The 56596-nt window shown below is 71.4% G+C and carries 52 protein-coding genes (1 of these 52 cut by a window edge); 26 read left to right on the top strand and 26 right to left on the bottom strand.

Translation table 11 applies throughout. From position 1 onward, the window contains the following. A protein-coding gene (locus ACFYOV_RS17795) for a WD40 repeat domain-containing protein (protein WP_389088703.1) crosses the window boundary here: on the bottom strand, window positions 1-291 show its start. The gene continues 1542 nt to the left of window position 1, outside the view; only the first 291 of its 1833 coding nucleotides appear in the window; its start codon is at window positions 289-291; its stop codon lies beyond the left edge, outside the window. A gap of 404 nt (window positions 292-695) precedes the next feature. Between ACFYOV_RS17795 and ACFYOV_RS17790 the strand changes: the two genes are divergently transcribed. Continuing rightward, complete coding sequence (locus ACFYOV_RS17790) at window positions 696-1376, top strand: hypothetical protein (RefSeq protein ID WP_389088700.1); 681 nt, start codon at window positions 696-698, stop codon at window positions 1374-1376. A gap of 104 nt (window positions 1377-1480) precedes the next feature. On the opposite strand, the gene ACFYOV_RS17785 is transcribed toward ACFYOV_RS17790, so the two are convergent. The 3 genes from ACFYOV_RS17785 to ACFYOV_RS17775 form a co-directional block, all read right to left on the bottom strand. Next, entirely contained in the window at window positions 1481-1615 is a 135-nt protein-coding gene (locus ACFYOV_RS17785) for a transposase (protein WP_389088775.1), read from the bottom strand. Window positions 1616-1885: 270 nt separating this feature from the next. After that, entirely contained in the window at window positions 1886-2704 is an 819-nt protein-coding gene (locus ACFYOV_RS17780; protein WP_389088698.1) for an SAM-dependent methyltransferase, read from the bottom strand. A gap of 321 nt (window positions 2705-3025) precedes the next feature. Continuing rightward, the gene (locus ACFYOV_RS17775; protein WP_389088695.1) at window positions 3026-4228 is read right to left on the bottom strand and encodes a heparin lyase I family protein; all 1203 of its coding nucleotides are present in this window, start codon (window positions 4226-4228) and stop codon (window positions 3026-3028) included. A gap of 607 nt (window positions 4229-4835) precedes the next feature. Between ACFYOV_RS17775 and ACFYOV_RS17770 the strand changes: the two genes are divergently transcribed. The 8 genes from ACFYOV_RS17770 to ACFYOV_RS17735 all read left to right on the top strand — a co-directional run bounded on the left by ACFYOV_RS17770 (window position 4836) and on the right by ACFYOV_RS17735 (window position 12672). Next, window positions 4836-6026, top strand: a complete 1191-nt coding sequence (locus tag ACFYOV_RS17770) for a hypothetical protein (RefSeq protein ID WP_389088692.1) — start codon at window positions 4836-4838, stop codon at window positions 6024-6026. A 10-nt stretch (window positions 6027-6036) separates the two neighbouring features. After that, the gene (locus tag ACFYOV_RS17765; RefSeq protein WP_389088690.1) at window positions 6037-6363 is read left to right on the top strand and encodes a hypothetical protein; all 327 of its coding nucleotides are present in this window, start codon (window positions 6037-6039) and stop codon (window positions 6361-6363) included. Further along, window positions 6360-7061: an HpcH/HpaI aldolase/citrate lyase family protein gene (locus ACFYOV_RS17760; RefSeq protein WP_389088687.1), complete on the top strand. Its 702-nt coding sequence runs from the start codon at window positions 6360-6362 to the stop codon at window positions 7059-7061. Before ACFYOV_RS17765 ends, ACFYOV_RS17760 begins: the two co-directional genes overlap by 4 nt. Further along, complete coding sequence (locus tag ACFYOV_RS17755; protein ID WP_389088685.1) at window positions 7045-7644, top strand: citrate lyase holo-[acyl-carrier protein] synthase; 600 nt, start codon at window positions 7045-7047, stop codon at window positions 7642-7644. Before ACFYOV_RS17760 ends, ACFYOV_RS17755 begins: the two co-directional genes overlap by 17 nt. Further along, a complete protein-coding gene (locus tag ACFYOV_RS17750; RefSeq protein ID WP_389088683.1) occupies window positions 7641-9095 on the top strand; it encodes an SDR family oxidoreductase in 1455 nt (484 codons plus the stop codon). Before ACFYOV_RS17755 ends, ACFYOV_RS17750 begins: the two co-directional genes overlap by 4 nt. Next, window positions 9089-10009, top strand: a complete 921-nt coding sequence (locus ACFYOV_RS17745; RefSeq protein ID WP_389088680.1) for a triphosphoribosyl-dephospho-CoA synthase — start codon at window positions 9089-9091, stop codon at window positions 10007-10009. Before ACFYOV_RS17750 ends, ACFYOV_RS17745 begins: the two co-directional genes overlap by 7 nt. Then, complete coding sequence (locus ACFYOV_RS17740) at window positions 10003-11493, top strand: UbiD family decarboxylase (RefSeq protein ID WP_389088678.1); 1491 nt, start codon at window positions 10003-10005, stop codon at window positions 11491-11493. The genes ACFYOV_RS17745 and ACFYOV_RS17740 overlap by 7 nt, the downstream gene beginning before the upstream one ends. Before the next feature lie 345 nt (window positions 11494-11838). Then, on the top strand, window positions 11839-12672 hold the full coding sequence (locus ACFYOV_RS17735) for a TIGR04222 domain-containing membrane protein (RefSeq protein WP_389088675.1): 834 nt from the start codon (window positions 11839-11841) through the stop codon (window positions 12670-12672). Between the two features lie 47 nt (window positions 12673-12719). Here the strand turns inward: ACFYOV_RS17735 and ACFYOV_RS17730 are convergent, their stop codons facing one another. The 5 genes from ACFYOV_RS17730 to ACFYOV_RS17710 form a co-directional block, all read right to left on the bottom strand. Continuing rightward, window positions 12720-13010, bottom strand: a complete 291-nt coding sequence (locus ACFYOV_RS17730; protein WP_389088673.1) for a hypothetical protein — start codon at window positions 13008-13010, stop codon at window positions 12720-12722. Window positions 13011-13882: 872 nt separating this feature from the next. Next, complete coding sequence (locus ACFYOV_RS17725) at window positions 13883-15175, bottom strand: MFS transporter (RefSeq protein ID WP_389088671.1); 1293 nt, start codon at window positions 15173-15175, stop codon at window positions 13883-13885. After that, window positions 15172-15594, bottom strand: coding sequence for a MarR family winged helix-turn-helix transcriptional regulator (locus tag ACFYOV_RS17720; RefSeq protein ID WP_389088668.1), 423 nt, complete (start codon window positions 15592-15594; stop codon window positions 15172-15174). The genes ACFYOV_RS17725 and ACFYOV_RS17720 overlap by 4 nt, the downstream gene beginning before the upstream one ends. A gap of 472 nt (window positions 15595-16066) precedes the next feature. Beyond that, a complete protein-coding gene (locus tag ACFYOV_RS17715) occupies window positions 16067-16672 on the bottom strand; it encodes a dihydrofolate reductase family protein (RefSeq protein ID WP_389088666.1) in 606 nt (201 codons plus the stop codon). A gap of 460 nt (window positions 16673-17132) precedes the next feature. Further along, window positions 17133-20696, bottom strand: coding sequence for a hypothetical protein (locus ACFYOV_RS17710; protein WP_389088664.1), 3564 nt, complete (start codon window positions 20694-20696; stop codon window positions 17133-17135). Window positions 20697-21317: 621 nt separating this feature from the next. On the opposite strand from ACFYOV_RS17710, the gene tap reads away from it, so the two are divergent. Beyond that, on the top strand, window positions 21318-23534 hold the full coding sequence (gene tap / locus ACFYOV_RS17705; protein ID WP_389088661.1) for a telomere-associated protein Tap: 2217 nt from the start codon (window positions 21318-21320) through the stop codon (window positions 23532-23534). 14 nt (window positions 23535-23548) lie between these two features. Then, window positions 23549-24106: a telomere-protecting terminal protein Tpg gene (gene tpg / locus ACFYOV_RS17700; protein ID WP_389088659.1), complete on the top strand. Its 558-nt coding sequence runs from the start codon at window positions 23549-23551 to the stop codon at window positions 24104-24106. A 469-nt stretch (window positions 24107-24575) separates the two neighbouring features. Here tpg and ACFYOV_RS17695 read toward each other — a convergent pair whose 3' ends face one another. The 5 genes from ACFYOV_RS17695 to ACFYOV_RS17675 all read right to left on the bottom strand — a co-directional run bounded on the left by ACFYOV_RS17695 (window position 24576) and on the right by ACFYOV_RS17675 (window position 30714). Beyond that, on the bottom strand, window positions 24576-24932 hold the full coding sequence (locus ACFYOV_RS17695; RefSeq protein WP_389088656.1) for an STAS domain-containing protein: 357 nt from the start codon (window positions 24930-24932) through the stop codon (window positions 24576-24578). Between the two features lie 964 nt (window positions 24933-25896). After that, window positions 25897-26184: a hypothetical protein gene (locus ACFYOV_RS17690; protein WP_389088654.1), complete on the bottom strand. Its 288-nt coding sequence runs from the start codon at window positions 26182-26184 to the stop codon at window positions 25897-25899. A 229-nt stretch (window positions 26185-26413) separates the two neighbouring features. Then, window positions 26414-27385, bottom strand: coding sequence for a phosphotransferase family protein (locus ACFYOV_RS17685; protein WP_389088652.1), 972 nt, complete (start codon window positions 27383-27385; stop codon window positions 26414-26416). Window positions 27386-27536: 151 nt separating this feature from the next. Beyond that, a complete protein-coding gene (locus ACFYOV_RS17680; RefSeq protein ID WP_389088649.1) occupies window positions 27537-28250 on the bottom strand; it encodes a VOC family protein in 714 nt (237 codons plus the stop codon). Window positions 28251-29034: 784 nt separating this feature from the next. Continuing rightward, a complete protein-coding gene (locus ACFYOV_RS17675) occupies window positions 29035-30714 on the bottom strand; it encodes a GAF domain-containing protein (protein ID WP_389088647.1) in 1680 nt (559 codons plus the stop codon). A gap of 400 nt (window positions 30715-31114) precedes the next feature. Here ACFYOV_RS17675 and ACFYOV_RS17670 point away from each other — a divergent pair, with 400 nt between their 5' ends. Both ACFYOV_RS17670 and ACFYOV_RS17665 read left to right on the top strand, forming a co-directional pair. Continuing rightward, window positions 31115-31759: a CBS domain-containing protein gene (locus ACFYOV_RS17670; protein WP_389088644.1), complete on the top strand. Its 645-nt coding sequence runs from the start codon at window positions 31115-31117 to the stop codon at window positions 31757-31759. A gap of 608 nt (window positions 31760-32367) precedes the next feature. Then, the gene (locus ACFYOV_RS17665) at window positions 32368-32892 is read left to right on the top strand and encodes a hypothetical protein (RefSeq protein WP_389088642.1); all 525 of its coding nucleotides are present in this window, start codon (window positions 32368-32370) and stop codon (window positions 32890-32892) included. A gap of 122 nt (window positions 32893-33014) precedes the next feature. Here the strand turns inward: ACFYOV_RS17665 and ACFYOV_RS17660 are convergent, their stop codons facing one another. After that, complete coding sequence (locus ACFYOV_RS17660; protein WP_389088640.1) at window positions 33015-33857, bottom strand: endo alpha-1,4 polygalactosaminidase; 843 nt, start codon at window positions 33855-33857, stop codon at window positions 33015-33017. 308 nt (window positions 33858-34165) lie between these two features. On the opposite strand from ACFYOV_RS17660, the gene ACFYOV_RS17655 reads away from it, so the two are divergent. Beyond that, entirely contained in the window at window positions 34166-35011 is an 846-nt protein-coding gene (locus ACFYOV_RS17655; protein ID WP_389088637.1) for a YhjD/YihY/BrkB family envelope integrity protein, read from the top strand. Window positions 35012-35304: 293 nt separating this feature from the next. On the opposite strand, the gene ACFYOV_RS17650 is transcribed toward ACFYOV_RS17655, so the two are convergent. From ACFYOV_RS17650 to ACFYOV_RS17640, 3 genes are read right to left on the bottom strand one after another with little or no spacing between them, the layout of a single operon-like run. After that, window positions 35305-37518: a bifunctional serine/threonine-protein kinase/ABC transporter substrate-binding protein gene (locus ACFYOV_RS17650; protein WP_389088635.1), complete on the bottom strand. Its 2214-nt coding sequence runs from the start codon at window positions 37516-37518 to the stop codon at window positions 35305-35307. Continuing rightward, complete coding sequence (locus ACFYOV_RS17645; RefSeq protein WP_389088632.1) at window positions 37518-39746, bottom strand: bifunctional serine/threonine-protein kinase/ABC transporter substrate-binding protein; 2229 nt, start codon at window positions 39744-39746, stop codon at window positions 37518-37520. Before ACFYOV_RS17645 ends, ACFYOV_RS17650 begins: the two co-directional genes overlap by 1 nt. Window positions 39747-39760: 14 nt before the next feature. Then, window positions 39761-40132 carry a hypothetical protein gene (locus tag ACFYOV_RS17640; protein ID WP_389088630.1) on the bottom strand — a complete coding sequence of 124 codons (372 nt, stop codon included), beginning with the start codon at window positions 40130-40132 and terminating at the stop codon, window positions 39761-39763. Window positions 40133-41498: 1366 nt separating this feature from the next. Between ACFYOV_RS17640 and ACFYOV_RS17635 the strand changes: the two genes are divergently transcribed. The 6 genes from ACFYOV_RS17635 to ACFYOV_RS17610 are packed head-to-tail and all read left to right on the top strand — an operon-like array spanning window position 41499 to window position 44298. Beyond that, window positions 41499-41846: a carbohydrate ABC transporter permease gene (locus tag ACFYOV_RS17635; RefSeq protein ID WP_389088628.1), complete on the top strand. Its 348-nt coding sequence runs from the start codon at window positions 41499-41501 to the stop codon at window positions 41844-41846. Window positions 41847-41858: 12 nt separating this feature from the next. Then, window positions 41859-42353 carry a carbohydrate ABC transporter permease gene (locus ACFYOV_RS17630; protein ID WP_389088764.1) on the top strand — a complete coding sequence of 165 codons (495 nt, stop codon included), beginning with the start codon at window positions 41859-41861 and terminating at the stop codon, window positions 42351-42353. Next, window positions 42350-42490 carry a hypothetical protein gene (locus ACFYOV_RS17625; protein WP_389088626.1) on the top strand — a complete coding sequence of 47 codons (141 nt, stop codon included), beginning with the start codon at window positions 42350-42352 and terminating at the stop codon, window positions 42488-42490. The genes ACFYOV_RS17630 and ACFYOV_RS17625 overlap by 4 nt, the downstream gene beginning before the upstream one ends. A 5-nt stretch (window positions 42491-42495) precedes the next feature. Further along, window positions 42496-42762: a hypothetical protein gene (locus ACFYOV_RS17620; RefSeq protein ID WP_389088624.1), complete on the top strand. Its 267-nt coding sequence runs from the start codon at window positions 42496-42498 to the stop codon at window positions 42760-42762. Beyond that, window positions 42738-43508, top strand: coding sequence for a carbohydrate ABC transporter permease (locus tag ACFYOV_RS17615; RefSeq protein WP_389088621.1), 771 nt, complete (start codon window positions 42738-42740; stop codon window positions 43506-43508). The genes ACFYOV_RS17620 and ACFYOV_RS17615 overlap by 25 nt, the downstream gene beginning before the upstream one ends. Beyond that, window positions 43465-44298, top strand: coding sequence for an MBL fold metallo-hydrolase (locus tag ACFYOV_RS17610; protein ID WP_389088619.1), 834 nt, complete (start codon window positions 43465-43467; stop codon window positions 44296-44298). Before ACFYOV_RS17615 ends, ACFYOV_RS17610 begins: the two co-directional genes overlap by 44 nt. Window positions 44299-44321: 23 nt before the next feature. On the opposite strand, the gene ACFYOV_RS17605 is transcribed toward ACFYOV_RS17610, so the two are convergent. Next, window positions 44322-45152 (bottom strand): hypothetical protein, encoded by an 831-nt coding sequence (locus ACFYOV_RS17605; RefSeq protein ID WP_389088616.1) that lies wholly within the window; start codon window positions 45150-45152, stop codon window positions 44322-44324. On the opposite strand from ACFYOV_RS17605, the gene ACFYOV_RS17600 reads away from it, so the two are divergent. Further along, window positions 45151-45339 carry a hypothetical protein gene (locus tag ACFYOV_RS17600; protein ID WP_389088614.1) on the top strand — a complete coding sequence of 63 codons (189 nt, stop codon included), beginning with the start codon at window positions 45151-45153 and terminating at the stop codon, window positions 45337-45339. The two genes, ACFYOV_RS17605 and ACFYOV_RS17600, sit on opposite strands and share 2 nt — an antisense overlap. Window positions 45340-45715: 376 nt before the next feature. Here the strand turns inward: ACFYOV_RS17600 and ACFYOV_RS17595 are convergent, their stop codons facing one another. The 4 genes from ACFYOV_RS17595 to ACFYOV_RS17580 form a co-directional block, all read right to left on the bottom strand. Continuing rightward, window positions 45716-46039 carry a hypothetical protein gene (locus tag ACFYOV_RS17595; protein WP_389088611.1) on the bottom strand — a complete coding sequence of 108 codons (324 nt, stop codon included), beginning with the start codon at window positions 46037-46039 and terminating at the stop codon, window positions 45716-45718. Window positions 46040-46208: 169 nt separating this feature from the next. After that, window positions 46209-46499, bottom strand: coding sequence for a hypothetical protein (locus ACFYOV_RS17590; protein ID WP_389088609.1), 291 nt, complete (start codon window positions 46497-46499; stop codon window positions 46209-46211). A 727-nt stretch (window positions 46500-47226) separates the two neighbouring features. Continuing rightward, entirely contained in the window at window positions 47227-47970 is a 744-nt protein-coding gene (locus ACFYOV_RS17585; protein ID WP_389088607.1) for an ABC transporter ATP-binding protein, read from the bottom strand. After that, on the bottom strand, window positions 47967-49055 hold the full coding sequence (locus ACFYOV_RS17580) for an ABC transporter permease (protein WP_389088762.1): 1089 nt from the start codon (window positions 49053-49055) through the stop codon (window positions 47967-47969). Before ACFYOV_RS17580 ends, ACFYOV_RS17585 begins: the two co-directional genes overlap by 4 nt. A gap of 172 nt (window positions 49056-49227) precedes the next feature. On the opposite strand from ACFYOV_RS17580, the gene ACFYOV_RS17575 reads away from it, so the two are divergent. From ACFYOV_RS17575 to ACFYOV_RS17565, 3 genes are all read left to right on the top strand, one after another. Next, complete coding sequence (locus tag ACFYOV_RS17575; protein ID WP_389088605.1) at window positions 49228-50454, top strand: sensor histidine kinase; 1227 nt, start codon at window positions 49228-49230, stop codon at window positions 50452-50454. Continuing rightward, a complete protein-coding gene (locus tag ACFYOV_RS17570; protein WP_389088602.1) occupies window positions 50451-51089 on the top strand; it encodes a response regulator in 639 nt (212 codons plus the stop codon). The genes ACFYOV_RS17575 and ACFYOV_RS17570 overlap by 4 nt, the downstream gene beginning before the upstream one ends. A gap of 330 nt (window positions 51090-51419) precedes the next feature. Continuing rightward, window positions 51420-51617, top strand: coding sequence for a hypothetical protein (locus tag ACFYOV_RS17565; RefSeq protein ID WP_389088600.1), 198 nt, complete (start codon window positions 51420-51422; stop codon window positions 51615-51617). Window positions 51618-51727: 110 nt separating this feature from the next. Here ACFYOV_RS17565 and ACFYOV_RS17560 read toward each other — a convergent pair whose 3' ends face one another. Together ACFYOV_RS17560 and ACFYOV_RS17555 are read right to left on the bottom strand one after the other, a co-directional pair. After that, a complete protein-coding gene (locus ACFYOV_RS17560; protein ID WP_389088597.1) occupies window positions 51728-53050 on the bottom strand; it encodes a cytochrome P450 in 1323 nt (440 codons plus the stop codon). Window positions 53051-53107: 57 nt separating this feature from the next. Further along, window positions 53108-53617: a universal stress protein gene (locus tag ACFYOV_RS17555; protein ID WP_389088595.1), complete on the bottom strand. Its 510-nt coding sequence runs from the start codon at window positions 53615-53617 to the stop codon at window positions 53108-53110. Window positions 53618-53895: 278 nt separating this feature from the next. On the opposite strand from ACFYOV_RS17555, the gene ACFYOV_RS17550 reads away from it, so the two are divergent. Next, a complete protein-coding gene (locus ACFYOV_RS17550; protein ID WP_389088593.1) occupies window positions 53896-54648 on the top strand; it encodes a YwiC-like family protein in 753 nt (250 codons plus the stop codon). Window positions 54649-54849: 201 nt separating this feature from the next. Next, window positions 54850-55785 (top strand): DMT family transporter, encoded by a 936-nt coding sequence (locus ACFYOV_RS17545; RefSeq protein ID WP_389088590.1) that lies wholly within the window; start codon window positions 54850-54852, stop codon window positions 55783-55785. Here the strand turns inward: ACFYOV_RS17545 and ACFYOV_RS17540 are convergent. Further along, the gene (locus ACFYOV_RS17540; RefSeq protein ID WP_389088588.1) at window positions 55751-56359 is read right to left on the bottom strand and encodes a hypothetical protein; all 609 of its coding nucleotides are present in this window, start codon (window positions 56357-56359) and stop codon (window positions 55751-55753) included. The genes ACFYOV_RS17545 and ACFYOV_RS17540 overlap by 35 nt on opposite strands. Between the last annotated feature and the right edge of the window lie 237 nt (window positions 56360-56596).

The raw sequence follows: 56596 nt of genomic DNA, 5'->3' as shown, positions 1-56596 counted from the left end.
CAGGGGCTTGCCGAGCTGTCTGCCTGTGGTCAGACACCACCGATGCAACGTACCGTCCCAGCATCCGGCGACAGCCATTCCACCGCCCTCCACAACCACGGCCGCCACCACGTGCACTGCGGACGAAACCGGTAGTGCATACCGCTGCCGCCCGTCCAGATCGGAGCCGGTCGCCCACTGCACCGCCCAGTCAGTCCCATCCTCCTGGGCCGCTGCCACACGACCGATGTTCTCGGCGAGTTGACACTGTCCGTACCGAACCGCATCCAGGGCCAACAACTGCCGCCGCACTCCCGCCGTCGCCGAGCGGTGCACATGCCCCGATGCCTCATACACCGCCGCCAACAGCGGGGAGCTCTCCAGTCTCTGCCTGACCCGCTCTGGCCTCCCGTTCACCAGCGCCTCGGGGGGACATACATCCGCCCCGCCCTCACCGCTCCCGCTTCCCTCAACAACCATGCAGGCACCATATGAGCATTGGGCGCAGTCCCGGAATCGGCATACGAAGCCCTGGGCTCCCGCCTGTCTCACATCAGGGTGCCCCGCTCGATGGCCGTGCTTGTCTCCCGCGCCGGCCGCTGCCGCTCCCACGGTGCCGCGAGGCCCGGGGGCCTGGGCTCCCCGTTGTCTGCCTGCGCCGGCCGGACTGGCATGGACGCTTGCGTGTTTCCTGCTGTGATCCCATGCTCAGCGCCATGTGGATGACGCGTGACCTGAGGGGCGGGGGATGGCCGGGCGCGCTGGCACGTGTCCTGGTACTGGCGACGGTGCAGGTGGGGGTCGTGACCGCGCTGGTGTGGGCAGCGGTCGGGATCGGAGTGGGCGGGAGCAACGTCTGGGAGGCAGTGGCGCCTGTCGCGTTCGCCATGATCTGTCTGGCGGGGGCGATCGGTCTGTGGTTGAGCACGGAGGAGGATCACGGCTGGTCCTTCGTGGTGGCCGCGGTCGTCGTCGTGGCCGCCGGCATGCTGCTGTTCAGCGAAGACCGCATGGTCAGACAGCAGACTTTGCACGATGCGGGTGTGCAGGCCACCGGTGCGGTCGTCCGCCAGTGGGACCGGCAGGGCTTCAGCGAGGCCACGGGACGCTACACCGAAGTCCGGCTGGCCGACGGCACGGTGCTGACCGCCGAGGACGATCTCGACACCAGGCGGCCCGAGGGGACACCGGTGGTCGTGACCTACGACCCCCACATGCGGGTGACGGCGCGGGTCGGTCCGCGGCCCGGCGCCCCCACGAGTGAGTGGCGAACGGCCGGTTTCGTGCTGCTGTGCGCAGGAGCGTTGGCGTTGGCCGCGGCCAACGCCAACTCCTCCCGGCTGTGGGACCACAGCCCCACCCGGGTGCACCGCAGGAGCAGGCCACGCAGCAAGTGACCCCGTGCCGGTCAAGCGGGGCGGCCTTCGGGCTCGGCACGGAGGCCAAGCGCGTAAGACCTTTACCGTGGGCGTGCAGGCGGAGGGCTCCGCCGACTGTGATGTCAGCCGAACGACGGCATGCCAGCGGGCAGGTGGGGCCCGGATACCGGTGGTTCCCGCCAGGCGGCGAAGTAGTAGTACGTCGCGCTCTTCTGCGGCAGGTCGTGCGGGAGGTAGGCCCACTGGTTCCGCCCCACATCCACACCATCAGGCGATGACAGAGGCGTTCAAAGGGCCACGAACCGCCCTCTGAGATCGCAGGCGAGCGTTACTTCCGGCGAGGCAGGCTGCCGACCCTGCCCATGACCCGCGAGGCCCCATCAGGCGCCGACTGCAGCTGAGCGCAAGCAACAGGGCGCCTCGGGCAGCGGTGACTGCGGCCGGATGCGCTGAGTCCGGTCCTCGGAGAGCTTCCGTGGGCAGGCCGGTGCTGATGGCGTCCCCGCCCCTGCCACAGCCGGAGGCGATCAGGCCTTGCGTCCCACCCCGCCGAACATGGCCACCTCGGCGGGCAGATCGGCCGCTCCGTCGTCCGGACGCCAGCGTGTGCAAGAGACCACGCCCGGCTCGAGGAGATCCAGCCCGTCGAAGAACCCGGCGACGGCGGCCGGGGCGCGCTGGGTCAGTTTCGGCGTGCCGTGCTCGTTCCAGAAGGCCACCGCGGCGTCGACGTCCGGCATGTCCGGCCATGTGATGGTGTGGGAGAGGACGAGGTGGCTGCCTGCGGGCAGCGCGTCCATCAGGCGTCGCACGATGCCGTACGCCTCCTCGTCGTCCTCGATGAAGATGACGACCCCGAGCAGGATCAGCGCCACGGGCTCGCTGAAGTCCAGGGTCTGTGCCGCCCGCTCCAGGATTTTGTCGACGTTGCGCAGGTCCTCGTCGAGGTAGTCGGTGCGCCCTTCCGGTGTGCTGGTCAGCAGGGCCTCGGCGTGGGCCAGCACGATGGGGTCGTTGTCGACGTAGACGACACGGGACTCCGGCGCGACGCGCTGGGCGACCTCGTGCGTGTTGTCGGCCGTGGGCAGGCCGGTGCCGATGTCGAGGAACTGCCGTATCCCGCGCTCGCCGGCGAGGTACCGTACGGCGCGGCCGAGGAACAGCCGGTCGGCGAGTGCGTAGTCGCCGATGCCGGGGTGCAGCTTGCGGATCTGGTCCCCGGCTGCCCGGTCGACCTCGTAGTTGTCCTTGCCGCCCAGCCAGTAGTTCCAGATCCGGGCCGTGTGCGGCTGGTCGGTCTTGATTCGCTTACGCGCCTCGATCGACGCAGCGGGGATCTCCGTCACGCGATGTTCCTCCAGAGCAGACCGTTTGCAGTCAAGGAGCAACGTAGCGCCTGGAGTTGAGAACGGCGACTTCGTCCGAGACAGGACTGGGCCGTACCGCCGACTCGCCGCGCAGCCACCCGTACTGGACGACACCGCATCCCAATGCCGGTCCCGGAAGGGTGAGGAGGGCTGGTTCGAGACCGCTCCCTGCGGATGCGCTTTCTGCCGGTGGCACAGCGTGGACCGCCGCGCGGGCGCTGCTCGGCGCGGCGGCCCCGGGCTGGTCGACTGCTTGGACCGAATGCTCACGAGTTGTCGAGGTGGTCCGGGCGGCACAGGTCAGAGGCCCAGGGGGCTCGCTTCCGTGATGCTCGCCCAGTCGTTCTCTGGGTTCGCCCAGAATGAGATCTTCAGATAGCGGACGTCCACGGGACCCGTGGTGAAGAGGACGGTCTCGGGCGCGGTGGTCGTCCCCGAGCTGCGGCCTTCCCAGACCTTGGTGTAGGAGACGCCGTCCTGCGAGGCGTGGATGGTGTAGTCGTTCCACCGCAGGTCGCCGCGGTGCCAGGCCACTGCCGCGCCGCACAGGTGGCGTGGCGCGCCGGTGTCGAGGATCAGCGCGGCGCCGAAGCCCTGGCCGGACCAGCGGGTCGTCAGATCGCCGTCGACGGCGTTGGCGGGCGGGTTCGCCGGTTCGTGGGTGGTGGCGGTCGCGGAGGTCACCGGTGCGGCCCGCGTGCAGGTCCGCTGCGGTGCGACGTCCTTGTGGACGGCGCGCTCATCGCCCAGGCGCAGGGCGTCGTAGTACATCACCCGCTGGGTGGTGCTGGAGGGCGCACCGGTGTTCCAGTCCCACTTGTAGATGCCGAACTTGAAGTAGGGCGAGCGCGGGCCGCCGTCGTGGGTGGCGCCGGTGCGGTTCACGACGCGTTGGCCGTTCTTCCAGACCTGCAGCACGCCGCTGCTGTCGGTGCGCCAGGTGACATGGAAGACCCAGTCCACCCAGACACCGGTGGTGTACGCCCCCAGATCGAGGAACTGCCCGCGGAAGTCGATCTTCCAGCGTCCCTCGTCGGTCAGGAGCGCCAGGGGCGGTGAGCCGCCCGGGCAGCCGACGTCGCACTGGTGCCACTGGCTCACGATCTCGGCCGAGGTGTCATAGGCCCAGCTCGACGCCAGATTGATGCTGAAGCCGTACCACCGCTCGGCGTTCGCCGCTTGTTCGTCGCGTTGCGACACCTCCGCCCGTTTGCTGCTGGAGACGACCGGATCAGTCTTGCGCAGCTCGAAACGGGCCGCGTGGGAGCCGTCGCGTGTGGGGCCGGTGACGTTGGTGGCACCGTAAGAAGTGTCCCACTGCTTGAGGAAGCCGGCGGGCGCGGTGGCCGGGAGTGTGCGGTCGGCCGCCTGTTCCCAGTCGAGGGTGCGCAGGACACCGGCGGGGTCGGCCGCCGCCGGCTGTGCGGGTGATAAGGCCAGTGCCGCGGTCAGCACGGACACGACGACGGCCAGGAGCCACGCTCTGGGACGCGATCGTTTCATGGTGCATGTCCTCCCGGGGACGCTGAGCGGACGGTCGTGGATCGCGACGTCCGATGGCGGGCTCCGACTCTTCCCCCGGGAGGAGGTGCGGGCAAGGGCCGTCGGCACGGCGCGCGGGAGCATCCGGGCCCCGGCCCGCACCACCGACCGATGGCCTATGCCGGCCGCCCACGACGGCCGTACGCGTTGCGCGACGCCCGGTAGACGACGGGGGACGCACGCTGGTCCCGGCACCGCCACATGCGCCGGCCGGCGCGCAGCATGGGGGTAACGCCTGTGGGAGCGCCTTGTCGCGCGCGTCCGCACCTCATGACCACGGGACAGCCGTCGCCCCCTCGCGTATGGACCAAGCCGACGACTCGGTTGCCCAGAGACCGTATGTGATGACTCATGAAATAACTTTGAGCATTATCTGGCGGTAATCCGGAGAACGGTGATTCCGCTTGTTGATGGCTGAAAAAACGGTGGAAGTCGGGAAAGGGCAGCGGGAATCATCTGTGTGCCGCTACTGTCGGAAAAATTCCAGCCCGGGTGTGGGGGGACGTTCCTCGGGGGCGTCAGTGATCCCGGGCGCAGAGACCAGTCATCACATTTCGGGGGATGCACCATGCGTCAGTTCGACGTACCACTCGACCGGCCCTTGGTCGACTCGCAAGTCAGTGAGGTGGCCTACTGGTTGAACTTCGCCAGCCCGCAGGTGGTGAAGTTCCACATCGATCCCGTGGGGCGGGCCAGCATCCGCGTCTGGAGCGCGGACGACGCAGATCCCGAGGACGTCGGACGCAAGATTCGAGCGACGGTCACCTGGTCCGTCGACGGACAGCAGCACGACCCCGGTGCGGACGACGCGCCGCTGTCCGTCCGGGTGGGCGCACCTCGGGGGTCCGCGGCTCTCGACCCGGACGCCGCCGTCGCGGCGGGCGTCCTGACTCCCCTCGGCATCGCCGACGTGGTGATCGGGGAACCGCTGGTGACCCTCATCCGCCTGCTGGACGACGCCTTCCGCGAGCTGGCCGCCGGCTTCGGGGCAACGGAGGCCGCGTACTCGAGCCTGCTGTCCGTGGACTACCTCGAACGCCTCCGGTACTTCGACGCCTTCCCGCAGAACGTGCTGTTCCCGGTCCACCTCACCACCGACATCGACACCGCGCAGCAGTACGTCGAGCGGACCCTCGACAGCGAGGGCAGGCCGCCGCGGGACGGGTTCGAGGGGTTCGCGCCGCGCGACCGGGTGCTCGCGCCCGCCGCGTGCTTCCACGTCTACCAGGGACTGGAGGGTCGGCAGCTGGCCACGAACACGGCGATCACCACGCTGGGCCGGTGCTACCGGTACGAGAGCCGCAACGCGATGCTGATCGAACGGCTGTGGGACTTCTCGATGCGGGAAGTGGTGTTCGTCGGATCACCGGAGTACGTACGGTCCTGCCGGGACGAGAGCCGGCGCCGGGTGCTCGAACTGGTCGACCGGTGGGGACTGGGCGGCTCCCTGGTTCCGGGACACGATCCGTTCTTCCTGCGCGGTGACCGGCCCGACGCGGTGGTCGACCCGCAGCCGAAGTTCGAGTTGCGGCTCGATCTGCCGTACAAGGACGCGGACTTCGCCTGTGCCTCGTTCAACGTTCACGGTACCTTCTTCGGCAGCGTCGGGGAGATCACCGGCCCGGCGGGCGAGGTCGCGTGGACCGGCTGCACCGCGTTCGGGCTCGAGCGGTGGGCCTGGGCGATCCTGGCCCGGCACGGTCTCGACCCGGATGCCTGGCCCGCGGACCTGCTGCGCCGGTACAAGCAGGCGGCCTGAGGTGGCGGCCATGGACGCCACCGGCGTCGTCACCGTGGGAACTCATCAGTCCGGGGATGTGCTGGTCACCCTGCGGCCCGCTCCCCGCCTGCTGCTTCGGGTGCACAGCCCGGTCGCCGACATCGTCGGAGACCGGCTGCGGGCCCTGGGGAGGGAGGCGCTGTCGGCCGCCGGCATCACCTCGGCCGGTGTGGACATCCACGACAACGCGGCCTCCGAGTGGGTCGTCCGCGCCCGGCTGCGGACGGCGATCCGCCGGTGGCATGCCGTGGCCGGGGTCACCGCCGCCCACGAAGCGCGAACCGAGACCCTCCGCGCACCGGAGGAACGGTCATGACCGTCATCTCGCTCTACGTCTCGGCCGCCCGGCCGGGCTACGTCGACCATGCCCTCGCCGCGTCGGGGGTCGACGCCGTCGTCCTGGATCTGGAGGACTCGGTGGCCGGCCGCGACAAGGACGCGGCGCGCGATGTGGCCGCCGAACTGATGAGGTCCTGCGGTGGTCTGCCGGACCGGCTCGTCGTCCGGGTCAACGCGCCGGGCAGCGCCGTACTCGACGCAGATCTTTCGGAGTTGGTGCCCCTGGGACTGATCCGGCTGCGGCTTCCGAGGGTGTGCAACCGCGCAGAGCTGGAGGCGGTCCTCGAGCGCGTCGAGGCCCTTGGCTGCGGCTCCGCGGGTGCGGTCCAGGTGGAGCTGATGATCGAGACGGTCCCCGCCCTGCGCGATCTGGAGGAGCTGGTCACGGGACGCCCGGAGATCCGCGCCCTCACCTTCGGCGGGGAGGACTTCCTCCGGGACAGCCTGTCCCGCGGCGTGGAATGCGACCTGTGGTCGGCCAAGCGCGAACTCGTCGAGAAGGCGGCTGCGGTCCGGCTGCCGGTCTACGACACGGTCTACGCGGAACTGCACGATCGCGACGCCGTGTGGGAGGACGCCCACCGCGCGGCCCGGCTGGGTTTCGCCGGCAAGAGCATCATCCATCCCGCCCAGTCGCCGGTCACCAGGGACGCCTTCGGTGCCGCCCGGCGGTGATCCGGTTCCGCTGCCGGCGGCGGGCTCCGCGGACACGCTGCTGGCCTGGCGTGACGCGCTGGACGCGGGTTGCCTCGAGGTGCACCGGCCCGGATGCACCACGATCACCCTGTCGCCGCGCTCACCGGCGGGCACTTTCACGCCGGCACAGGCATGGCGGCTGCACCGCGCGGTGGTGGACCGACTGCGGACTCTTCTGGTGCCGGAGCGGGAGCGGCGGACGTACCGAACACCGTGGGGACCCGTCACGGTGCTGGCGGTACCCGTCGAGCCACACCGGGCCAAGACCGGCTGCCTGCGGCTGGAGGAGCGCGACGCGGTCGGTGAACTGACCGACGCGGACGTGGTCCTGCCCGTCCAGCTCCGCCGCTGGGAGCTGGGCCTCCCGCCCCGGCCCTGTCTGGTGTGCGATGCCCCGGCCAAGCGGTGCATCGCACTGCGGCGGCACTCATGGCAGTCCGTGGTCGCCGTCGCCCGACTCCGCCATGCCCGGGCGTTCGACGGACCGCCGGATCCCGCCCCGCCCCTTCCGGCCGATGCCCCGACACCCTGCCAAGCCGCTATCCGACAGGAGCCTTCATGATCGAGACGCCGTCGCCCTCGGCCGCGCCCGGTGGCCGTGGTGGTCCCGGCCCGCAGCAGGCCGTGGCCCTGCTGCGCGAGGGCCGGGTCGTCGTCGCCCCGAGCGACACCCACTACACCATGGTGGCCGACCCGGCGAACCCGGCGGCCACGGCTCGGATCTACCAGGCCAAGGAGCGCGACGCCGACTTCCCGCTCACGCTGTTCCTGGCCACTCCCGACCTGCTGGACACCGTCGCCGTCGTCACCGACGAGGTACGCGCGCTCGCACGCGAGGTGTGGCCCGGTTTCCTCACGCTCATCGTGCCCAAGCGGCCGGAAGTGGTGGGAGCACACGTCACCGCGGGCCTGCCCACCGTGGCCGTCGCCTGCCACCGCAACCCCGTTCTGCGGACCCTCCTCGAGGGCGTGGGCGGATACGCCGCCTGCACCTCGGCCAACCTCACCGGCCGGGGCGGCGAACTGGTGACCCTGGAGGAGGCCAAGGCACAGGTCGGAGACCGGGTGGCCGCGGTGCTGGGGGGCGAGCCGAGCACGGCCGGCACCGGGAACACCATCGTCGACCTGACCGGGCAACGGCCCGTGCTGGTCAGGCACGGCGAGGTGCCCCTCCCCCGAATCGCCCAGCGGCTCCCGGGAATCGAGGACCGGTCCGCACGGTACAAGGACGACCTCAAGCGCCGGCAACAGTCGGTGGCGACCTGGCGCCCCACCCTGGAGGGCAGGACAGTTCTGGTCACCGGGGCGGCCCGCGGGCGGGGCTCGGAACTCGCGCGGGTGCTCGCCCTGGCCGGAGCCCGCGTCCATGTCACCGACCTGGACCCCGGCGGTGCCGCGCTGGCCGAGGAGCTGACCGAGCAGGGACTCACCGCCCGTTTCCACACGCTCGACGTCACCGATCCCGGTGCGTGGCAGGCGACCGTCTCCGACGTCCTTGCGGACGGCGGACGGCTCGACGCGCTGATCAACAACGCCGGCTACTTCGAGGCCGGGGGGCTGTCCGACCTGTCGGACGACACCTGGTCGCTCGCCCTGCGGATCAACACCGGGGGCGCGCTGCACGGCATCCGGGCGGCCGCCCCCGTGATGGGCCCCGGCGGCTCGATCGTCAACGTCTCGTCCGCCTTCGGGCTGACTGCCAGCGACCTGGTGGGGGTGGCGTACCAGACCAGCAAGGGCGCGCTGCTGCCGCTCACCCGTGCCGCGGCGGTGCGGCTGGGCGGGGACGGCATCCGGGTCAACGCCGTGTGTCCGGGGCTGATCCGCACGCCGATGACCGAGCCGCTGTTCAGCGATCCGGCGACCGGCGACCGCATCCGGGCCGAGGTGCCGCTGGGGCGCGAGGTGAGCATCTGGGACATCGTCGACACGGTGCTGTTCCTCGTCTCGCCGGTGAGCGAGTACCTCACCGGTGTCGCGGTCCCGGTGGACGGCGGGCTGAGCGCGTGCTGACCGCGGGAGACGCCGCCGCGGCCGACCGGCTCGCCGCCGGCATGGTGTTCGGCCTGACAACCGAGGCCGTGACCTGGCCCAAGCCCGGTCTCGTCACCGCCCTGGACACCGGCTGCCACCACGACATGGACGTCTACACCCTGCTGCGCAGCGCCGCCGAACTTCAGGCGTGCTTCCGGGCGGCCGCCGTCTTCGGCCTGGAACGGGGCTCGGTCAGCGAGGCGGCGCGGGACTTCGCCTCGCTGCGCGCCGCCGGGCGGCAGGCCGAGCGGGTCATGCTCGCCGCGACCGGTGGGGTGAACACCCATCGCGGGGCGCTGTTCCTGGGGATGCTGCTGTGCTGCGCGGCCGGAGTGGAGCGCGCCGCGGGCCGTCCCTGGGAACCGGAGCGGGTGTGCCGCACGGCCCAGGAGGTGAGCCGCGACGCGCTCCGCGGCGATCTGAGCGGTCCGGTGGGTGCGCGCGCCAGTGTCGGACTGCGCGCCCACGCGGTCCACGGGCTGTCCGGGGTGCGCGGTGAGGTCCTGCGGGGGCTGCCGAGCCTGACCGGCCACGGCCTGCCCGCGCTCCGGGCGGCCCTGGCCGCGGGCAGGCCGTGGCGTGAGGCGGTCGCGGAAACGGTGCTCGCGCTGATGGCCGTGGTGGAGGACACCACCGTTCTCAACCGGCGGTTCGATCCGGAACGACTCCGCACGACCAGACGACAGGCCGCGGCCGCCGTGGCTGCGGGGGGAACCGCAACGCGGCGGGGGCGGCGCAGAGTGGCCCGGATGGCCCGGTCGTTCGAGCGGCAGCGGATCAGCCCCGGCGGCTCCGCCGACCTCGCGGCGATGGCCGTCGCACTGCACACCTGGTGGGCGCTGCCGCGTGACGCGGCCCACGCCCCTGCTCTCGAAGGGACGGAAGCATGCTGAGGCACCTGCGCAGCCTGCGGGACTACCTGACCGCGCTGCGGGAGATCGACGACCTCCAGCCGGTCGACGTGGAGGTCGACTGGAACCTCGAGATCGGCGCGATCACCCGGAGGGCCTACGAACTTCCCGCCGCCGCCCCGCTGTTCAACCGGATCAAGGGAATCGAACCGGGGTTCCGGGTCCTCGGCGCGCCGGCCGGTCTCAGCTCCCACCCCGATTATCCGCTCGCCCGTGTCGCCCTCTCCCTGGGCCTGCCGATCGACACCGGCCCCAGCGACATCGTCACCGCCTGGTCGCGGCTGCAGGAGTGCGAACCGATGGCACCCCGCGAGGTGTCGACCGGGCCGTGCAAGCAGAACCGCATGGTCGGCGGCGACGTGGACCTGTTCCGGCTGCCGGCGCCCCTGCTGCACGACGGTGACGGGGGCCGTTACCTCAACACGTACGGAACGGTGATCACCCGGTGCCCGGACGGGTCGTGGACCAACTGGGCGATCACCCGGATCATGCTGCGCGACCGGACGTCGATGACCGGGATCGTGGTGCCCGCCCAGCATGTGGGGCGCATGCACCGGATGTGGAGCGAGCGGGGCGAGGACATGCCGTTCGCCCTGGCACTCGGGACCTCCCCGGCCGTCGCCATGGTCGCCGGGTGCCCGGTCCGCGACGGGCTGGACGAAGCGGCACTGCTCGGCGGGTGGTTCGGTGAGCCGGTGGAGGTCGTGCGGTGCGAGAGCCACGATCTGACGGTTCCCGCCGACAGCGAGATCGTCGTCGAGGGTTTCCTGTCCTTCGAGGAGGTGGCGCCCGAGGGACCGATGGGAGAGTACAGCGGTCTGCTCTGGCCCGAGGACAGCCGGCTGTGCCCCGTCTACCGGGTCACGGCCGTCACCCACCGGGACGAGCCCGTGCTGCCGGTCGTCGTCGCCGGTATGCCCGTTGAGGAGAACCACACCAACTGGGGCATCAACATCGCCGCGGCGGTCCTGCACGAGGTGCGCGCCGAGGGGCTGCCCGTGTGCCGGGCCTTCATGCCGTTCGCGGCCGCCTGCCACTGGCTGGTCGTGACCGTCGACACCGCTTCGGGACCGGGCCGTTGGGGGACCTGGCGCAACCTCGCCACCGAGGTCGGCCGGGCCGTCTACCGCACCCGGCCGCGCCACATCATGCCGAAGGTGATCGTGGTCGAGGACGACATCGACCCCGCCGACGTCGAGCAGGTCGTCTGGGCCGTCGCGACCCGTGCGCACCCGCACGAGACCATCGTCGTGCCGGACATGCCGACGCTGCCGCTCGTGGGTTACCTCAGCGAGGAGGAGAGGCGCGACGCGCGGACGGACAAGGTGGTCTTCGACTGCCTGCCCCGGGACGACTGGTCCGCAACCGGCCGGCCGGTGCGCGCGGACTTCGCCCAGTTTCCGGCCGACCTGCGACGCCGGGTGCTGGACCGGTGGAGCGAGTACGGCTACCCGGCGAAGGAGTGACGCCCAACGCGCCACGGGACCGCGCGTGGCAGGAGCGGGACGGCGGCTCGCTCTCATGGACCGCGCGGAAGTGGGGCGTGGCGGTCGACCGCGTCCCGGCCGCCTCCGGTGTGGAGGCCGGCCGCTGCACAGGCGTAGGCGTAGGCGAGGATGGCGGCACCGTACGGGAGGGTGTGCGTCCGCTGCCGGAAACGATGCGGGAGCCCGGCGGGCGCTCGCGGAGAAACGGGCGGACGCATGCCCCTGTGCCGCTCAGGTTGGTGCAGCGCCCGCACGGGCATGTACCGGGCAGGCCATGCATGCTCGTACAGCCGGATGCCGGAGGGGGCGGCCATGGCGTGGGTCGTGGTGCTCGCCGTGCTGTATCTGCTGACCGCGGTCGCCCTGGTGTGGTTCCGCCGGGCGTACCGGCGCTTCGCCCACGCACCGGTCAGGCCACGCCCACCTGGGCAGGCACTGAGCCTGTACGAGTTGGCGTATCTGACCGGGCAGCAGCCCTGGGTCGCCCGGACGGCCATGGTTGCCATGATGCTCGGTGGTCGACTCACCGCCAAGGACGGAGTGGTCACGATCACCGATCCCGTCCCGCGCGACGAGGTCGAAGCCGCTGTCATCAAGGCCATCGGCCTGGCACCGCGACGCAGGACATGGACGTGCTGGAACGGGCTCGCCGCGAGCCGCAGCATCGAAGCCATCGGCGAGCGTCTGGCTGATCAGGGTCTCGTCGACAGTCCGTCTCGCTGCCGCGCTGCCGGCACGGCGCACCTCTGTGTGCTGATGGTGCTGCTGTGTTCCGGCACCATGGGTCTGGTCACTGCCGCGAGGATGTCGGCCGGACAGGGGCGACTGGCTCTGCTCCTCCTCGGCGCTACGGCAGTTGTGCTGATCGGCGGCACGCTCGGCCAGCGCCACGACAAGAAGCTGAGGACCGGCGTGACCGAGGCGGGACGCCGGGCCGTCACCGCTTCCCAGGGCAGCGACCGCTTCGGACGCGACCCCGAATTCTGGGTTCGGTCCTCGAACGACGATCTGTCCAGACAGGACGCGTTGCTCCTGGGCGAATTCGTCCGTTCCGGCGCCATGTCCGGAAAGCTGCGCCCCCTCGATGACGCCACGCGCGACCCGTCCCCCTCCACTGAGCTGCTCGACGACCCGCCGGGCCTCGGCGGCGGCCTGTGAGAAGAGCCCTGATCAGACACTCGCTCCCGGCGAAGCGTTCGCGCCGCTCAATCGCCGCCGTCCCCGAAGTCCGGGACCTCCACGTCCCCGGGTGAGTACGTCGTTCCCGCGCGGTCGGTGTCCTGGGCCCGCTCGGCGGCCCCGGCGGACAGAATCACCGCCCCGATCAGTCCCACCATGCCCGCCAGCAGGACAGCCACTCCGGAACTGCACACGGCGGCCACCGCGCGATCGTCCGTGCCGTCGAGCAGGAGCAGAACGGTCAGCACCGGGAACGCACCGAGGATCCACGAACCGCAGACGACCGACAACGTCACGCTCTGGTGGAGCTCGGCCATACCGGCAACGTCTCCTCGCGTCGCGCCGCGGCCCGGCCATGCGACCGGAGGCAGGGCCAGGGCCTGGCAGAGCAGACAGGCTGCCTGGATCACGGCATACCCTGCCGGTGTCACCTCCCGTGACCAGTGGTACGCGACCCCGGTCACGGCGGCCAGCAGCGTGGCCGCGTTCCCCACCAAAACCAACACTTCCCGTGACCGCAGGAGTAGGACGACGACGGTCCACAGCCACTTCCCCGCGGCGGCCACTTTGCGCCCCCGGCCGCTCCCGATCCCGTCGTTCACGCCGCGCCCCCGTTCGCCGACACCTCTCATGGCGGCATGATGCCCACCACGCCGTTGATGCAACGGCTGCTTCGACTCGCCAGGTCGGTTCGGCCGCTCACGGTCGCCCGACGGGCCGGCCGCCTCGACACGGCGCAGCGCCGTACAGCGGTGGACGGCTGCGGGAACGGCTTTGGTTGCACAGGGCGGCCGGGACGGCGCCTTCGGTTGTCCAGTCCTCGTCGAGGAGCGCGGCCATCAAGCAAACGTATTCTTCGCGGGGTGGCTGGTACGGTCCTCGGTGCAGTCCTCGGCGAGCCAGGCGCCGATTGTGTCGATTCTCGTGTACGTGGCGAGACCTGCGTCGACGATGACATCGGGGGCGCCGCCGTTGTCCCGGAATTGTATGTGTACTCAACGATGAGGGAACACGGTATGGAGCCAACAGAACTCTGCCGCGCAGTCGGGGCGGCCCCCGGGCAACCACATCGGTGTCTCGCCGTCGGCTCACGCAGTCGGCCGCACGCCCTGGATCCGCACACCGCCGACGAGCATGACTCCCGCAAGCAGAGCCCTGCGCCGCTGACGCCCCCCTGCCGGGCGTGGAGTCAGCACCCCTGTCCGGCCGCCGCTTCCTTGGCTTCCGGGACAGTCGGCTTTGCGGCAGGAGGTGGCGTGCGGTAGGCGCGAAGAGGGGCATTGGTCGCGGCGACAGCGGCGATCGCAAGGATGGCGGACAGTCCGCCGAAGACGAGCGAGAAGGAGGCGGAGGTGGCCGAGGCCAACAGGCCGCCGCGGAAGTTGCCGAGTTCGGGCCCCGCGACACCGATGACGTGTTCCACCGAGGAGACCCGCCCTCGGTACGTGTCCGGGGTCTCCAGCTGAACCAGAGCACCCCGGGTGACGACTGACACCGTGTCGGCAGCGCCCGCAAGGGCCAGACAGACGAGCGCCAGCCACAACGCTTCCGCCAGGCCGAAACAGGCCAGTGCCAAGCCCCAGACGGCGGCGGCGGACAGCTGTACCAGGCCGCCACGGCGCCAACGTGTGACCGTGCCGGAGAGCAGGCCGGCCGTGATTCCACCGACCGCGACGGCCGAGAGGAACAGGCCGAGGGTTCGTGGGTTCCCGCCGAACCGGATCTCGTTGACAAGAGGGAAGAGCGCGACGGGCATGGCGAGGAGCGTCGCGGACACGTCGGTGGCCATTGAGCCCCATAGCGTCGGGCGGCGCAGGACCCGCCAACCGCCTCGCTCTGGCCGGCGCCTGCCGCCGGCCGCAGCGGCGCCTTCTGGCCGCATGGCAGGCAGGCGAATCCAGGCGAGCGCCGACACTGCGGTGGCCACGGCCTGGGCGATGTATGCGGCAGGAAAACCCCAACGGGCAATGATCAGCCCGGCCATCGCGGGCCCCGCCATCATCGCTGCCTGAAAGGAGACGTTCATCAGTGCAAGGCCGGCTGCGACCTGATCGCTCGGCAACAACCGGACGGGGAAGGTGCGACGAGCAGGTGCGCCGAGAGCGCTGCAGCTCGTCCCCACGGCCACCAGGGCGAGCAGCACACATACGCTGCGATGGTCCGCCAGGGCCTGGGCGCACAGCCCTACGGCGGCCAGCAGTTGCACCGCAGCCGTGGCACGCGCCACCGCACGGCGGTCAAAGGTGTCGGCCAACGTGCCGCCGAGCAGCCCGAACAACACCATCGGCAGGCCCGTGGCGAGCCCGATGGCACCGGTTCCCACCGGGCTGCCGGTAAGTTCCCAGACCTGGGCCAGCACCGCCACGGTGGCTGTCTGCGCGCCCAGTTGAGAGGCGGAGGTACCGATCCAGAGGTCCCGAAACGGCTGGCTGCTCCGCAGTGGGCGGGTGTCGAGGAACCGGACGCGGTCACATCCCCTCATTGCGGAGGCTCGACGAGGTGGTTGAGGATCCGCTGCCGCATCGACCGGCGTTCCAATGCCCTCCGCACGTCCTCGACAACGGTGGTCATCGCGTACGGGACTTCACCGTCGAGCTCGGCGACCGTTGCATGGGTAGCGCGCCACTCCGCTTCCAGGAACGGCACCAACGAACGGCCGCGCTCGGTCAGGTCGATGCGCCGGGTTCGGGCGTCGGGCCCCGGTTCGGAGGTGACGAGACCCTCCTTGCGCATTGCGGCGACGGTCTGACTGATCGCGGAGTGGGAGCGGCCCAGGGACTTCGCAAGCTCCCGAATGGTCAGCGGTCCGGTGTGGGCGAGCCGGATCAGCGGATAGGCGAACCGGGGTCGCACCCCCTCGATGCCACGCCCGGCGTAGACCTGCTCGATCTCCGCATCCATGGCTGCCAGCAGCTCGTGCAGGGAGCGCCAGGGATCGGGTCGCACTGTGGGATCCGAAGATGTCACAGCACTAATATAACAGCGCTGGAATAAACAGCTCGTGTTCCACGGGTGGCACCGACGGAGGGTCTGTACGCGGTCCCGATCCGCAGAGGGTTGCGGAGGATTCAAGACACCGTCGGCAGGCCATGAGGTCGTCGCATGGTCGCGACTGCCGGCCCAGGAGCCAGTGGAAACCGTTCACGACAGCGGCCCGCAGCCAGCCGGCGCCGCGGCCGCCAGGGTGGGCGCCCGCCCGGGTTCCGAACCGATGCCCACAGACAGCGCCCACCCCGTTGGACGATGCACCAAGCGCCTCGAACAGTGGCGCGGCCTGGCCCCGATGCGACGATCTTGCCGTCGCCGGAACCAGGCCCCGCTCCACCTCGCCGCCATCGTCCTGGGACACGGCGCTGAGCAAAGAGACAGAAGGTCAGTAGCTGTCGTAGCTGGGCTTGCCGCTCGGCCGGTAGACGCCGAGGACGGTGCCCCTCTCCGTCGTCGAGACCCTGACCGGTTCCAGAGCGGTGGGGACCGCTCCGTCGGCGAACAGTCGCTTGCCGGTACCGATGATCACCGGATGGATGGTCAGCCGGTACTCGTCGACCAGGTCGTGCCGCATGAGCGTCTGGGCGAGGTCGCCGCTGCCGACGACGTTGATGTCACCGCCGTCTGACACCTTCAGCGCACGCACGGCGTCGACGACGTCGCCCTCCAGCAGCGTGGAGTTCTCCCACGTCAGGGACGTCAGGGTCCGGGACGCCACGTACTTGCGCATGCTGTTCATCCGCTCGGTGAACGGGTTTCCGGCATCGGCGGTCGGCCAGTACGCCGCAAAGATGTCGTACGTCTTGCGGCCGAGCAGCATCGCGTCGGAGGACTCGTACCAGCCGGCGACAGCCGCGCCGACCTCGTCGTCGGACACCGGCTTCTGCCAGCCGCCGTGGTCGAAGCCGCTCTCGGCGTCCTCGTCCGGACCGCCCGGTGCCTGCATGACGCCGTCCAGCGACAGGAACGTGCAAACGATGATCTTACGCATGGTGTGCTCCTTCATGTCGACGGGTGGACTGCGCGGCGACCGGAAACTCATCGGCGGGGCCTTGGCGGCGCGGCGCTGTCCCACCACGAACGGGCCGGTCGCGGGAGCCACGCACATGTCCGCGACCGCCCTGTCGCAGTGGAATTCTTCAGATGCCAGGGGGCCTGGGTGAGGCGCTCCTCGTGGAGGTGCCCCGCGCACCAGTCACGGGCGTTCAGCTCCGCCTCCGACCCCGCCGTGGGGGCGGTCGGCTGGACCCGGCATCGGGTCACCATGGCCGGGGAGACCGTCCGACCAGTGGGCGCCAGCACGGCGGGGAGTCCGCCATTCCGTTCATGCGGACGCCCTTGTTCCGGACGAGGGGGTGTGCCGATCCATCGGCCGACCGCACAGCTTCATCCGATCAACCGATCAACCCACCGAAGAGACGGACTCCGCTACCGCAACGGTGGTTGCCGTACTAGGCAGCGAGCAGCGCATCCACCGTCGAGTTCGCATCCCACTCGGGGTCCAGGCCGGCCAGCCGCTCAGTGACCCGGCGCCAGGCCGTCGGATCCGTGCCGAGGCGGGCGCGCACGAGGTCCGTGAGGAGAGCCCGGGCCTCGGCGGCCTGGGGCGGGGCATCCGTGCGGCGGGCGGCGGCGCCCAGGTAGGCGAGCAGGCGCGCGGCCGGGGCAGCGAGGCGCACCAGGTCCCCGCCGTCGAGCAGCCCCGCCCCAAGCAGCCCGTCCAGCTGGGTGGTCGGCGCGCAGCGGAACTGGCCGCCGAGACCGTGCCGGGCCCGCTCCCGGGTGAGCTGCGCGCTGCCAGGCAGCCCGTCGGGGCCCGGCTCGGGCAGCAGTGCCGCATGCCGCAGTTTCAGGTCCTCGGGGACGTCGTCCAGGCGGACGATGTCCTGCCAGTACGGCAGCGGTTCCTGGACGTGGGCGGCTTCGAGAGCGGTCCAGTTCAAGGGCTCGCCCGGCGGGTGGGACTCGACGAGGTCACGGGCGTGTCGGGCGTGCCGGGCACGCCGCAGCTTCCGGACGAGCTTCTCCGGCGCCAGTTCGCGGTCCAGCCGGGCGCGGAGGACGGCGGCGGGGTGGGCGGACGCCAGGGCCTTCGCACACACGGTGGTGGCGGAGCGTCCCAGCACGTTGCGCCCCGCAAGCCGCGCCAGACGGTCGGCGCCGCCGTGCTCGAGCAGGCGTAGGCAGCCGAGTAGTTGATGCGCGAGGCCGAGCCGTGAGCCCTCCCTTTCGAGCAGTTCCTCCACGAGGTCGGGTTCGCCGGAGCCCAGCCACATCAGACCGCCGGCCGGCCGCGCGCTATTCCCGGCACGCCAGTCGGCGAGCACCCGGGCGCCCAGGGACGGCCGTCCGCTCTCGGGCAGTGACCGGATCACGATGCGGTGGGTGACGGGCCAGGGGTTCCAGTGCCGCAGCAGGGCGAGGTCGACGTCGGGGTCGTCGAGGTCGACGAGGCGCTCCACGGCGCCGCTGCGCTCCATCCACCGCGACTGGACGGCGAGGACACGCAGCGCGTCCTGGTCGCGGTCCGCGAGCAGCCGGTCGAGGACGGCTTGTGGGGTGCGGTCGTGGCGCAGCAGGTAGGCGGCGAGCAGCCAGGGTCCGTCGGGGCCGAGTCGGGGCAGTACGGCGTCGACCACCTCGGGGTCGGCGAGGCAGAGCAGGGTGCCCTCCGGCCAGGCCCACAGATGGTCGCCGTGCTCCAGCAGCTTGATGGCCTCGTCGGGAGTAGTCGGTCTGGTCCTGCCGGGGGATGCTCCCGGGCGGGCTGCAGGGTTCGCACCGGATCGCGCACGCTCCAGCAACTGCGCCCAGGTCAGACCCTCGGAGGCGGCTTCCGACGCAGTCACGGTCGCGGCCAGGTGGAGCCAGGCGTGGGCGCCGGTGCCGAGTTCGGCGCGCAGTCGACGGGCGAGCGCGGCCCGCCACGCTTCGGCGAACGCGAGCCGCCGCCAGTCGTGGGGCAGCAGGAGCAGGCGCCGGGCGGGCAGCAGGGAGAGCAGCTCCTCGGCGGGCAGGACACCCTGGACGTAGGCGCGCTCGATGTGCTGTGCGCCGGATCCGTACGTCTCAGGGAGTCGCGCACGCACCTGCGCGAGGCTGGGCGCCTCGTACGCGAGGCCGTCCCGGGAGGCGGGGATGCCGTGGGCGGCGCAGGCGAGGGCGAACCAGCCAGGCGTGGCGAGGCCGGGCGCCGTCGCCGGCTCGTACATGGTCAGTGCGCGCAGCACCTCGGGATCCTTCGGCCGGGGCGCACCGTCCGGGGCGAGGGAGTACAGCAGGTCGAGCGCTGCCAGAGCGTGCATGCGCTCGCGCCGGTACAGAGGCCGTCGGGATACAGGTGCGCAGGCCGGTGGTACGAGTTCGGTTGCCGACCGGGGTTCGGCGGCGCCCTCGGCCGTTGGTTCGGCCGGGGCCGGTGTATAGGGCTCGGCCGGTGGTTCAGGCGCGGCGGTCGCGTCCGGGGCCTTCCCCGCCGTGGCGATCAGCTCCGCGACTGTTCCCCCGTGGTGGGGCAGCAGGACGTCGAGCGCAGCCCATGCCTGCTGCCGTTCCCCCAGATGCGCTTCCGTCAATGCCCTCAACTCGGCGAGTGCCGCTGTGCCCAGCAGGTCTCGTTCGGCGAGGCGGGTGAGCGCCGCCAGGGCGGAGGCGGCGGGGCGCGCGGTGCCGATCAGTTGGACCGGATCGAGGTACCCCGCCACCGCCATACCCTCCGCCCAGACGGCGGCGCTGTCGTCGAGTTCCTCCTCGGCGAGGCGCCGCGCGGGCGGAGTGGTGTTCCCCGCGCGACGGCCCGCGGCCCGCCACGGCTCGTTGAGGACACTCAGCCGGAACGCCTCGCGCTGGGCATCACTCGCCGCCTCGTGGCGGGCCAGCTCCTCGCAGGCCTTGGGCATGAACGCAGTCACGGCATGCGCCTCGGCGAGGGCGTCGAGATCGTGGGCGTACGGCTCGGACAGGAGGTCGCGCAGGGTGCTCGTGCCCCTGGCGGTGGCGAGCAGCGCCGGCAGTCGGGCCGGATCCTCGTACGGCTCGCACCCTGCGCGCAGTCGGCGCGGCCCGTCGCCGTCCGGGGCGGCCAGGGCCCGGGTGACCGTGTCCACGACCGCCCGGCTGAGCCAGGTGGCTGCTGCGGGGTCGCCGAGCAGGGCGCGCACGGCGTCCGGGCCGGTGCGCTCCCAGATGGTCAGCAGGGCATACAGCTGGGCCACTTGGCGGACGCCGCACCGCAGCGCCGGCACTACGAGCTGCGGGTCGCCCGAGCCGAGCAGCGGGGTGAGCCAGGTGCGCGGAACCTGGCCGCGCGGCGCCGTCAGCTCGGCGTGCAGGGCGCTGTCGAACGGAACAGCGTCGAGCCGGTTCACGATGGTGCGGCGCAAGGACTGCGTCGTGCGCGGATTGCGGTAGACGGCTGCGGCGACCCGGGCGTCGCCGACCACGACCAGTCGGGCCAGGACCCGGGTGTCGAGTCGGGGATGGCGGGCCAGGGCCGCCCGGGTGCGCGTGTCGCCGTGCTCGACGACGGCGGCGACGAGGGTGGACGCCGGGTGAGTGCCGCCGGCCAGCAGCTCCGACGTCAACCGTTCGGGCAGGGCAGCAAAGGCGGCCGCGGCGTGACTCGGCTCCGCGTGCTCGAGGAGCAGGCCGAGCGTGCGATGGACACTGCCGGGCGCGGGCGGCCGAAGCGCGCCTTCGGACTCCGGCGGCACCGGCGGTGCGGCGAGCAGTTCGGGCAGGCTGCCACGGAACCCGACGAGTGCCTCGTACAGCTCCCGCCAGCGGGCCATGTCCGCGCCAAGGTGACGCTCCACCAACTGCTCCAGCAAGGCGGACGCCTCGGGGTCGACTCCCCCCGCAACGGCGACCTTGGCAGCCACCGAGCGCGCGGGCCGCGCCCGCTCCACCACGTCCGGCGCCGCACCACCCCAAGTCCCGGTGTCCTCCACGACCTGACCGGCCCCGACCATCTCGCGCAGCAGCCGCCCGGCCGCCCCCACCTGCGTCCTCGTCATGGTCGCCATGCTAGATACGGCCACCGACAATCCCACGGGGCACCAGTGGCCGGCCTCGTCCGCCCCGCCGACAAACCCTGCCAACGGGCCTGCCGGGGGCTTGCCGGAGCCCTGCGCCCCGGACCTCCGCGGTGGTCATCTCGCCACACCGCGATCCTGCCGGTGATCGCAGGTCCTCGCGCGGCTCCGGGTGCGTCATAAGGGCGGGACTCCAGCACCTCCAAGGCGCCGGTCTCGGTGTCTCGGCTGCGCAGGGTGGTAAGCCGGACCGACGGCGGCGCCGCCGACGGCAGCAGCTCAGGAGCCCGCCGACCGGCGAAGGCACCCGGGCGCCGGGTCCGGCCGAGGGTCGACGTGCGGGTTCCCGCGCCCGGGTTTCGTCCAATGGGTTGAGGCTGCCGGGCGGGCTGTCGGAGGTCACCGCCGCCCACACCCGGTGGTGCAGGCCAGGCCAACGCTGAGTCGCACCAGCGCCCGGGGCACGCCAGCGGGGCCCGTAACTCGGCTCGGTACCCCAAGTACGGTCGAGCCCCGTCGCCCGACCGCCCTTCGTACGGGTCGGGAACGGAAGATGTGCGCGATATGTTCGCCGTGCGCCTAGGGTGGAGGGTGGAGGTGCCCATGTCCGAGTTGTTCGACGCGGTCGACGCGCTCGTTGCGTCCCGGTCCCCGTTGCCGTCACCGGCAGAGCGCAGGCGGTTGCGTCAGGCTCACGCGCTCACCCTGGACGAGGTGGCCGCCGCCCTGGGGGTGCGGCGGGCGACCGTCGGCGCCTGGGAGACCGGCAAGACCGAGCCGCGGCCGCCGGAGCGGGAGGCCTACGCCCGCCTGCTCAAGCAGCTCGCCCAGCTCTACCCCGCGCCCGAGGACACCCCCCAAGAGTTCGAGGCGACGCCCGCAGCAGCAGCTCAGCCTGCGGCCCAGGCCGGGAGGTCAGAGACCGTGACCACGGCTCCGGCCGGGGAGGCTGTATCCGCTCGTCCCTCTGCCGACGGGCCGGACACGGCGTCGCGTCCGTCGCATGCCGCCGGGTCGTCGCAGGGGCCGCGCCGCCCGGGCGCACCCAACGCCGCCCCGGTGGGCACGCCGGTGTCCGGGGGTGCGTATGCGCACGGCCCGCTGCTCGTCCTCGACGCGGATGCGGAGAGGAATGTGACCGGATACGGCGTCGGCGGTCTGATTCTGGACGTGCCCGCCAGGTCGCTGCCCGCACTGGTCGAGTGGGCGCTGGCCGAGGCGCGGCTGGGGGCGGAGCGGCTGCACTCCTCGGGCAAGGATGCCGACCCGCTGCTGGTGCTGACTCCGGCGGCGTGCGAGCGGTACGGCCTGCCCGATCGGCTGTCGGAGGCCGAGCGGCACGCCGGGCGTCTGCCGGAGGGGCACAAGGTCGTCAGGCAGCTTCAGCGTGCCGAGTGGAAGCTCACCCGGCGGGGGTTCGGGCCGTGGGCGCGGATCTACCGCCCAGCGGAGGGTGGCCGACGGCGGTGCGTGCAGCTGTGCATCCCGTCCTGGAACGCTCTGGACGACCGGGCCTGGGGCCGTGCCGCGCAGCTTCCGCCGGCGGAGCTGGCCCGGGTGCTGGGGGTGTACGCGACGCGGGTGATGACGCCGGTCGGCTCCACCGCCGTGACGGGTCTGCAGCTGATGACCGCGCTCAACCCGCCCACCCGCGCGAGCAAGCCGGACGAGACCGGAAAGCGGCACGCCGAGCACCGGCCCGGGTCGCTGGGCACGGAGCCGATGGACCCGGCGCCGTGCGAGGCGCCCGACGGGCATCCCGTCCTGGCCCACCTGCCCCGCTTCCATGTGCGCGGCCCCGAGGAGCGGTTGTCCGAGGAGGCCTACGACTGGGCGCGGGACCTGACCGACGCCGAGTGCATGCGCCGCTACCTGGTCGGCATCGACGTCAACCTCGCCTTCGGTGCCGCCGCCAACGGCGCGGTCGTCGGCCTGGCCTCGCCGCCCGTGCATCTGACCAACCCCACCTTCGATGCGGCGGTGCCCGGCTCCTGGCTGGTGGACCTGTCCCACGTGGACCTGTCCCGGGTGAGGGTCGGCAAGCAGTGGCGTGAGCTGGACGCCGCCTTGCTGCCCAGCCCGTTCACACCGACCGGCGAACCACCGACGGGCCCGGCCTGGTACGCCACCCCCACCGTCGCCTACGCCGTCGAGCTCGGCTACGACGTCGCGCCCCTGGAGGCGTGGGTGCGTAACGAGTCCGGCCGGTTCCTGGACGGCTGGTACAAGCGGCTGCGCGACGCCTACGTCACCACCATGGCGGACCTCGGCGTGGGCGAAAAGCTCAGCCCGGCCAAGTTCCTCGAAGCGATGCACGGCTACAGACAGCGCGACCCGGAGCTGGGAATCGTGGTGGACGCGATCAAGATGACCGTCAAGGGCGGTATCGGCAAGCTCCGGGAGAAGGCGCGCGGTGGCGGGTGGAAGCCGGGACAGTCCTGGCCCGCGCTCGCCCGGTCGACCTGGCGCCCCGACATCCGCGCCGCCGTGATCGCCCGGGCCAGGATCAACATGCACCGCAAGATGCTCCACCTCGCCGCGGCCACCGGCCAGTACCCGGTGGCGGTCCTCTCCGACTGCGCCGTCTACGCCGCCGACGGCCCCAGCCCCCTGGACGTTCTCCCCTACGGCGCGGACGGCAAGACCGTGCCGGGCAGCTTCCGGCTCGGCGTCTCACCGGGCATGGTCAAGCACGAGGGCACCCAGAGCGTGCTGTGGGGCGCGGACGTGCTCGAACAGCTCCACGCCGAGGGCCATGTCGCCAACCTCGCCCGCTACATCAAGACCGGCGAGGTCACCGCCAAGGACACCGGAGAATAGAGGGGACCACAGCGATGGTGGCCATCGGAGAAGAACTCGACAGGGCGGTACAGGGCGCCTTCACCCGCCCCGCCCCCAAGTCCGCCGGCGCCCAGATGCGCTACCTCGTCCGCCGGCACGGGCGCAGTACCCGGCGCGTGGCCGAGCTGCTCGGCATCAGCCGGCGCACCGTCGAACGGTACGTGAAGGACCAGATCAAAACCCCCCGGCCGCAGCTCGCCGAGCGCCTCGAGCGCGAAGTCCGCGCACGCTGGCAGCCGCAGATCAGGGCCAGGGCCCGGCAGGCCGCGGCCACCACCGAAGGCATCGTCATCGACACCCGCGCCCGCTTCGGCTTCACCGCCGCCCCCGGCAGCACCGACGACGCCCGGCTGCGCCACCTCACCCTCGCCCTCCCCCCACACCATGCCGCACGCCTCTTCCAGGCCCAGCAAGCAGGCGCCACCGAAGACCAGCTCCGCGAGATCGCCGCCGAAGCCCTCGGCGAGGTCTACTTCCGCGACAACGGACGCCGCGCCCACGGCCTCGAAGTCGAGTTCACCGACCTCGAACACCTCCAGTTCGAGCTGTAGCCAGGCCCCGAACCGCAGCCGGGCTCCGCCGTCAGCCGACCGAACGGAATGTCGCTCAGTAAGTGACGGACTGCACAGGCGGTGGCTGTCACGCGGTGGCCATGGAGGGCTGGACGGATCGAGGTCGCTCATTCCCTCGGCGACGGGTCCCGATGGAGACGGATCTCACCCGCAGCGGACGGGCCTGGGAGCGAGGCGACTCACAGCAGGTTGCGGGTCATGAACGTCACCGGCTGCTGCAGGCGGCGGCTTCGACGACCACATGGCAGCGGTCACTTCGACGGCCCGGTCGCCGGGCGTGCACAACGACGCCCACGCGTGCGCATGAAGCAGCGGCTGTCACCGCGCGCCTCATGTCCAGCCCGACATAGCTCGAGCGCTCCAGGACGGGCAGGTTGCGAAGGCTGGGACCTGGAGGGGGCGCAGGGCGTCGCGAGCGGGCTGCCGCATCGGCGTCCGAGCGCCCTCGTCAGGGCCGGTTCGCCGTCCCCTGAAAGTCGCTGGGCGGTGCGTCCTGGAGCAGGCGGGCGAGGTCAAAGGTGTCGGGGTGGAGGTCGGCGGCCAGGAGCAGCAGTCGCAGCGGCTGCCGGTGCACACCCGTCACAGTCGTCCGGCGGCCCGCTCGGTTCACGGGGGCCGGGGCGAAGAAGAGGTGGAGGCCGGCGACGTCCATGAAGGGGGTGTGATTCAGGTCCCACAGCAGGTCGGTAACGTGTGCCGGTAGCACGTCGGCGGCAGCGCGCAGCTGGGGAAGAGTGTCGTGGTCGATGTCCCCTCGCACGGTGATACATGCGGACGGACCGTCGATGGTGGTGATGATGTTCACGTTGGGCGCGCCCCCTTCCGGGGGTGAGTGAGCCCAAAGGCGAAGCCCCCGAGGAGGGGCCGACGACGATGGCCGGGGGGCCGAGTGCCCGGGATGGGGGCAACGCCCGGCTCCCCGAAAGGCCGACGCCCTGGGGAGCCGGTCGGTCTCGTTGTATGCCCACCGTCGCACATTCCCTCCCGCAAGCGCGACTCCCCGCGGGAGCACGTTCCATGAAGCCCGTGTCACCAGGTGCATCACCCCGCAGAGGGACGCCGCCGAAGCTGAAGCGCGACGCTGCGGCGACTCGTGAGCCCGTACGTGTGCTGCTTGTGTCTCTGCCGGGCCACTGCCCGGCAGAGCAGCACAGCTGAGAGGCTGCGCGCGCCGACTGCTGACTGCGCTCCGTAGCGGCCCTCGTGGACGTAGTCCTCGAGCCATATGGCACGCAGGCGTTCCCGTCGGGGATGCGCGGTGCCGCCCAGCAGGTCGGCCCGGGTAGGGGGTGAGACCATTGACCGCGTGCGTCGAGTGGGAGGTATTCCCCAGGCATGCCTTGCTGCGAAGGTGGCACTGTTGTCGCCGTCCATGGCTCCTCGCTGGGCGTCCGGTGTCCACAGCCCGCGGCACGAGCGCCGGTCCGCTGCACGGCGTGGAGCACCTCGCGGTCCAGGAGACGCCAGACCGCTTCCATCGGCCGGCCGCGACCATCAACCTGAGGCCCGGAGGGCACGTCTGGGCCGGCCACCAGGCGATGCACGGGTAGAGCCCGGCGAGGTGGCTGGCTGGAGCCTCCCCCATTGCCGGTGGTGATGCTCGCCGGCTTCGCGCTCGTTGATCAGGCGTTCGGAGGCCGTCTCTCTTTTGCAGGGCGCGACCGACATGCGCGCGGCCCCGCATCTTGTTCAGCACCGGGATGAACTGCGGAACTCATGCGAGGGTGAAGCCGGGGACTGCCACCGTCCGCCACCGAGTCGAACCGCGATCAGCCGAGACCACGATGGGCGGCCCACAACGTCCCAGCACGGCTGGCAGCGTCGGAGACCAGCGCCGCCAGTTCGGGTTTGTCGGGGACGGGGAAGGAGACGTAGGCGCCCCGACCACCACCGACCGGTCGACCATAGGCCTTAACAGCGAGGTGACCGTCCGGGAGAAGCCGGACGTTGAGTGTGGTCAGCGTGAACGCTTCACCGCGTCGAGTATCCGTCCAGCGGAGCGCCTGCGGGATCGTGACATTGATCGCCAGAGCGCTTACTTCCAGATCGCTGCTCATGGCTGGATGATCTCACGTGATTCCGCAGGCGTGCCCCACCGGCTTGAGCAGCAGCATCGACGGTCGATGAACGCCGCGAAGCCGCCCACGTCGCTTCGCAGTTCGCGCGCGGGGAATGGGAATCGAGGTGCCGTCAGGCCGGGCGGCACGGATCGGTTCCAGCGGCAGCATGTCGGTGGTGCCTTCGCGGCGGCGGTCGACGCCCCACACGGAGTCGTCATCAGCGGAATCACTGACTGAACAGCACTTGGAGGTAGTCCTCCAAACGCCGCTCGAGAACAGCCGGTGCCAGATCTTCCCTCCCGAGTTCCCGCCAGGGCCCGGCGACCTTCTCCGCGTCCGGAGCGGAGGCCAGCGCGTCCAGCACACGCCAGTGCAGGTGATCAGCAGGGTCGTCGCTGAGCATCCCACCGGCTGCGATGTAGTGGTCCGCGAGCCGCAGGCCGGCCTCCACTCCGTGCAACAGGACAAGCGCAGTCGAACAATGGGCCACATCCAGATCAGCGGGTCCCCAAGACGTCTCGACCCAGTCCACGACACCCGTGATCGCCAGATCGGCTCCTTCCCCCGTGAAGAGTACGTTGCCGGGGTGGAAGTCACGGTGCAGGAAGCAGGGTCGATAGGCCGGGGGTGGGCGGCGGATCACCTCCACGGCGCGCTCCCACACGTCCGGTTGTTTCGAGTTCTCGGGAAGACGCACCCGCTCCGGACTGGTCCACGCCTGATAGGTACGCGGCCGGGCCTCCTGTGGAACCAACAACCCGTGAATCGCCACCAGTTGACGGACAAACAGCTCCGTCTTCCGCTCGACGTCCGCCGCGTCCAGCCGGAGGTTCCCCGGAAGCAACGACATCAGGAGCGACGGGTAGTCGCAGTGCTCGGCTGCCGCATCGACACCGTGGAGGCGAGCGGCCGGCACGCCCGTATCCGCCAGCAGCCGGAGAATCTCCGCTTCCCGCGTGAGCAGTCCCCACGCATGCTTCACGAAGAACGGCTTGACGAACGACCGCAGCACGAGGGAATACGGCTCCCCCTCCCCCTCGACGTCAAGGCGGCGCATCTGTGACGTCCAGCCCCCTCGTAGCCTTGCCACAGCGCCAATCCGGTCTCCAGGAGGGAGACTGCGCTCCACCCATGCACGGGTGTTGCACCAGTGCACGTGATCGATGTCCGCCTCAGCAACTACGCCGCCCTCAGTCATGACAACAGCGTCATGACGAGGAAGGAGCGGACTCGCGGCGCATGCTCACAACGGTCACTCCGCGATGGCGACGACGGCACGCGCGACGACAGCCCCGTCGCTGATCGGACGAGGCGGGAGAGTATTGCCTCCCTCTCGTGCACCGTCGACGTCACCGGTGCGTGAGCAAGCGGAACTTGTTGCCGTCGGGGTCGGCCAGCAGCACCGCGCCGTCCTCGCCCTGGGCCGGGTCGAGACGCTTCGCTCCGAGGGAGAGCAGACGCTCGACCTCCGTCTGCTGATCGCCGTCCGGTGCGAGGTCGAAGTGGATGTCCTTCCCGGGATCCGGCATCAACGGCGGACCGCCCCACGTGATCTTCGTACCGCCGTTCGGCGACTGGACGGCGGTCTCCTCGTCCTGGTCCCAGACAAGCGGCCAGCCCAGCGCCTCACTCCAGAAGTAGCCCACGGCCTGCGACCCGTCGCAGGCGAGCGCCCCAATGACGCCACAGCCGGTGAGGAAACCGTTGCCCGGCGCGATGACACAGAACTCGTTGCCCTCGGGGTCGGCGAGCACCACATGGGACGCATCCGGTCCCTGGCCTACGTCGGCGTGCTGCGCGCCCAGGTCGAGTGCCCTGGCCACGGTCTCCTTCTGGTCCTCCGGAGAGGAGCTGGTCAGGTCGAAGTGCAGCCGATTCTGGGCGAGCTTCTGCGCCTGGGTGGGACGGAAACCCAGGCGGTAGCCGGCGTCGTTCCCCGACTTCAGGGCGACGCCGTCGTACAGATCGTGGGCTGTCTCCAGGCTTAGTACTCCGGACCAGAAACGCGCCAGGCGCTCCGGCTCGTGCGCGTCGAAGGAGAGTGCGAAGAGTCGGCTGGTCATTGGGTCACGCTTCCTCGGTCCATCGAGTGCCAACTGTCGGCGGGTCTGCGCCCCGAACGAGGATAATGACGACTTCCTCTCGCCGAAGTGCTCAACTGCCCATTCTTTGACCGGGCTTGTCGCCGGATCGCCCTGTCCTCCTACCGTGACGGTCTGGGATGCGGTGTCGATGGTCCCTGACCGAGGACTTGGGGACACGGGAGGTTGCGACCCGGGCACGGTTCAACAGGCCGTCCGTTCCTCACGACCCGGGGAGTTGGCGCTGCGCCTGGAGACCGGGCGAGAGGCGTGGTTTCCGGGTCACGGAAGCGTGGGGTCAGGTGGCCGCGGGCGTGCGGTTCGGACGGGGCGTCGGTCGCCGGGCAGCCGGCGGCTTGCCGACGGCCGGTGGCCAGTGCCGTCGACCCGACGCTCGCCATCGCGGGCGCCTGGTCGGTCCGGATCCGAAGCGATCCGGCGGGAACCGTTCCCGGTACTGGCCTGGGCACTGATCGTCGCCTCGCTCCCCTCCGATGCGGTGGCGCCGTGGACCCTTGCCCGCTGCGACGCAGCGAGGTGGCCGGCGGGACGCGATCCACTCGGCGGGGAAGCGGGAGGGCCGACGCCCCCGGGCCCGCCGCTGACGGTGGACGGCATGGACGAGCGCCGGACACCGGAGCGGCAGCTCGGGTCGCGGAGCCGGTCCGAGTGATGCCCGGGCCGCGTGCTCGGTCTCCGCCCCGGGCGGACAACCTCCACTGTCGTGCGTACGCCGGCGACGGGACGGCGTACGCACCTGGAGCGGTCAGGCGGCAGGGACCGGCAGCGGGACCGTCCAGTCGAGGAAGGTGCCGGATGGCTCGCGCGGGCCGAGGGTGAAGGCGCCGCCGAGTTCCTCCGCGCGGCTGCGGAGATTGGCCAGTCCGCTGCGGCGGGTGGCGGCGGGGTCGATGCCGCGACCGTTGTCGGCCACCTGCAGGCTCAGGGTGTCCTGCGTGGCGGCGGCGGTGACGTCCACGGTGGTGGCGTGGGCGTGGCGGGCGGTGTTCGACAGCGCTTCGCGGAGCACGGCCAGGAGATGGTCGGCATGGCTGAGGGGTACGTGAGTGTCGAGCAGACCGGTCATGCGCAGGGTGGGGGTGAAGCCGAGGGCGGTGGCAGCCTCGTCGGTCACTGCCAGCAGTCGGGTGCGCAGGGTCGTCGTGGTGTTGCCGCGGTCGCGGTGCTGCAGGCCGAAGATGGTGGATCGGATGATCTTGACGGTGTCGTCGAGATCGTCGATCACCCGGTAGACACGCTCGACCGCATCGGGGTGCGCGCCGATGCGGCCCACGACCGCCTGCAGCGTGAGCCCGTCGGCGAACAGACGCTGAATGACCTGGTCGTGCAAGTCGCGGGCGATGCGGTCGCGGTCGCCCAGAAGCGTGAGCTGCTCCGCCTCGCGGCGGTGTTCGGCGATCTGAAGGGCGAGTGCGGCCTGGTCGGCGAAGGAGTCGACCATCTCCACCAACGCCTCGCTGAATGATGCGCCGCCGGGAGCATTGGCGACCTGCAGGACCCCACGGATGTGCTCCTGCTCACCGACCGGCACCAAGAAGCCCGGGCCCAGCTTCACCAGGGAGGCACTGCCGCCCAGAGAAAGCACATCGTCGCTCAGGGCGTCGCTGGTCAAGGCCTCGCCGGTACGGTAGACCTTCGCGGCGAGTGTGGTGGCGGGCAGGGTGAGCCCGAGGACGCTGTCCGCGGCCTGACCGGCGGCCGTCTCCACGACCAGTTCCTGCCCCTCGCCCAGCGGCAGGGCAAGGGTGACGAGGTCCGCGCCGGTCATGTCCCGTACGGTGTCGGCCAGCGAACGCAGGATGTCCCGCGGCGGCTGTCCCGACAGCAATCCCCGGGTGATCTCCGCGCTGGCGGCCAGGCGCTGCTCGCGCTGCCGGCTCTCCTCGTACAGCCGCGCGTTGTCGATCGCCACACCGGCGGCTGCCGCCAGGGACTGCAGCACCGCCTCGTCGTCGGCGTCGAACGGCCGGCCGTCACGCTTGTCCGTCAGATACAGGTTCCCGTAGACCCTGTCCCGGACCTGGACCGGTGCGCCGAGGAAGGTACGCATCGGCGGATGGCCCGGCGGGAAGCCCGCCGACGCCTCGTGCGCGCCGAGGGCCTCCAGGCGCAGCGAGTGCGGCTCGCGGATCAGCAGGCCCAGGATTCCCTGCCCCTCGGGATAGTGACCGATCCGAGCGATCGTCTCGTCGTCCATGCCGACCGTGATGAACTGCCGGATCCGCTCCTCGTCCCCGAGCACACCCAGGGCCCCGTACTGGGCGTCCACGAGATCGGCTGCGGACTGAACGATCCGCCGCAACAGCTCCTCCAGCTCCAGGTTGCCGGCGACCGCCACCACCGCATCCAGGAGCGTCTGCATCCGGTCCCGGCTCCCGCGGACCCGCTCCACATGCTCCTGCAGCTCGCCGAGCAGTGCATCCATCCGCAACCGCGGTGCTGCCGCCCGTCGGTCGTCCGTGCCGGAGGAATCCTGCATCCCCGTCGCCACCCCTGTCCATCAGAACTACTCAGGAATATCCCGAAGGACCCTACCCAAGAGTAAGTGTGGTTTGGTAGTGGCTCGGTGCCGTCGGACCGGCCGCGCACCACTGACCTCCGCCCTCCAGTCCCCTTCTGCGCCCGGCCGCACACCTGATCATGGGGCCCTTGGCCCTACCCCGCCAGGCCGAACGTCACTGGTCGCCGCGGCTGCGCAATGCTGTCATGGGTAGGCAACACGGCGTGGACGAGCCGACAGGGGCGCGGAGGCGGTCGCGCCGCGCGGGCCCGCCCGAGCGGTCCGACCGCGGCTGCCACGTCGGTGAGCGGAGGAGGCCGGTGCCATGCTGTATCGCCGCACGGTCGGTGACGTGATGACCGAGGACGTCGTCACCTTCCGCCCCGACACCCCTTTCCATGAGGTGGCTGCCCTGCTGGACGCGAACGACATCGTCGCGGCCCCGGTCGTCGACGACGACGGCGCTCCCATCGGCGTCGTGTCGGCGTCCGACGTGCTGCGGCACGAGACCGGCATGCCCGATGTGCAGGGCCAGGACGGAGGCGAGGAGCGCTCCTGGGGCAGGGCCCGGGCCCGCACCGCGGGCGCGCTCATGAGCAGCCCCGTCTTCACCGCCCGCGCGGAATGGACGATTCCGCAGGCCGCGCGCGAATTGCGCAAGCGGCACGTCAAGCAGCTTCCGGTGGTCGGGGACAACGGGCTCCTCATCGGCATCGTCACCCGCAGCGACCTGCTCGACGCCTTGATCCGCTCCGACGCGGAGATCCGCGGCGAGGTCGAGCGCGACGTCCTGGGGCGCATCCTCGGGCTGAAGGAAGACACCGTCGCGGTCGAGGTCCGCGACGGGGTCGTCATCCTTCGGGGACACGTTCCCGGACCGGGACTCCTTCCTGTGGTCGTAGGCCTTTGTCAGGGTGTCGACGGCGTCGTCGCCGTGGAGGCCCGGCTCGCCCCCGCTCCGGCGGACTGAGACGTTCTGACGGTGGCGCTGCGAGTGCCGGTCGCGGGTGAGGACAGGGACGCCGGGCCGAGGAAGGCCTCATGGATGTCATCGCATCGCCTCACTGCGCATCCGCAGGCGAAAGTGCCGGGTGAGACGGTGAGACCGTGCGCTCGACGAAGGTCGGACGCCCGAATCGGCTTCAGGTTCCCTCATGTGTCCGTGACAAAGCCCACCGCACGCCATACCAGGTCACGGCGGAGCGAAACGCCCCCTCGGCGATGTGGACGGACCAGTCACGCGTTAGCTTGACGACTCCTTGATCGCTCTCTGATCCTTCATCACTTGCTGATCATCCGACCAAGCGTCACCTTCACACCAGGCACCTGCCACGGCCCGTAGCGGAGGCACGGGGAACCTCCCGGACCTGCTCCGCCCATCCCTAGGAACAGCCGTTCGCCCGCCGCCGACGCAGGTGCCCCGAAAGGGCCCTACAGCATGACGACCATCACCCTCACCCGCGCCTCCCTCGAGGACCCGACGGTGCCAGCCGGGGCCCAGGACCGCGCGGACGGCGGGTGTCCGCGCCGTCACGGACGACCGGCTGATACCGGGCGCCGGCAGGCGAGGTTCTGACGATGGCACGGGCGACAAGGCTCACCGGCTTCGCACTGGCCGCCGTCGTCGCGGGCGGCATCCTGACGGGCTGCACGTCGGACGAGCCTTTGAGGTATCAGACGGACTACAGCAACCATCGGCCGCTGCGGGTCGTCGGCTACCCCTCCACGGGAAGTCTTGAGACGGTGCAGAGGGCCGTGTGGTGCCTTGCCGACGGTGACACCGAGGGACTGGCCGCACTCGCCGTCGACGGTACGCACGCCGACGCCACGGCCCGCAACTGGGTCGAGGCCTTCGGCACCGCCGCCGAAGGGGACGTCACGGCGGACTTCTACGACGACGGTCTGGCTCGGCAGGTCGTGGTCCTGTACTTCGCCCGGAGCGGCCAGGTGAAGGAGATCGAGGCCCGCATCGGCGAGGACGGCTCCTGGGGGCTCACCCTCGCCGAGCCCGACCCTGCCGAAGCAACGGCCAAGCCCGCATGGGCCCCGCCGGAGCCGGGCGGCTCCGGTTCCCGCACGTCCGGCGCTCCGTACGGGAGCTAGGCTGCGGGAGCCGAGTTTCGCCCTCGGCGTAGCGCCCTCGAGGACCGCACCGAACGAGCCGAGGCGTTCACGGACCAGGGGCCGCTGGAGGGGAGCTGCTCGAGAACTCGGCCGACTCCCTGTCAACAGGTGCGGCGGCGGTACCCGGATTCACCTGCCGGTACGACGTCGAGGTCGCGCAGCACCACCGACAGCCGCTCGCCCCAGTCGGCGCAGGCTGCTTCCAGGCCGTCCGTCCGGTACTCGATGACGAGGACCCGGTCGTCGTAGGCGTCCGCATAGACGCCGCACTCGTCGTACTGTCCGCACTCCTCGGCGACCGCGAAGTCGAAGCCGGCCCTGTGGCCCTGCCGGGCCAGATCAGCGGCATTCTTCTGGCCGATCGCCAGTCCGGCCCGGTGCGCCCGAACTGCGAGCAGCTCGGCGAACGCCATGTTGTCCGCTGCGGTCAGCAGACCGTCGGAGCGCTCGTGGGAGTCGAGGTTGTCCGCCTCGACCGCCTGGTATCCGGCCGTCGCACAGGCGTCGATCCACTTGCCCACGATTCGGGCGAGCCGGTCGCGCTTGGCGGGCGTCGAGATGTCCAGCAGGGGCTCGTCCCAGTCGCGGTCAATGACCAGCGTGCCGTCGGTTCCGCGCAACAGCAGCTCGGGGTGGTGGGACTGCCACCAGCGGGTGGCGTCCGGCTGAGCCTGGAAGGCGTTGACGTAGCAGACGTTGTAGACGCCTTTCGCCGGTCGCGCGGTGCGGTCGCGGGAGACCGCGCCCACGCCGGCCGGCGGTGGATAGGCACCGCCGATCTGGTAGTCGAAGGCGACGCCCGGCTCGGGTCTGACCACCGTCTTCGCGTCGACCGCGTTCCTGCCGTCGGACGCCGCGCATCCGGCCGCGGCCACGGCGAGTGCCCCGCACAGAGCCGCGGCTGCCGGCACACGGAGAAGGGTGCGAGGGACGCGGTGGACCATGGCCGGTGGCTCCTGTCGGTGGACTGCATCGGTGCTGTGCCATGATGCCCTGCCCGTGTGGTGCTTCCACGTCCGCTCGGCGGGCTCTGGCCGGCTCGTCTCCGTCCTCGGCTCGTACCCCGGCTCCTGCCCCGGTTCGTGCCCGCGACGGCTTCGCTCCGGCCCGGGGTGACCCGCGCCCGCAGAGGTTTCGCTTCGGTCCGGCTCGGGAACCGCTGAACGTCGTCCCAGTCAGGGAGTGCCGGACGACGAGATCCTCCGGCGCGCGAGTGGCGCACGTTCCGGGCGCGCCGGGAAGCGAGGGACGCATGACGGATGCCGCCGGCGTTCCTCCGGAGCCGCAACCGCCCCGCCGAGGGCGGCCTGCCCGCTGGCGCGGCTCGGTCGCCGGACGGCTGTGGCGGCACGGGACGGAGTTGGAACTGCTGCACCGCGCCATGGGCTTCTCGGCGCTGGGGCTGGTCACCCTGGTTCCACTGCTGATCGTCGTGGCCGCGGCGCTCCCCTTCCAGGAGCGGGGCTTCGCCCTGTGGGTCATCGACGGGATGAGTCTGTCGGGGCGCCCGGCCGAGGCGGTGCGCGAGTTGTTCACCGCGCCGAGCATGGTGCTGAGCACGACCAGTGCCCTCAGTGTGCTGCTGGTCGCCTTGTTCGGCGTCACCTTCGCGGCGAGTGTCCAGAACGGCTACGAGAGGATCTGGGAAGTGCCCGCGGGTCCGTGGCACCACCTGTGGCGCCGCTGGGTGTGGCTGGCCGCGCTGACGGCCTATCTGTACGCCGAGACGCAGAGCGGTGCGGTGTTGCGCGGCGGCACGGCCCACTCGGTCCTGCGCCTCGTCCTCAGCTCGCTGTTGGGAGTGTTGTTCTTCTGGTGGGGACAGCACTTCCTGCTCGGCGAGCGGGTGCGCTGGAGAGCACTGCTGCCTGGTGCGGTCGCCACGACGGTGGGCCTCGGTGGGCTGCGCTGGTTCTCCGACCAGGTGTTCTCACCCCTTATCGTGACCAACGCGGTCACGTACGGGCCCGTCGGCACCATGCTCGTCGTGCAGTCCTGGCTCATCGGCGTCGGGTTCGTGGTCTTCGGCGGATCGCTCCTGGGCCGCCATGTACACGACGCCTGGCAACAGCGAGTTCTGCACCGCCCCGTGGACTGAGATCCCCGGCCTCCGGCAGCCGTACGTCATCCATGCCGCCGACGGACCGGAGGATCCCCTCGCCGAAGGCGCGGGCGTCCGGTCATTCTCCGGCACCTCCTCAGGGGCCGCTTGGGTGACCCGCCACGCGTCGGCCATCCAGCGGACGGCGACGGGCACCGCTTCGGGTGCTCCACAGCAGCGGCGACTGTGCGTTCGAGATCTGGAGCGGAGGCAGTCAGGGGCGGCTTGAGCCGTCCCCGGCTGCGGTGGTGGCAGGGTTCGCGGGAGGCCGTACAAGACCTCCCGTTCGATCAGGGAAGCGCCGGCTCTTCCTTCTCGCGTGCGTAGTGTCCGAGGAACGTGAAGGTTCCGTCGACCACCTGGTGAAGGAACAGGCCGTCCGTGTCGTAAGCCCCTCCGCTGGCGACGGAGTAGGCGAGTGTGCGGGTGATGCCGTGGTAACGGATCTCCTGGGCACGCCGGACGACGGATCCCCGGTCCGTCACGACGTCCTGCCCGTCTGCCAAGGCTTCGGCGATGAAGAGAACCGCGTCGTAGGCCTCTGCGGACCACCAGGGAGGTGTCGTGCGAAACCTCTCGTGATAAGCCATCGTGAACGTCTTGGCGGCAGGCGTGTCGGCGGCGTCGACGAACGGGGTGACGAACACCCACCCCTCTGCTGCGGCGGCCGCGGCCTGCAGAAACTCCGTACCGAAGCCGTGGCGAATGCCCATGCGCACGCCGGTGTACGCCGTCGAGGCGAGTGCCCGGCTGAGGGCAGCGGTTCGCCGCTGGTCACCGGTGAACACCACCGCGTCGGCGCGAGCTGCCTTCACCTCGGCGGCGAGGCCCTCGGGGTCCATGGTCTGCCCGACGGCCCTGACGTCGGCCGTACGTCCGCCGTTCCGCAGTGCTCTGGCGATCTGCCGGCACACGTTCCAGCTCATGTCGCCCTGTGTCCGGTCGTCGAGGAGGACCACCCTGCGGGCTGCGGCGGTGCGTGTCAGATACCTGAAGCAGGGGGCCGCCATCAGTTGGTCGTGGGGCCGGACGTGGATGAAGGCGCGGGGAGTCATGTCCCCGGTGATTCTGCTGTTGGCGTCGGCGCCTGGCGACACGGCCACCGTCGGCAGCGATGCCCGGTGATACGTGAGAACGCTGGCGAGCGCGCAGTCGTCGGTCGTCGGACCGAGGACCGCCCGGATCGAGGAGTCGGCGACGAGCCGCTGGGCGAGTTCGGCCGCGCGGGACGGGACTCCACCGTCGTCGTGGTCGGTCAGGGCGAGCCGGAACGGCCTCGACTGCTGGCGGTTGACCTGGTCGACGGCGATGCGTGCGCCGTTGCGCTGAGCCTGTCCGGCGGCCTTGGCCTGTCCTGACAGATCGCCGTGGAAGGCCAGGACCAGCACCGGCCGCTTCCGTGTCCCGCCGCCACTCTCCCCGCGGGTTCCGGCCCGCCTCCAGGCCCACCACAGCGCACCGGTGCCGGCTGCACCGACTCCAGCGGCGCTGCCGAGGAAACGCCGGCGGGTGACGCCAGTCGGTGCTCCGATGGCTGACGGCACAGCGGTGACCGTCTCGGCGTCCGAGAGGTTCGTCCGTGGGGACGGGGGCGGGACCTCGGTCGTCTCGGCGGCAGCAGCTATGCGCAGCACCTGGGCCGACCGGTCGGCGATGAGGCGGACGACCGGTTCGGGCAGCCATGGCTCGACGCTGTCCTGGCCCGAGTCGAGGGCCGCGCGCACGGCCGCAGGGGCGGGGCGCTCCTGTGGCCCCTTGCCGAGGCAGGAAGTGAGCAGCGGGATCAACTCCGCCGGCACGCCGTCGAGGTCGGGCTCGTCGGCCACGGTGCGCAGCAGCGCGGCGGCTGCGAGGCCGCCGCCGAAGGGACGCACGCCGGCCGCTGCATAGGCGAGGACGCAGCCCAGGGAGAACACGTCACTGGGCGGGCCGATCTCCGTGCGTCGGGCCCGGGCCTGTTCGGGAGAGAGGAACCCCGGTGAACCGACGACCATCCCGCTGGAGGTGAGGGCCGTGCTGTCGGAGGAGCGGGCGATCCCGAAGTCGATCAGGCGGGGGCCGTCCACAGCGAGCAGGACATTGCCCGGCTTTACATCACGGTGCACCAGACCGGCCCGGTGCACCGCCTCCAGTGCCTCGGCCAACCGTGAACCCAGGACGCGGACCGCGGGCAGCGGGAGCGGCCCGTGAAGTTCGACGGCCTCGGCGAGGGACGGGCCGGGGACGAAGGCGGTTGCCAGCCACGGCTCCCGGGCATCCGGGTCCGCGTCCAGAAGGGGCACCACCCAGCGGCTGACCACCCCCCGGGCAGATTCGATCTCCCGGCGGAACCGTGCCCGGAAGTCCTCGTCATCGGCGTGGGCCGCATGGATGACCTTGACCGCCGTGACCGCCCCGGAAGGTGAGCGAGCGAGGTAGACGACACCCATGCCGCCCGCCCCGAGACGGGAGACAGCGCGGAACGGACCCACTCGGACGGGGTCGGTGGGGCGCAGCGGACGCATCAGGACGGGGCCTTGAGCGGAGCCGGGCCGTCACACCGGAAGGCGCCGCCTTCGACGCGCCAGGTGAAGACTCCGTTGTCGGCGCCGAGGGTGAGCTCCCCCGTCTTGTCGCTGAAGGCGAACTTCTTGGTGATGCCCTGGTACGGGGTGCTGCGGACCGTCGCCAGGAGGGCAGCCCGGGTGGGGCGGGGAGTGCTCAGCCTCCGCAGTCCGGCGAGGAACATGTTGGCCACGTCGTACGCCTCGGCGGAATACCATGAGGGCGCTTCTCGGAAGCGCCGTTTGTGCGCGGTGGTGAATTCCGCCCCACCGGTCAGCAGCGCCGGGTCGGCAGCCGGAGCCACCGCGACCCAGCCCTCGGCGGCTCCCTCCGCAGCGATGAGGAACTGTTCGTCGAGAAGAGGCTGGGCGCACACGCGTGCTCCTGTGAAGCCGCGGGTCTGGAGCACCTTGGCGACCAGGGCTGCCCGGTCGGGGTAGCCGGCGAAGACGACGGAGTCGGCGCCCGCGGCGAGCAGGGTGGCGACGGGCTGCCGGAAATCACTGCGCAGGGCGCTGACGACCTCGGGCACCTGGGGATGTCCGTCCTGGTGGAGCGCCTTGCTGAGGGTGCTGCTGATCTCCCAGGCGTGGTGGTCGGCCGCGCGGTCGTCGAGGATGCCGATCCGCTGTGACTTGGCGGACCCGCGCAGGTGGACATTGAGGTAGAAGGCGAGGACGGTGTCCGGGACGCGAGCGTGCAGGAAGGACCGGTATCCCTGGAGGGTGAGGACGATGGAGCCGGGAGAGACGGCGACCACGGGCATCAGAGCCGTGTCGTATGCCGCCAGGGAGGCTTCCGCGGTGGCGTCGGTGGTGGGACCGACGACGGCGAGGACCGTGGCGTCCGCTGCGAGTCTCTTTGCGACGCGTAGCGCGGCCTGCGGGTCTCCCCCGTCGTCCTCAGCTCTGACGGCGAGCGTGTAGGGCCGACCGCCACGGGCGTTGAAGCGCTCCACAGCGAGTCGCAGTCCGCGTTCCTGAGCCCGGCCTGTCGTCTTGTCGGCGCCGCTCAGGTCGGCGTGCAAGGCGAGGGTGTACTGAGGGCGGCGTTTGCTTCCCGTCGGTGCGGCATCGTCGCGATCCATGGCCGTCCACAGCGCCGTGCCGCCGCCCGCCACCACCAGGGCACAACCTCCGGCAAAAGTCAGGAAGCGTCGCCTCGTCGTGCCGCCGTGCCCGTGGGCACCGGTCCCGTTCGCGGCGGTGGGGACCGCGCGCCCGGGTTCGCGAGGGCCTCGTTCATCCCGCGTACCGGCGGCCACCTCGTCAGCCGCCTTCGCCGAGACCTCGGTGTCGTCGATACCGGGCAGACCGAGCGCGGCGCTGGAGCGCTCGGCGATGAGGCGGAGCACCGGCTCCGGGAGCCATCGGACGGGTTCCTCCACGTCCGCGTCGCCGTCCGTCAGGACCTGGTGGATCTCGGCGGCGGTCGGGCGGAGCCGCGGATCCTTCGCCAGGCACCGGCTGACCACACCGGCCACTTCGTGTGGTACACCGGCGGTGTCGGCGGTGTCGTGCACGGTGCGGTAGAGCAGCGCGTCGACCGGTCCGGTGCCGAATGGATGCCTGCCGGTGGCCGCGTACACCAGTACGCAGCCCAGGGAGAACACGTCACCGGCCGGTCCCACCACGGGCAGGTCCTGGCTGCCGGCCTGTTCAGGTGCCAGGTAACCGGGCGTGCCGACCACCACCCCGGCGGCGGTGAGGGCAGTGTCCTCGGGTGCGCGGGCGATGCCGAAGTCGATCAGCCGGGGACCGTCAGGAGCGAGAAGGACATTGCCGGGCTTCAGATCCCGGTGCACCAGCGCACCGGCATGGAGCTGGTCGAGCGCCTCGGCCAGACGCGCCCCCAGCACCCGCAGCCCGCGCGGCCGCAGCGGCCCGTGCAGGGCCACGGCTTCCGCGAGCGACGGCCCCGGTACGAACTCGGTGGCCAGCCAGGGTTCGTCGGCATCCGGGTCCGCGTCGACCAGGCCCACGGCCCAGCGGCTGGTGACCTGCCGGGCAACCTCCGTCTCACGCCGGAACCGCTCCCGGAAGCCCGCGTCGTCGGCGTATTCGCCCTGGATGACCTTGAGTGCGGCCAGCACCCCGCCAGGCGTACGCGCCAGGTAGACGACACCCATACCGCCCTCGCCGAGCCGCCCGATCAGCCGATGTCCCGCGATGCGTGCGGGGTCGGACACGCGCAGAGGGTCCATCAGCTGTCCCGTCCCGTCCGTTGCTCGACGCGTTCCGCCATCTGGGGCAGCGACTGGGTGACCCAGCTGCTCAGTTGCTCGGCCGCGTAGCCCCTGGCCCCCTTCACCGACACACCGAAGGTGACGGTGCCGACCCGTGCGACGCTCCAGATGTAGGGGTGGGTCCCCTCACGTGTCACGTACGTGCCTTGCTCGTAGACGCTGTCGTCCGCCCACTGCTGGCCGCGCGAGCCGAAGGGCGTCCCGGTCGAGCCCAGTTCCGTCAGACGCTCGCCGGGCCGGATCTCCTGCTCCCGGCAGCGCAGTACCTCCTCGAGAGTGGTCGACAATTGTTCGTCGGCGCCGAGCGCGGAGGTGTGGACAGTCGCCACGGCGGTCACCCGGACCGTGCCCTTCTGGCCCCGGCCCGGCAGTTCGGCATACCGGGAAAGCGATGCCAGTACCCCGGGTGGCAACGGCTCGCGTTGCCACCGGCAACCCTCGTCCAGCACGGCCACGGTGCGCGGTCGGCTTTCGGCGACCGCTTGCGGTACGAAATCCGGCCCCCAGTCAGACGGTCGCAGGACGACGTCGTCCACCAGGGACTCTCCCTGCTCGGCACGTTTCGGCAACCGGTCCGGATCAGCCTCGAACGGTTCGGCGGGGGGAGTGCCACGCTCGCGCGAGACCGGCGGTGAAGGAGACGGGGAGCTGCCGGCACCGGCTCCGGCCGCTCCCCCCGAACAGCCGGCGAGCAGTGCTGTGGCCACCGGAACGGTGACTGCGCCGTTCACCCAACTACGTTTCCACGTCTGTCGTTTCTCGCTCGGCATGCGCCCCCCTCGAAGCCGTTTGGCTTGTCCGGGGGGAATCGTACCGACGGCGAGGCGAGGCGAGGCCCTGCCGCCCGATTCGCCGTATCGCTGCATGCGTCGACGGGGCCGCCCGGCGGATGCCCGGTCCCTGCGGGTCGATCGGCGACGGTCTCCCGGCCTTGGTGAGAGGGCAAGTGTCGTGAGCGTGGCGTCGAGGCCGCCCCCCGTGGCGGCTGGCAATGGCCCTCTCGGCTGCGTCCCCGCCTCCGACCGCCCACCCGGTGACCACAAGGGCGCTACCGCGGTTCCCTGGGGGGCCGGCCCGAGTGACCCACGCGAGCACTGGACTCGGTCAAGTCGCCGGGCCGAGGTAGCTGACGTCCCAGAGTGCGAAGATCGGCCCGTGCGGCGTCCAGGCCGTGCAGAACGGCCTGGAACGAAGCACGGATCTCCTGCACCGGATCGCCCCGGAGGGAGCCGTCGGGGTTCGGGGCGGGGAATTCCATACCCGCTGCGCCTGGGACGACATCGCCAAGGGCTCCTTCGGGCACCCGGACGTCCCGCCGAGGCGACGGGGGTGCTCAAGGCGAGCAGTGGGTCGGGGCGGACCGGTGCGGGGGAACCGGTCACGAGCGCGCTCAGGGGTCTTGAGCTGACCCGGACCCTCCTGGCGCGTGTGCCGGCCGACAGGTACCCGCACCTGGCCGAGCTGACGGTCGACCCCGCACAGCCTCTTGACAGACCTCGTCCTCACGGGTGGGGTCTCCCCCGCCGGTCGCCACGTCATGGAGGCTCTTGAGAACCTGCTGCGGTGACGGGGCAGGTGCACCATCCGCCTCGGGCTTCGCCTGCCGGAGGCCGGAAATCGGGCGAGGAGAACTGGAGGGGCGGGCCGTCGCAGACGCACCGACCGTGCCCGCCCCACCAGGAAGAGGACCCTTCCGTGAAAACCCTGGAACCCGCGCACGCCGCGGCCGCCGACCGGGCGCAGGCGGCATCGTCCGCGGCCTCCGCGATGCCCCCGCGTCCGTCGCGCGGCAACCGCGACCGGCTGCACGGCCTGTTGATGTCGGCCCCGGCCGTCGGCGGGCTGATCGCCTTCGTCGGCATACCCTTCGGCTATGCCGTGGTGCTCTCCTTCTACAACGTCCGCCTCGGCTCGCCGCTGGACCCCACCTTCTTCGGCGTGGAGCACTACCGGCGGCTGTTCACCGATCCCGATCTGTCCGGCCCGTTCCTTTGGGCGCTGCTGAACAACCTGACCTTCGCCGCGGTCGTCGTACCGCTCTAGACGGGTCTCGCGCTGGTACTGGCGATCCTGCTCAACCGTAAGCTGAAGGCCATCGGCCTGTTCCGGTCCTTCTTCTTCATGCCGGTGGTCTTCCCGATGGCCCTGGTCGCCGTGATCCGGCGGCTGAGCCTCGCCCGAAGCGAGCAGGGCATGCTCAACTCCCTGTTGAATGCGGTGAGTCTCGGCAACTGGGGCGCCTTCGACTGGCTCGGTGACGGTCTCACCGCGATGGGATCGGTCATCGTGCTGTCGGTGTGGCAGGGCGTCGGCTTCCAGATGGTCATCCTGCTGGCCGGCCTCCAGCAGATCCCGGGTGATCTCTACGAGGCATCCCAACTGGACCGGGCCTCGCGCTGGCAGCAGTTCCGTCACGTCACCCTGCCCGGCATCCGCGGCACCCTCGTGTTCGTCGCGATGCTGACCTCGGTCCTGTCCTTCCGGGTCTTCGACCAGGTGTACATCCTCATCCGCGGCGCAGGCCTGGAGAGGATGCCACGCGGACGGTGATGTACCAGGCCGTCACCACGGCCTTCGACCAGAACGACATCGGCCAGGCCTCGGCCGTCACGGTGGTGTTCTTCCTGATCGTCGTCGGCCTGACGATCGTCCAGCGACGCGTCGTCCGGCCCGACCACGAGGACTGACTCCCATGGCCCTGACCCGTACGCCCGTACGCCGCCTCCTCGACTACGCCGTGCTGAGCGTCCTTGCGTTCGTCTTCGCCCTCCCCGCGCTCTATCTCTTCCTCGGCAGCCTCAAGCCGTCCGACGAGGTCCTGAACGGCCTGTCCGGCTTCCTGCCCACCCACCCTCCTTCGACAACTACGCCGCTGTCCTCGACAGCCTCAGTTCCGACAGCACCGGATACTTCTGGCAGTTCATGGGTGTGTCGGTGCTGCTGTCGTTCGTCGTGGTGACGGGTGGGCTGATCGTCAACTCATTGGCGGCGTACGACTTGACGCGCCTGAAGTGGCGAGGGCAGAGAGCGGTGTTCACCCTCGTGCTGCTGCTGATGCTGATTCCGTTCGAGTCGGTGGCGGTGCCGCTCTTCTACATGTTCAACGACCAGCGCAACACCCTGTTGGTCCAGGCGCTGCCGTTCATCGCCAACGCCTTGGCCGTCTACCAGTTCCAAACGTTCTTCCGGAAGATTCCGCCGAGCATCGAGGAGGCGGCCCGGCTGGACGGCGCGGGGCCCTGGCGCACCTTCTTCGCGATCATCGTGCCGATGTCCAGGCCGGTGTTCGCCTCGGTCGCCATCCTCACGTTCCTCGTCCAGTGGGGCTCCTTCCTGTGGCCCGTGCTGATGGTCTCCGACCCGTCCGTGCGCCCCCTCCCCCTGGAAATGAGTGTCTTCCAGGGGCAGCAGCCCCCCCGACTGGGGAGAGATCCTCGCCTTCGGTGTCCTGCTCGTCCTGCCGGTCCTCGTCGTCTTCGCCTTCTTCCAGCGCTGGTTCGTCCAGGGGGTCGCCAGTTCCGCCGTCAAGGGCTGACCGCCCCCCTCGTGGCGGGGCGGCAGGATCCCCGACCGCCGGCCGGATGGGATGCGGCGTGGGCGTGGAAGCGCGACGATGGACTGGTGGCGCGGCGCGATCACCACCTGGGGGTCGGGAGTCGCCATGCCCGTTCACACGATTCGCCCGGACGTCCGCGTTCTCAATGACAGTCTCGAGGTGCCCGGGATCGGGCACCTACCGGTGAACGCCTTCGTGTTGTTCGCCTCCCAGCCCGTTGTCGTCGACACCGGGCTCGGGCTCGCCGACCGGAACTTCCTGGAGACCGTCGGTTCCGTTCTCGACCCCGCCGATGTGCGGTGGATCTGGCTGACGCACCCGGACCGGGACCACACGGGCGGCATCTTCGATCTGCTGATCGCGGCGCCCGCCGCCCGTGTCGTGACCACGTTCCTCTCCGCCGGACTGATGTCCTGCGAGCGTCCGCTCCCGCTCGATCGCCTGCATCTGATCAACCCCGGGCAGACCCTGGACGTCGGCGACCGCACCCTCACGGCGTTCAGGCCACCGCTGTACGACAACCCCGGAACCGTCGGCTTCTTCGACGACCGGACAGGGGTCTGCTTCAGCTCCGACTGCTTCGGCGGGCCGATGTCCACCGCCGAACTGGCGCGGGCCGATGACGTCGGCGCGGTCGGCGAGGACGATCTGCGAGAAGCGCAGCTGTTGTGGGCCACGGTCGACAGCCCGTGGATCCAGAACGTGGATGAACACAAGTTTGCCGACAGCTTCGAGCCGGTACGGCGGAGGGAGCCGGAGCTCGTCCTCTCCACTCATCTGCCGCCGGCCCCCGGAATCACCGGCGCGATGGTCGACAGGCTGAGTTCGGCGGCCGGGGCGCCGGCCTTCGTGGGGCCGGACCAGGCCGCCCTGGAGCGCATGCTGGCCGGGTTCGAGCCCAGTGGCGGCGGGCTGCCGGTGCCCGGCGCCCCGGGATGACACACCTCGTCCCTGCGACGGGGTCAGACCTTCTCCCGCTTCCACACCCGGCGCACCCGGTTGCCGGCGTCGGCGTGGACCGTCCGCGCGTCACGGCCGACGTGCGCGTTCATCGCCGATCGCAGCCGGTGCCGGAAGGTGAGCCCCGGGGCCGGCCCTGCCTTGGCGGACCGCTCGCGCACGTCGGCCTCCGTGCACAGCACGTCCCACACCCGGTCGGGACACTGCCCGCGCCGCCAGAGGAAGTCGCAGTACGGGACGTGCCGGATCTCCAGGCTCAGCCAGCCGTCCTTGTTCAGTACGCCCTTCCACTCGGACAGACGGAGCTTCAGGTAGCCACGCCGCCGACCGGACTTGTCGACGCTGGTGACGCCCAGTACGCGGACGAAGCCGGGGGTCCGCTCCAGCACGACGACCGGACGCTCCTTGTAGGTGTTGTCGTCGTGGGTGAGCTCGGCGGTCCACACGTCGCCGACGGCCGGTGGCCAGTCGGTGACTCCGGGGGGCGCGGAACGTGCCGGCGGTCCGGTCCTCAGCCAGCGCGCCAGCCGGACGGCCGCGGCCACCGCGCAGCCGGCGGCCAGCCCCGCCAGCGCCCACCACAGCACCGCGAGCAGCATCGCTCCGGCGGTGGCCTCGTCCGGATCGGGAAGGAGCGCGCCGCCGATGTGACGGATCCAGTACGCGGTCGCGGCGGCCAGGAGTGCCTTCCACAGCGCCGTCCACAACAGGAGCAGCGGGAAGTAGCCGTGGTCGACGGTCCGCAGCAGCCCCAGGACGGCGGCGGTCGTCGCGTAGACCACGGTCACCCCGGCCAGGGGCTGCTCACCCATCACCGCATCCAATGCTGTCATGACCACGGCCAGTGCACCGCAGAGGCCCACCGCCCGTGCCGCCACGAGCAGCCGGTTCGCCGTGATCCGCACGGGCGCCACCATCCGAACCATCGGCCGGGCGACCAGCACGCACAGCAGGAGCAAGGCCCCGCACAGCCAGGTGTTCCTGGTGCCGGTGAAGCCGACGCGAGCACCGGGAACATGAGCACCCAGATCGCCCAGGAGCCGAGCCCCACCGCCAACGGCGCCCCCACCGCGTACGAGGGTGTCGACCGCATCGACCTCAGCCGTGGCGGCTGTGTCCCTCCCATCAGCGGCGTGCTCAGACACACCAGAAGTACGGCGCCTACCGGAATCGCGTGCACGTTCCCCCCGTTCTCTTCGCTGCCGGCAGCATGGCCCGCAACGGGCGTGCCCCGGTGTCGTTTCACTCTCCCGTCCCCGCGCGGGCGGTCGGTCTGGTAAAGCGATCAGGTCGGCACCAGGGCGTCGGTCTCCGGCAGGCCGCTGCTGGGGGGACCTGCGGTGCCCGGATGGGGGGAGGTGCGGCTGCCGGACGCACGGGGTGCCCGGCTTGCCGCTCAGGCCCGGGGGTCCGGCCCCATCAGCTCGTCCAGAGGGGTCGTTTCCGCGTCTGCTTCGGAGCGGCGGTGACTCCTGCGGTGGGGCCTGCGACGGCTCCGGCGGTGGTGGTGTGCCGCGCCGTTCACCGCCGTGGCCAGGCCGAGGCAGAAGAGGAGCGCCAGGGCGAGGCCGGCGCAGAAGACGGCGAGCGTGTTCAGGGTGGCGATGTCGCGATCGAACAGCGACACGGCGTACTCGGGGCCACCCGACAGGTTGTCCGCGATGACCAGACCGGTGAAGGCGGCCGTCGCCGCGACGAGGAGCAGTCCGAGGAACAGCATCCCAGTCACCTCCTCCAGGGATGGGCGCTGCTGTCTCTGCGGATACCCGGAACCGGCACGGCGTACGACACCAGGGCTGGGCGGGGCTGGGAGGGAGGGGTGCCACCGGCGGGGCAGGGGCGTGCGGGAGATGGTGGTCGGGCGGTCGGGCGCGGTGAGCCGTGGGACTTCAGAACTCGGGCGTTCCCGTCACGTCCCGTCCGGTCCGCACCCGGTAGGAGATGCGCAGCCCTTGCGCCCCGGAAGCGCGGATGCTGCCCCAAGGGATGGTCTGCCCGGCCTTGAGTCCCGTGAAGTTGGGGTCCTCCACCACGTCCAGCTTCACGCCGTTGAGGCGCCGGCTCAGCGTCAGGGTGTCGCGGGGTTCCCTGATCTCGACCGTGCACCGTGTCGACACGGAGATGTCGAGCACTTCCAGTCCACTGGGGCCGATCGTGCGGACTTTGTCGCGGACCGCCATGGAGAGTCCTTTCGCCCGGAGACCGTCGGGGGACGGTCACTGCCGCCGAGTCTGCCCGCCGCCCGGCCCCGGCGCCCTTGTGCGACACACCGCCGGGACGGTGAGCCGTGGGTGATCCACGTCCGAACCGTCCGCGCAGCCGTGGGTGATCTCCAGTCCCCCGAACTGACCGGGCTCCCTCCACCACGGTTCACGGTCGCCTGGAGCTGTCGGACACGGCAGCACGGTCGCCGGAACGGCGTCGGCGCACCCGGGGCCGGCGAGCGGCGGTCGGACGGCACGCCGCGCGGGTCGGAGGTCACCGTCAGGGCCCCGACTCGTGGGTTCCCGGCCTGACCGTCGCCCGGTCGCACGAAGGCCGCCGACGGGGCTCGACCGCTCCGGTCCCGGCCCCGTCCACCCAGGTGCGGCCCGCGCCGCGACCGGACGCGGCCGGCGTCGTCCCTTGCCGGTGCTTCACGCCGCATCCTTCGGGCGGTCGGGTGCGCCATGTCCGGCCCGCCGGCCCCTGCGAGCCGGCCGAGGGTCCCGGCGCGGCTCGTGTGCCGAGCGGTCGCCGCCTCGGGCTCGTCGGGCCACGCCACCGCCGGTCGTCAAGGCCGCCGCACGCATGCCAGGTGACCCGGCTGCCGCCCGGAGGGTCATGTACCCGGCTGCCGCCCGGAGGGTCATGTACCCGGCTGCCGCCCGGAGGGTCATGTACCCGGCTGCCGCCCGGAGTGTGATGTCATCCCGCGGGCGGCCGCGGAGCCGTGCTCCGCTGCTGGCGGTGCACGGCCGCACTCCGATCCGCGCCTGGCGTCGGCAGGTGAAGGCGGCCGTCGACGACTTCGGCGATCCGGTCGGCGGCGGTGAGGTGGGTGCGGTCGTGCGTGACCAGGACGGTCGCGGTCGCTCGTCGGTGGGTGAGGCGGGTGATCAGGTCGATGACGGCGGCGCCGCGTGCGTGGTCGAGGGCGCTGGTGGGCTCGTCGACCAGGAGGACCGTGGGGTCGTTCATCAGGGCACGGGCGAGGTTGATGCGCTGGCGTTGACCACCGGAGAGCTGGTGCGGGCGGCGGCCGGCCTGGTCGGCCAGGCCGACCGCGTCGAGGAGCTCCAGGGCGCGGTTCCGGGCGGTGCGGGGTTCGCGTCCGTCGATCCGCGCCATGACCTGGAGTTGTTCGGCGGCGGTGAGGGAGGGCAGCAGGTTGGGCTGCTGGAACACGATGCCGATCTTGTGGCGGCGCAGTTCTGCCAGCTCGCCGCGGGTCAGGCCGGTGGTGGAGGTGCCGTCGATGGTGACGGTGCCGGCATCGGGGGTGATCAGGGTGGCGGCGACGGCCAGGAGGCTGGACTTGCCGGAGCCGGAGGGGCCGACCACGGCGGTGAGGCTGCCCTTGGAAACCTGCAGGGAGACCCGGTCGAGAGCAGTAAGGCGCGTGTCGCCGTCGGGGTAGGTGAGGGTGATGCCGGTCAGTGTCAGGGTCATCGGACGCTCCCCAGGGCGGTCAACGGGTCGACGGAGGTGATGCGGCAGACGGACACGCCGGCCCCGAGGACGCCGAGCAGCATCATCACGGCCGCGGGAAGCAGCACGGTTGCGGGGGTGAGGAGGAAGGGCACGGCCGAGTCGTCCATGGCAGCGCCGAGTGCGGCGGCGATGCCGGTGCCCAGCAGCGTGCCGCCGGCGAGCAGGACGACGGCCTGCCCCAGGGCGTCCTTGAGGAGGTGCGCGGTGGAGGCGCCGAGCGCCTTGAGCACGGCGACGTCACCGCTGCGCTGAATGGTCCAGACGGTGAAGAAGGCGCCGACGACGAGGGCGGAGATGGCGAACAGGAAGCCCCGCATCGTCTGCAGGGAGCCGTTCTCGGACGTGTAGGAGCCGATAGCGGACAACGAGTCGTCGAGGGCGACCGTCCGGGTGCCGGCCCGGCGGTCGGTGGCCGGCACGTCGACCCCGGCGTTGGTGTTCAGGGCGATGACGGTGGCGGCGGGAGCCCCGCCGTCGACCGCGGGTGGTACGGCCCTCCGCCAGACGTCGAGGTGGATCCAGACGATCGGGGTGTGACTGAAAGAGGCGTCGCCCCGGACGGCGGCCACCTCGAGCTGCTGCCCGGCCAGGGTGAGGGCGTCGCCGGCCTTCACATCCAGGTCGTCGGCGGCCGCGGTGGACAGCACCACCCCGCTGTCACTGACGCTGACGCTGTCCGGGGTGAGGTGGGAGCCGGGCCGGACGCCGAAGGCGGAGACCCCGGAGCTCCTGTCCCCGGCGGTGGCCCTGGTGGTGGTGATCCCCAGTGGTTCGGCGCTTTCGACGCCGGGTGCCCGGGACCACTCCTGCCACTGCTGCTCGGTGACTGCGGAGTTGGCGTACGACGGGTCCTGGCCGCCGCGGGGAGCCTGGAAGGCGATCCGGTCGACGGGCAGGGACGTGATGGCGGAGACGTTCTGTCGGCCCAGTCCGGCCGTCAGCCCCGACAGCAGCCCGACCAGCAGGGTGATCAGCACGATGACAGTCCCCATCAGGGCGAACCGCCCCTTGGCGAACTGCAGGTCTCTCCAGGCGACGAACACGGCTCCGGCCTGTCCTCTCATCGGTGGAAGCGGTACGACTCCACCGTCGCCGCTCCCCCCGCGTGTGCGCGTCCGGCGCGGGACGGCACTTCGCGGCACGGAAGGCGGCAACCCAGTTCCACCTTTCGATGGAGGTCCCTCGGGTGCCTGCCTCCGTAACCTGGGACGCACTGTGAACACCGCTGCCCCCGCCCCGACCCCGACCACCCGGGCCCTGGCCTGGTGCCTGCACCTGCTGATCGTCGGCCTGCTCGCCCTGGCCGCCGGTCGGGCCGTGGCCGACGGCCCCTCCCACGCCGGAACGGTCGTCGCCGCGGCCGCGGCCTGCGCCGCGGTGTACGCCGCCGGTCCGCTCGTGCCCCGGGTGCGCCGCTCCCGTTCCGCCGCGGCCTGGTGGCTGGCCGCCGTGGGCGCCGTGTGGCTGGTGCTGCTGGCGCTGTCCCCCGACGGAGTGTGGGTGGCCTTCCCCCTGTACTTCCTCCAGCTCCACCTGCTGCCCCGGCGCGCGGGCCTCACCGCCGTGACGGTCACGGCGGTGGCGGCCGCCGTCGGCTTCGCCGCTCACCAGCACTCCTTCGGTCCGGCCATGGCGATCGGTCCCGCGCTCGGCGCCGCCGTCGCCGTCGCCGTGGTGTGGGGGTACCAGGCCCTGTACCGGGAGAGCGAACAGCGCAGACAGCTCATCGAGGAACTCACCACGACCCGCGCCGATCTGGCCGACGCCCAGCACAACGCGGGCGTACTCGCCGAACGCGAACGACTGGCGCGCGAGATCCACGACACCCTCGCCCAGGGCCTGTCCAGCATCCAGTTGCTGCTGCGCGCCGCCGAACGGGCCCTGCCCGCCCGGCCCGACGCCGCCGCCCGCCACATCGCCGCGGCCCGGCACGCGGCCGTGGACAACCTCGCCGAGGCCCGCCGATTCGTCGCCGCACTCGCTCCGCCCGCCCTGGACGGCACCACCCTCGCCGGGGCCCTGGAACGGCTGTGCGCCACCACCGGCGCCCACCATCGCCTCAACGTGTGCTTCCGGCTCACCGGCGACCCCGTACCGCTGACGACCGCACACGAGGTCGCCCTCCTGCGCATGGCGCAGTCCGCCCTCGCCAACACCGTCCGCCACGCCGGCGCCACCACCGCCGAGGTCGTCCTCGGCTACCTCGGCGACGGCGTTGCCCTCGACATCGTCGACGACGGACACGGCTTCGACCCGGAACAGCTGCCCGCCCGCCATCCCGAGAGCGGCGGCTTCGGCCTGGCGGCCATGCGCACCCGCCTGAGTGCCCTCGGTGGCACTCTGACCGTCACATCCGCCCCCGGCCGCGGCACCGTCCTGGCTGCCCGGCTCCCCCTCGCCCCGCCCACCCCGTCCGAGACAGAGTCCGAGGCCCGCCCATGAGCGACGACGCGTCCATCCGACTTCTGCTGGCCGACGACCACCCGGTCGTACGCGCCGGGCTGCGCGCCGTACTGGAGACCGAACCCGGCCTCGTCATCGTGGCCGAGGCGGCCACCGCCGAGGAGGCGGTCGCTCGCGCCGCGGAGGGGGACATCGACGTCGTGCTGATGGACCTGCAGTTCGGCAAGGGCATGGGCGGTGCCGAGGCCACCGCCCGGATCACCTCCCGGCCGGGCGCGCCCCGCGTCCTCGTCGTCACCACCTACGACTCCGACGCCGACACCCTGCCCGCCATCGAGGCCGGTGCCACCGGCTACCTTCTGAAGGACGCCCCGCCCGAGGATCTGGCCGCCGCGGTACGCACGGCGGCCACCGGCCGGGCCACCCTCGCCCCCACGGTCGCGGACCGGCTGATGAACCGGCTGCGCACGCCGGGCACCGCCCTGACCCGGCGCGAGACCGAGGTCCTCGCCCTCGTCGCCGAGGGCTTGTCCAACCAGGCCATCGGCCGCCGTCTCCACCTGACCGAGGGCACCGTCAAATCGCATCTGGTCCGCATATACGTCAAGCTCGGCGTCGACTCGCGCACCGCCGCGGTCGCCACCGCGACCGGCCTCGGTTTCATCCGCCGCTGACCCGGGCGGCTGCGACGACCGTTGCGTGAGCGGCCGGCCCCGGGAGCGGCGCCGGCCGTCGGCTCGCAGGGGCGCTCGCGCTCTCCCGGGCCCGATCGCCCCCGTGCGTGACGATCACCGGCTCACCCGTCGGCGCCGGAGTGTCCGGCCATCGTTTTCCGGCCAACCTCTATCCAGATGGCTCGTCCGGGGGGCATGCTGTCGCGCGGTGTTCGCCTCCGGCGTGGCCGCCCCGGCTCCCCCCGGGCGGCCACGCCGGGCGGCGGGGCGCCGCCTCACGGCTCCTCGCGCGAGAACACCAGGCGGATGCCACGAGCAACTGGAGGCCCGATGTCGCAAGAGAACCCCACGCGGGACCTGCCCCTCTCGGACGGCTCACCCGTGCGCACGGTGACCGCCATGTCCGACATGGCGCTGACCGACGAGGAGCTTCTGCGGAGGTATCCGACCGTACGGGGCGTCGCGGAGCGCTGGATGGCGCTGGCGTGGGAGCTCGGGACCGACGCCGAACGGCGGTCCCGGACATGAGGGCGGGCGCGCTCCTCGACGTCCTTCTCGTGGAGATCGAGCCGGGCTCCGTGGCCGGGGCGAGCGGCATGCGAGGGTGACGAGGGGGCGCCTCGTGCCGCGGCAGTGACTCAGACCTCCTCCACCGTCACCTCCAGGGGTGCGCGGAAGGACAGCAGTCCGAGCATCGGCGGGTCCGCCGTTTCCGGCGCCGGCCGCACGGTCGGCAGCCGACGGGACGCGGCCCGCAGTGCCACGGCCGCCTCCGTGCGCGACAGGGATGCGCCCGGACAACGGTGACGGCCGGCGCCGAAGGCCAGGTGATGGCGGACGTTCTCCCGGCGCGGGCACAGCCGCTCCGGTTCGGGGAAGACCTCCGGATCGGATCCGCTGCCCATGAGCATCAGAAGCAGCGGTGCGCCCTCGGGCAGCTGCACTCCGCCCAGTTCGGTCGGATGCGCGGTGACCCGGCGCCAGCTGGTCACCGGTGGCTCACGCCGCAGTACCTCGTCCACCCAGGCTTCGGCCAGGCCCACCTCCTCTCCGAAGCGTGGCCACTGGCCGGGTTCGGCGAGCGTCCGGCGCAGGACGGTGGAGATCAGCTGTCCCGTGGTGGACTGGCCGGCGACGAAGACGAAGAAGCACACGCCCACCACGGTCGCGGCGTCCACCGGCTCACCGTCGGGCAGGCGGTGCCGGGTCAGTTCCCGTAGGAAGGTACCGGCGGGTGCTTCACCACCGCGCACGGTCTGGTTCAGCCACTGGTAGAAGGCGCCGACGCACTCGGCCAGTTCGAGTTGCCGTTGCAGTGTGGGCCTGCCCCAGAAGAGCTCCAGGGAGGCGTCGCTCCAGCGGATCAGGGTGGCCGGGTCGATGTTCTCGATGCCGAGCAGTTCCATGAGCACTCGGCAGGACAGGGGCTGGGCGAAGGACGTGAACAGGTTGCAGCCACCCGTCGCACCGATCTGGTCCCGCACCGTGGTGAGCAGTTCGTCGGCGACGCGCTCGATGACCGGTACGGCGGCGGCAACCTGCTGGGCGTTGAAGTACCGGGAGACCACCCGGCGCAGCCCGGGGTGGCTGGGGGTGCCGTTGTTGGCCAGCGCGGGCGGGAGGCCGAAGCCTGCCCGGGCGAGCACCCGCAGGACGGGGACGGGCAGGGGTGTGACGGCGTGCTGGGCGTTGTCCGGGCGGAAGACGACCGGATCGAGCAGTACCCGGCGTATGTCGCTGTGACGGCTGACCAGCCACAGTCCGGTACCGGGATCGTGATGCACCGGGGCCTGCACCCGCAGGGCGTCCAGCCAGGGGTACGGGTCGCGCACGAAGCCCTCACCGAACAGGTCGAGCCGATCGAGCGGATCAGGGGTGGCGAATGAGCCGGCACCGGCCACCGGGCCGCGCCCGGCTGTTCCGGTACCGGAAACGGGTACATCCAGGGCACGGAAGATCACGGGGCGGACGCTAACACGCGCCGGGTGGGGCCCTGCCCGGGTGTGTGCCGTATCACGTCAGCGGAGCCCGGGGACCCAGGACACCGGCGAGGCCGCATGGATGAGCGGGCCACCGCGGAGGGCGGCCGCCTCCATCACCGTGCATGCGTCCAGCCCCGTCGGCCCACTGCGGGACACCACCAGCAGCGAGCAGCCATGAGCAATGGCCACCGCCAGCAGGCCCCTCGCGTCAGCCAGTCGGCCGCCCCGCCCGGACGGACGGTGATAGACGGCCGGCTCATGGGCGATGCCGGCGCGGGCGAGGCGAGGCAAGGCCCGTCCGAGCACCGCGCGGGCCACCGTCCCGTCCGGGCGGTGCGCCGCAGCACGCGGCGGCAGCGGAGGCATCACCGCGATCAGCAGCAGCGGGCACCTGCGGGCGGCGGCAAGCCGGGCAGCCGCATCCACGACCGGCGCGTCGTCGATGCGGTCGGCCAGCACCGCCGCCACCGGGAACCGCGGACGTGAACGCCCGGGCGGACGAACCGGGTGGGCGTGGGGCGTCGGGGGCAAAGACAGAAGGTTCATGACCTCGCGCCTTCCTGGAGACGAAGGAGGGGCCTTCCAGCGTCGCCTCCCCACAAAAATACGTCAACATTTACGCGAAACATTTTTCGCGCTTTGCCGCACCGGCTCGCGGTGCCCCTACAGGGGAGCTGACGACGGACAGGCCCGAACCGGCCCCCGGCATCACGGTGAGCCGATGGGTCCCCTGGATCCGGGACCAATGGCCGCGTACCGCCCCGGAGTGCGGGTGCCAGGATGAGGCCGACACGTCTTCGAGGCCTGAGAAATGGACGACTGCGATGACTCCGCGTGCCGTACGGCGCTGGCTGCCTCAGCAGCACGGCGCGTGGGCCATGCTGCTGGTGCCGTTCCTGGCGGGCACGGCGCTGGGCGGGGCGACACCGTGGCACGCCCTGCTGCTGCCCGCGTGGCTGCTCGGCTACCTCGCCGTCTTCCATGCGCAGCAGTGGTTGCGACTTCGGCACAACTCCCGCAACCCCCGGGCCGCCGCCCGCCACACCCGGCCCGTCCTCACGTTCACCGCGGCACTGGTCGCGCCCGGCGTCGCCCTGGTCGTGCACGCACCGTGGCTACTGCTCGCCGGGGCGTGCGCCGTACCGTTCCTGGCCCTGAACTGCTGGTACGCCTGGCGCAACCGGGAACGTGCCCTGGTCAACGGACTCGCGGCCGTCGTTCCGGCGTGCGGCATGCTCCCGGTCGCCCTGCTGCTCGGCGGAGGTGGGCTCAGTGACGCCTGGCGCCCGGCGCTGGCGTGTCTGCTCTACTTCAGTGGCACCGTCCTCTACGTCAAGACCATGATTCGTGAGCGCGGCAGCACCACGTACCGTGGGGCCTCCGGTGTGTACCACGCCGTGGCCCTGGGAACCGCGGCCGCCGTTCTGGGCCCCTGGCTCACCGGATTCTTCGCCCTGTGCCTGAGCCGCGCGCTGGCGGTACCCGCCCTCGGCCGGGTCCGGGCGGGTGTCATCGGAGCCGGCGAGGCCTTGCTCTCCGCGCTGCTCCTCGCAGCGCTGCTCGCCACCTTCGGGTGAGGGCGTGCACGAGACAGGCGTGCGAGGACGGGGCGGACGCCGTCCACCTGTGGGTGGGCCGCACGGGGCGGGGTTCCCGGGCCGCCCTCCCGCCCGCCCGGGCCTGTCGCGGCGGGGCATGCGCGGTTCGCGGGAATGGGGACGCCGGGTCACCATGGCAGGAGCGAGGGGTGGGCCGTCTCGTCATCGCGGAGGACCACGGTGGACCTGTTGCTGCCCGTCCTGTTCGCACTGGGTGCCGCTTTCAGCAACGCCCTCGCCACCGTCCTCCAGCGCAAGGCGGCGCTGGAGGTTCCCCGGTCCGAGAAGCTGCGTGCCGGGCTCATGCTCGACCTGCTGCGGCACCCCGTGTGGCTGGCCGGCATCGTCGCCGTGATCGCCGCGGCGGTTCTCCAGGCCATCGCGCTCGCGACCGGCCCGCTGACCGTCATCCAGCCGCTCTTCGTGCTGGAGCTGCCGCTCGCCCTGGTCATCGCCGCGGTGCTGCTGCACGGGCGGCTGTCACGCTCCGGCTGGCTGGCCGTGTGCGCCGTCGTGGCCGGGCTGGCCGTCGCCCTCGCGGCCGCCGCACCGGAAGGCAACCGCACGTACGTGCCCACGAGTCGATGGGTGGTGACGCTCTGCGTGGCCACGGCCGCGATCGCCGTCCTGGTGGTCGCCGCGCTGCGCCGTCCCGAGGGGCGGGCCCGCGCCGCCTGCTTCGGGACGGCCACCGCAGTCGCCTACGCGGTGACGGCGGCACTGATGAAGACCTCCGTGCACACGCTCGACGACGCAGGCGTCACCGCCTTCCTCACCGCGTGGCAGACGTACGGGTTCGCGCTCTTCGGGGCGTCCGCGCTGTTCCTCCTGGAGAACGCCCTGCAGGCCGGACCGCTGGTCGCCTCGCAGCCGGCCATCACGCTCGGTGACGCGAGTGTCAGTCTGGCGCTCGGCCTCGTCCTGTATGAGGAGCACGTCCGGACGGGCTGGTGGCTGCTGCCCCAGTTGCTGGGCGTGGCTCTGGTCGTCGCGGGCGTGTTCGCCCTGTCGAGGACGCCGTTGTCGCGTACCCTCGCCGGCGCGGACCGTCCCGCCGTCGACGCCGGTGCCCCTGAGCCCGTTACGGCACGGCGTCCTGCTCGGCGGCGGCCCTGATCGCCCGCAGGGCCGCGCGCATGACGACGCCGACGCCCGGTGAGACGAGCGTCCAGTAACGGCCGAAGCGTTTGAGCGAGAGGTCGTCCGTGCAGGCCGTGCGCGCCTCGTACGACAGCAGGGAGCGGTGGCTGCCGTAGGGATGGACGACCAGAGCGGCGGCGATCTTCGCCCAGCCGGGCTCCGCGAACGCCGGGAAGTCAGCCGGCTCGACCCTCCGCCAGTCGATGGACGTCTGCCACGCCTTGCCGACGGCGCCGAAGGCGATCTCCCGTCCCTGGTCCTCGGCCAGCCCCACCCAGGGCTGGTTCCGGTCGTGCGTCGCCGCGTCGAAGAGATCGGCCAGCCGCAGGGAGGGCGGGGCTTCAGTGGGGCTGCCGCGCAGCCGGTCGGGCACTCCGCGCGCCCATGTGATCAGGTCGAACAGCGGGGAGTGGATGGTCAGCAGGTCGAGGTCGCGCGCTGCCCGGTACACGTCCGGGGCGGCCGCGGCGACCGCCGTGCATGCGAGGCGGGTGAAGCGGAAGTCCGGCAGGAGTCCGTCCAGCCGCAGCGCTTCGGTGGTGGTGTCCATCACGACCTCCTACGGCCGACACCTCCAGTCTGCTCGATACACGCCGCCGGGTCGCGCGGACGCACATCCGTCCGGTGCGGCCGCCCCACGCAGGCATCCGACCGCTGTGGAGCCCACACTGGAAGCGGGGGCGGGTGACCGTTCGGCCGCGGGTGACCGTTCGGCCATGGCGGCCGAACCCCGACCGTGCGGCGATCCGCCGCTGTGCCGCCGAAGGCCGCACCGCGCGGCCGCCGA

Origin of the sequence: Streptomyces sp. NPDC005931, from assembly GCF_042871235.1 — a bacterium.
In the GTDB taxonomy this organism is placed as follows: domain Bacteria; phylum Actinomycetota; class Actinomycetes; order Streptomycetales; family Streptomycetaceae; genus Streptomyces.
This window is presented reverse-complemented; position numbering and strand designations above follow the sequence as displayed.

Coding starts and splice junctions, on each gene's coding strand:
- ACFYOV_RS17790 (WP_389088700.1), top strand. CDS start 696: ATGTGGATGACGCGTGACCTGAGGGGCGGGGGATGGCCGGGCGCGCTG.
- ACFYOV_RS17775 (WP_389088695.1), bottom strand. CDS start 4,228: ATGAAACGATCGCGTCCCAGAGCGTGGCTCCTGGCCGTCGTCGTGTCC.
- ACFYOV_RS17770 (WP_389088692.1), top strand. CDS start 4,836: ATGCGTCAGTTCGACGTACCACTCGACCGGCCCTTGGTCGACTCGCAA.
- ACFYOV_RS17765 (WP_389088690.1), top strand. CDS start 6,037: ATGGACGCCACCGGCGTCGTCACCGTGGGAACTCATCAGTCCGGGGAT.
- ACFYOV_RS17760 (WP_389088687.1), top strand. CDS start 6,360: ATGACCGTCATCTCGCTCTACGTCTCGGCCGCCCGGCCGGGCTACGTC.
- ACFYOV_RS17750 (WP_389088683.1), top strand. CDS start 7,641: ATGATCGAGACGCCGTCGCCCTCGGCCGCGCCCGGTGGCCGTGGTGGT.
- ACFYOV_RS17740 (WP_389088678.1), top strand. CDS start 10,003: ATGCTGAGGCACCTGCGCAGCCTGCGGGACTACCTGACCGCGCTGCGG.
- ACFYOV_RS17730 (WP_389088673.1), bottom strand. CDS start 13,010: ATGGCCGAGCTCCACCAGAGCGTGACGTTGTCGGTCGTCTGCGGTTCG.
- ACFYOV_RS17725 (WP_389088671.1), bottom strand. CDS start 15,175: ATGAGGGGATGTGACCGCGTCCGGTTCCTCGACACCCGCCCACTGCGG.
- ACFYOV_RS17720 (WP_389088668.1), bottom strand. CDS start 15,594: ATGGATGCGGAGATCGAGCAGGTCTACGCCGGGCGTGGCATCGAGGGG.
- ACFYOV_RS17715 (WP_389088666.1), bottom strand. CDS start 16,672: ATGCGTAAGATCATCGTTTGCACGTTCCTGTCGCTGGACGGCGTCATG.
- ACFYOV_RS17710 (WP_389088664.1), bottom strand. CDS start 20,696: ATGACGAGGACGCAGGTGGGGGCGGCCGGGCGGCTGCTGCGCGAGATG.
- tap (WP_389088661.1), top strand. CDS start 21,318: ATGTCCGAGTTGTTCGACGCGGTCGACGCGCTCGTTGCGTCCCGGTCC.
- tpg (WP_389088659.1), top strand. CDS start 23,549: ATGGTGGCCATCGGAGAAGAACTCGACAGGGCGGTACAGGGCGCCTTC.
- ACFYOV_RS17690 (WP_389088654.1), bottom strand. CDS start 26,184: ATGAGCAGCGATCTGGAAGTAAGCGCTCTGGCGATCAATGTCACGATC.
- ACFYOV_RS17685 (WP_389088652.1), bottom strand. CDS start 27,385: ATGACTGAGGGCGGCGTAGTTGCTGAGGCGGACATCGATCACGTGCAC.
- ACFYOV_RS17680 (WP_389088649.1), bottom strand. CDS start 28,250: ATGACCAGCCGACTCTTCGCACTCTCCTTCGACGCGCACGAGCCGGAG.
- ACFYOV_RS17675 (WP_389088647.1), bottom strand. CDS start 30,714: ATGGATGCACTGCTCGGCGAGCTGCAGGAGCATGTGGAGCGGGTCCGC.
- ACFYOV_RS17670 (WP_389088644.1), top strand. CDS start 31,115: ATGCTGTATCGCCGCACGGTCGGTGACGTGATGACCGAGGACGTCGTC.
- ACFYOV_RS17665 (WP_389088642.1), top strand. CDS start 32,368: ATGGCACGGGCGACAAGGCTCACCGGCTTCGCACTGGCCGCCGTCGTC.
- ACFYOV_RS17660 (WP_389088640.1), bottom strand. CDS start 33,857: ATGGTCCACCGCGTCCCTCGCACCCTTCTCCGTGTGCCGGCAGCCGCG.
- ACFYOV_RS17655 (WP_389088637.1), top strand. CDS start 34,166: ATGACGGATGCCGCCGGCGTTCCTCCGGAGCCGCAACCGCCCCGCCGA.
- ACFYOV_RS17650 (WP_389088635.1), bottom strand. CDS start 37,518: ATGCGTCCGCTGCGCCCCACCGACCCCGTCCGAGTGGGTCCGTTCCGC.
- ACFYOV_RS17620 (WP_389088624.1), top strand. CDS start 42,496: ATGGCCCTGACCCGTACGCCCGTACGCCGCCTCCTCGACTACGCCGTG.
- ACFYOV_RS17610 (WP_389088619.1), top strand. CDS start 43,465: ATGCCCGTTCACACGATTCGCCCGGACGTCCGCGTTCTCAATGACAGT.
- ACFYOV_RS17600 (WP_389088614.1), top strand. CDS start 45,151: ATGACCACGGCCAGTGCACCGCAGAGGCCCACCGCCCGTGCCGCCACG.
- ACFYOV_RS17605 (WP_389088616.1), bottom strand. CDS start 45,152: ATGACAGCATTGGATGCGGTGATGGGTGAGCAGCCCCTGGCCGGGGTG.
- ACFYOV_RS17595 (WP_389088611.1), bottom strand. CDS start 46,039: ATGCTGTTCCTCGGACTGCTCCTCGTCGCGGCGACGGCCGCCTTCACC.
- ACFYOV_RS17590 (WP_389088609.1), bottom strand. CDS start 46,499: ATGGCGGTCCGCGACAAAGTCCGCACGATCGGCCCCAGTGGACTGGAA.
- ACFYOV_RS17585 (WP_389088607.1), bottom strand. CDS start 47,970: ATGACCCTGACACTGACCGGCATCACCCTCACCTACCCCGACGGCGAC.
- ACFYOV_RS17570 (WP_389088602.1), top strand. CDS start 50,451: ATGAGCGACGACGCGTCCATCCGACTTCTGCTGGCCGACGACCACCCG.
- ACFYOV_RS17565 (WP_389088600.1), top strand. CDS start 51,420: ATGTCGCAAGAGAACCCCACGCGGGACCTGCCCCTCTCGGACGGCTCA.
- ACFYOV_RS17555 (WP_389088595.1), bottom strand. CDS start 53,617: ATGAACCTTCTGTCTTTGCCCCCGACGCCCCACGCCCACCCGGTTCGT.
- ACFYOV_RS17550 (WP_389088593.1), top strand. CDS start 53,896: ATGACTCCGCGTGCCGTACGGCGCTGGCTGCCTCAGCAGCACGGCGCG.
- ACFYOV_RS17540 (WP_389088588.1), bottom strand. CDS start 56,359: ATGGACACCACCACCGAAGCGCTGCGGCTGGACGGACTCCTGCCGGAC.